The sequence below is a fragment of the Ensifer sp. genome, assembly GCF_035999135.1.
Lineage (GTDB): Bacteria > Pseudomonadota > Alphaproteobacteria > Rhizobiales > Rhizobiaceae > Ensifer.
The window spans coordinates 1-52,779 of the sequence record NZ_DASYGZ010000127.1; the positions used below are offsets into that span (position 1 = coordinate 1).

At 64.1% G+C, this 52,779-nt stretch carries 60 protein-coding genes (1 of these 60 only partly in view); 30 read left to right on the plus strand and 30 right to left on the minus strand.

Going from position 1 to position 52,779, the window contains the following annotated elements; genetic code table 11:
* The first annotated feature begins 25 nt into the window (after window positions 1-25).
* The 3 genes from VGO12_RS15285 to VGO12_RS15295 all read left to right on the plus strand — a co-directional run bounded on the left by VGO12_RS15285 (window position 26) and on the right by VGO12_RS15295 (window position 3,845).
* Window positions 26-1,804, plus strand: coding sequence for an acetolactate synthase 3 large subunit (locus VGO12_RS15285; RefSeq protein ID WP_327513596.1), 1,779 nt, complete (start codon window positions 26-28; stop codon window positions 1,802-1,804).
* Window positions 1,805-1,827: 23 nt separating this feature from the next.
* Complete coding sequence (gene ilvN, locus VGO12_RS15290; protein ID WP_327499804.1) at window positions 1,828-2,400, plus strand: acetolactate synthase small subunit; 573 nt, start codon at window positions 1,828-1,830, stop codon at window positions 2,398-2,400.
* Window positions 2,401-2,813: 413 nt separating this feature from the next.
* Entirely contained in the window at window positions 2,814-3,845 is a 1,032-nt protein-coding gene (locus tag VGO12_RS15295; RefSeq protein WP_327513597.1) for an NADP-dependent oxidoreductase, read from the plus strand.
* A 46-nt stretch (window positions 3,846-3,891) separates the two neighbouring features.
* On the opposite strand, the gene VGO12_RS15300 is transcribed toward VGO12_RS15295, so the two are convergent.
* Window positions 3,892-4,788: a LysR family transcriptional regulator gene (locus tag VGO12_RS15300; protein ID WP_327513598.1), complete on the minus strand. Its 897-nt coding sequence runs from the start codon at window positions 4,786-4,788 to the stop codon at window positions 3,892-3,894.
* Window positions 4,789-4,882: 94 nt separating this feature from the next.
* On the opposite strand from VGO12_RS15300, the gene VGO12_RS15305 reads away from it, so the two are divergent.
* Window positions 4,883-5,632, plus strand: coding sequence for an SDR family oxidoreductase (locus VGO12_RS15305; protein ID WP_327513599.1), 750 nt, complete (start codon window positions 4,883-4,885; stop codon window positions 5,630-5,632).
* A gap of 135 nt (window positions 5,633-5,767) precedes the next feature.
* Here VGO12_RS15305 and VGO12_RS15310 read toward each other — a convergent pair whose 3' ends face one another.
* Both VGO12_RS15310 and VGO12_RS15315 read right to left on the minus strand, forming a co-directional pair.
* Window positions 5,768-6,613 (minus strand): aldo/keto reductase, encoded by an 846-nt coding sequence (locus VGO12_RS15310; RefSeq protein WP_327513600.1) that lies wholly within the window; start codon window positions 6,611-6,613, stop codon window positions 5,768-5,770.
* 177 nt (window positions 6,614-6,790) lie between these two features.
* The gene (locus tag VGO12_RS15315; RefSeq protein WP_327513601.1) at window positions 6,791-7,696 is read right to left on the minus strand and encodes a LysR family transcriptional regulator; all 906 of its coding nucleotides are present in this window, start codon (window positions 7,694-7,696) and stop codon (window positions 6,791-6,793) included.
* A 122-nt stretch (window positions 7,697-7,818) separates the two neighbouring features.
* Between VGO12_RS15315 and VGO12_RS15320 the strand changes: the two genes are divergently transcribed.
* Both VGO12_RS15320 and VGO12_RS15325 read left to right on the plus strand, forming a co-directional pair.
* On the plus strand, window positions 7,819-8,730 hold the full coding sequence (locus VGO12_RS15320) for an MBL fold metallo-hydrolase (protein WP_327513602.1): 912 nt from the start codon (window positions 7,819-7,821) through the stop codon (window positions 8,728-8,730).
* Window positions 8,731-8,936: 206 nt separating this feature from the next.
* Entirely contained in the window at window positions 8,937-9,530 is a 594-nt protein-coding gene (locus tag VGO12_RS15325; RefSeq protein ID WP_327513603.1) for a LysE family translocator, read from the plus strand.
* On the opposite strand, the gene VGO12_RS15330 is transcribed toward VGO12_RS15325, so the two are convergent.
* Together VGO12_RS15330 and VGO12_RS15335 are read right to left on the minus strand one after the other, a co-directional pair.
* Window positions 9,522-10,001, minus strand: a complete 480-nt coding sequence (locus VGO12_RS15330; protein WP_327513604.1) for a DUF2269 domain-containing protein — start codon at window positions 9,999-10,001, stop codon at window positions 9,522-9,524. The genes VGO12_RS15325 and VGO12_RS15330 overlap by 9 nt on opposite strands.
* On the minus strand, window positions 10,001-11,281 hold the full coding sequence (locus tag VGO12_RS15335; protein WP_327513605.1) for an SDR family oxidoreductase: 1,281 nt from the start codon (window positions 11,279-11,281) through the stop codon (window positions 10,001-10,003). The genes VGO12_RS15330 and VGO12_RS15335 overlap by 1 nt, the downstream gene beginning before the upstream one ends.
* A gap of 208 nt (window positions 11,282-11,489) precedes the next feature.
* Here VGO12_RS15335 and nthA point away from each other — a divergent pair, with 208 nt between their 5' ends.
* The 3 genes from nthA to VGO12_RS15350 are packed head-to-tail and all read left to right on the plus strand — an operon-like array spanning window position 11,490 to window position 13,151.
* Window positions 11,490-12,137, plus strand: a complete 648-nt coding sequence (nthA, locus tag VGO12_RS15340; protein WP_327513606.1) for a nitrile hydratase subunit alpha — start codon at window positions 11,490-11,492, stop codon at window positions 12,135-12,137.
* The gene (gene nthB, locus VGO12_RS15345; protein WP_327513607.1) at window positions 12,134-12,793 is read left to right on the plus strand and encodes a nitrile hydratase subunit beta; all 660 of its coding nucleotides are present in this window, start codon (window positions 12,134-12,136) and stop codon (window positions 12,791-12,793) included. Before nthA ends, nthB begins: the two co-directional genes overlap by 4 nt.
* Window positions 12,762-13,151 carry a nitrile hydratase accessory protein gene (locus tag VGO12_RS15350; RefSeq protein WP_327513608.1) on the plus strand — a complete coding sequence of 130 codons (390 nt, stop codon included), beginning with the start codon at window positions 12,762-12,764 and terminating at the stop codon, window positions 13,149-13,151. Before nthB ends, VGO12_RS15350 begins: the two co-directional genes overlap by 32 nt.
* Window positions 13,152-13,526: 375 nt before the next feature.
* Here VGO12_RS15350 and VGO12_RS15355 read toward each other — a convergent pair whose 3' ends face one another.
* Window positions 13,527-14,417, minus strand: a complete 891-nt coding sequence (locus VGO12_RS15355) for an SDR family oxidoreductase (protein ID WP_327513609.1) — start codon at window positions 14,415-14,417, stop codon at window positions 13,527-13,529.
* 52 nt (window positions 14,418-14,469) lie between these two features.
* Complete coding sequence (locus tag VGO12_RS15360; protein WP_327513610.1) at window positions 14,470-15,123, minus strand: O-methyltransferase; 654 nt, start codon at window positions 15,121-15,123, stop codon at window positions 14,470-14,472.
* A gap of 92 nt (window positions 15,124-15,215) precedes the next feature.
* Here VGO12_RS15360 and VGO12_RS15365 point away from each other — a divergent pair, with 92 nt between their 5' ends.
* Window positions 15,216-15,851: a TetR family transcriptional regulator gene (locus VGO12_RS15365; protein WP_327513611.1), complete on the plus strand. Its 636-nt coding sequence runs from the start codon at window positions 15,216-15,218 to the stop codon at window positions 15,849-15,851.
* A gap of 72 nt (window positions 15,852-15,923) precedes the next feature.
* Here VGO12_RS15365 and VGO12_RS15370 read toward each other — a convergent pair whose 3' ends face one another.
* The 3 genes from VGO12_RS15370 to VGO12_RS15380 are packed head-to-tail and all read right to left on the minus strand — an operon-like array spanning window position 15,924 to window position 17,672.
* Window positions 15,924-16,766 carry an anti-sigma factor gene (locus tag VGO12_RS15370; RefSeq protein WP_327513612.1) on the minus strand — a complete coding sequence of 281 codons (843 nt, stop codon included), beginning with the start codon at window positions 16,764-16,766 and terminating at the stop codon, window positions 15,924-15,926.
* Window positions 16,763-17,314 carry an RNA polymerase sigma factor gene (locus VGO12_RS15375; RefSeq protein WP_327513613.1) on the minus strand — a complete coding sequence of 184 codons (552 nt, stop codon included), beginning with the start codon at window positions 17,312-17,314 and terminating at the stop codon, window positions 16,763-16,765. Before VGO12_RS15375 ends, VGO12_RS15370 begins: the two co-directional genes overlap by 4 nt.
* Complete coding sequence (locus VGO12_RS15380; protein WP_327513614.1) at window positions 17,298-17,672, minus strand: hypothetical protein; 375 nt, start codon at window positions 17,670-17,672, stop codon at window positions 17,298-17,300. The genes VGO12_RS15375 and VGO12_RS15380 overlap by 17 nt, the downstream gene beginning before the upstream one ends.
* Window positions 17,673-17,819: 147 nt before the next feature.
* Between VGO12_RS15380 and VGO12_RS15385 the strand changes: the two genes are divergently transcribed.
* Window positions 17,820-18,203 (plus strand): hypothetical protein, encoded by a 384-nt coding sequence (locus tag VGO12_RS15385; RefSeq protein WP_327513615.1) that lies wholly within the window; start codon window positions 17,820-17,822, stop codon window positions 18,201-18,203.
* 105 nt (window positions 18,204-18,308) lie between these two features.
* Here VGO12_RS15385 and VGO12_RS15390 read toward each other — a convergent pair whose 3' ends face one another.
* Entirely contained in the window at window positions 18,309-19,415 is a 1,107-nt protein-coding gene (locus VGO12_RS15390; RefSeq protein ID WP_414650728.1) for an AbrB family transcriptional regulator, read from the minus strand.
* Between the two features lie 369 nt (window positions 19,416-19,784).
* Here VGO12_RS15390 and VGO12_RS15395 point away from each other — a divergent pair, with 369 nt between their 5' ends.
* Both VGO12_RS15395 and VGO12_RS15400 read left to right on the plus strand, forming a co-directional pair.
* Window positions 19,785-20,912 (plus strand): ATP-dependent RecD-like DNA helicase, encoded by a 1,128-nt coding sequence (locus VGO12_RS15395; protein ID WP_327513617.1) that lies wholly within the window; start codon window positions 19,785-19,787, stop codon window positions 20,910-20,912.
* 29 nt (window positions 20,913-20,941) lie between these two features.
* Window positions 20,942-21,301, plus strand: coding sequence for a VOC family protein (locus VGO12_RS15400; RefSeq protein ID WP_327513618.1), 360 nt, complete (start codon window positions 20,942-20,944; stop codon window positions 21,299-21,301).
* Window positions 21,302-21,352: 51 nt separating this feature from the next.
* Here VGO12_RS15400 and VGO12_RS15405 read toward each other — a convergent pair whose 3' ends face one another.
* From VGO12_RS15405 to VGO12_RS15420, 4 genes are all read right to left on the minus strand, one after another.
* Window positions 21,353-22,027 carry a hypothetical protein gene (locus VGO12_RS15405; protein WP_327513619.1) on the minus strand — a complete coding sequence of 225 codons (675 nt, stop codon included), beginning with the start codon at window positions 22,025-22,027 and terminating at the stop codon, window positions 21,353-21,355.
* A gap of 215 nt (window positions 22,028-22,242) precedes the next feature.
* Window positions 22,243-22,920, minus strand: coding sequence for a MerR family transcriptional regulator (locus VGO12_RS15410; protein WP_327513620.1), 678 nt, complete (start codon window positions 22,918-22,920; stop codon window positions 22,243-22,245).
* A 518-nt stretch (window positions 22,921-23,438) separates the two neighbouring features.
* Entirely contained in the window at window positions 23,439-24,551 is a 1,113-nt protein-coding gene (locus VGO12_RS15415; RefSeq protein WP_327513621.1) for a hypothetical protein, read from the minus strand.
* 280 nt (window positions 24,552-24,831) lie between these two features.
* The gene (locus tag VGO12_RS15420) at window positions 24,832-25,026 is read right to left on the minus strand and encodes a hypothetical protein (RefSeq protein ID WP_327513622.1); all 195 of its coding nucleotides are present in this window, start codon (window positions 25,024-25,026) and stop codon (window positions 24,832-24,834) included.
* Between VGO12_RS15420 and VGO12_RS15425 the strand changes: the two genes are divergently transcribed.
* From VGO12_RS15425 to VGO12_RS15435, 3 genes are all read left to right on the plus strand, one after another.
* The gene (locus VGO12_RS15425) at window positions 25,025-25,777 is read left to right on the plus strand and encodes a pyridoxine 5'-phosphate synthase (protein ID WP_327513623.1); all 753 of its coding nucleotides are present in this window, start codon (window positions 25,025-25,027) and stop codon (window positions 25,775-25,777) included. The two genes, VGO12_RS15420 and VGO12_RS15425, sit on opposite strands and share 2 nt — an antisense overlap.
* 60 nt (window positions 25,778-25,837) lie before the next feature.
* Window positions 25,838-26,461 carry a histidine phosphatase family protein gene (locus VGO12_RS15430; RefSeq protein WP_327513624.1) on the plus strand — a complete coding sequence of 208 codons (624 nt, stop codon included), beginning with the start codon at window positions 25,838-25,840 and terminating at the stop codon, window positions 26,459-26,461.
* Between the two features lie 258 nt (window positions 26,462-26,719).
* Window positions 26,720-27,934, plus strand: a complete 1,215-nt coding sequence (locus VGO12_RS15435; RefSeq protein WP_327513625.1) for a multidrug effflux MFS transporter — start codon at window positions 26,720-26,722, stop codon at window positions 27,932-27,934.
* 311 nt (window positions 27,935-28,245) lie between these two features.
* Here VGO12_RS15435 and VGO12_RS15440 read toward each other — a convergent pair whose 3' ends face one another.
* Together VGO12_RS15440 and VGO12_RS15445 are read right to left on the minus strand one after the other, a co-directional pair.
* The gene (locus VGO12_RS15440; protein WP_327513626.1) at window positions 28,246-28,629 is read right to left on the minus strand and encodes a VOC family protein; all 384 of its coding nucleotides are present in this window, start codon (window positions 28,627-28,629) and stop codon (window positions 28,246-28,248) included.
* 182 nt (window positions 28,630-28,811) lie between these two features.
* Window positions 28,812-29,696 (minus strand): NmrA family NAD(P)-binding protein, encoded by an 885-nt coding sequence (locus VGO12_RS15445; protein ID WP_327513627.1) that lies wholly within the window; start codon window positions 29,694-29,696, stop codon window positions 28,812-28,814.
* A 195-nt stretch (window positions 29,697-29,891) separates the two neighbouring features.
* Here VGO12_RS15445 and VGO12_RS15450 point away from each other — a divergent pair, with 195 nt between their 5' ends.
* The 4 genes from VGO12_RS15450 to VGO12_RS15465 all read left to right on the plus strand — a co-directional run bounded on the left by VGO12_RS15450 (window position 29,892) and on the right by VGO12_RS15465 (window position 32,879).
* Entirely contained in the window at window positions 29,892-30,296 is a 405-nt protein-coding gene (locus VGO12_RS15450) for a helix-turn-helix domain-containing protein (RefSeq protein ID WP_327513628.1), read from the plus strand.
* Between the two features lie 501 nt (window positions 30,297-30,797).
* On the plus strand, window positions 30,798-32,078 hold the full coding sequence (locus tag VGO12_RS15455) for an NAD(P)/FAD-dependent oxidoreductase (RefSeq protein ID WP_327513629.1): 1,281 nt from the start codon (window positions 30,798-30,800) through the stop codon (window positions 32,076-32,078).
* A 57-nt stretch (window positions 32,079-32,135) separates the two neighbouring features.
* Window positions 32,136-32,498 carry a glyoxalase/bleomycin resistance/dioxygenase family protein gene (locus VGO12_RS15460; protein ID WP_327513630.1) on the plus strand — a complete coding sequence of 121 codons (363 nt, stop codon included), beginning with the start codon at window positions 32,136-32,138 and terminating at the stop codon, window positions 32,496-32,498.
* 12 nt (window positions 32,499-32,510) lie between these two features.
* On the plus strand, window positions 32,511-32,879 hold the full coding sequence (locus VGO12_RS15465) for an NIPSNAP family protein (RefSeq protein ID WP_327513631.1): 369 nt from the start codon (window positions 32,511-32,513) through the stop codon (window positions 32,877-32,879).
* A gap of 116 nt (window positions 32,880-32,995) precedes the next feature.
* Here VGO12_RS15465 and VGO12_RS15470 read toward each other — a convergent pair whose 3' ends face one another.
* Both VGO12_RS15470 and VGO12_RS15475 read right to left on the minus strand, forming a co-directional pair.
* Window positions 32,996-34,369: an HD-GYP domain-containing protein gene (locus tag VGO12_RS15470; RefSeq protein ID WP_327513632.1), complete on the minus strand. Its 1,374-nt coding sequence runs from the start codon at window positions 34,367-34,369 to the stop codon at window positions 32,996-32,998.
* A 179-nt stretch (window positions 34,370-34,548) separates the two neighbouring features.
* Complete coding sequence (locus VGO12_RS15475) at window positions 34,549-35,268, minus strand: aspartate/glutamate racemase family protein (protein ID WP_327513633.1); 720 nt, start codon at window positions 35,266-35,268, stop codon at window positions 34,549-34,551.
* A 187-nt stretch (window positions 35,269-35,455) separates the two neighbouring features.
* Here VGO12_RS15475 and VGO12_RS15480 point away from each other — a divergent pair, with 187 nt between their 5' ends.
* A complete protein-coding gene (locus tag VGO12_RS15480) occupies window positions 35,456-35,920 on the plus strand; it encodes an Lrp/AsnC family transcriptional regulator (RefSeq protein WP_327513663.1) in 465 nt (154 codons plus the stop codon).
* 89 nt (window positions 35,921-36,009) lie between these two features.
* Here VGO12_RS15480 and VGO12_RS15485 read toward each other — a convergent pair whose 3' ends face one another.
* Window positions 36,010-37,017 (minus strand): GlxA family transcriptional regulator, encoded by a 1,008-nt coding sequence (locus VGO12_RS15485; protein ID WP_327513634.1) that lies wholly within the window; start codon window positions 37,015-37,017, stop codon window positions 36,010-36,012.
* Between the two features lie 73 nt (window positions 37,018-37,090).
* Here VGO12_RS15485 and VGO12_RS15490 point away from each other — a divergent pair, with 73 nt between their 5' ends.
* The 3 genes from VGO12_RS15490 to VGO12_RS15500 all read left to right on the plus strand — a co-directional run bounded on the left by VGO12_RS15490 (window position 37,091) and on the right by VGO12_RS15500 (window position 39,447).
* Complete coding sequence (locus VGO12_RS15490; protein WP_327513635.1) at window positions 37,091-37,405, plus strand: DUF1272 domain-containing protein; 315 nt, start codon at window positions 37,091-37,093, stop codon at window positions 37,403-37,405.
* 152 nt (window positions 37,406-37,557) lie between these two features.
* Entirely contained in the window at window positions 37,558-38,826 is a 1,269-nt protein-coding gene (locus VGO12_RS15495; RefSeq protein ID WP_327513636.1) for an NAD(P)/FAD-dependent oxidoreductase, read from the plus strand.
* A 168-nt stretch (window positions 38,827-38,994) separates the two neighbouring features.
* Entirely contained in the window at window positions 38,995-39,447 is a 453-nt protein-coding gene (locus VGO12_RS15500; RefSeq protein WP_327513637.1) for a hypothetical protein, read from the plus strand.
* Between the two features lie 39 nt (window positions 39,448-39,486).
* Here VGO12_RS15500 and VGO12_RS15505 read toward each other — a convergent pair whose 3' ends face one another.
* The gene (locus VGO12_RS15505; RefSeq protein ID WP_327513638.1) at window positions 39,487-40,212 is read right to left on the minus strand and encodes a class I SAM-dependent methyltransferase; all 726 of its coding nucleotides are present in this window, start codon (window positions 40,210-40,212) and stop codon (window positions 39,487-39,489) included.
* A 266-nt stretch (window positions 40,213-40,478) separates the two neighbouring features.
* Here VGO12_RS15505 and VGO12_RS15510 point away from each other — a divergent pair, with 266 nt between their 5' ends.
* Entirely contained in the window at window positions 40,479-40,955 is a 477-nt protein-coding gene (locus VGO12_RS15510; RefSeq protein WP_327513639.1) for a hypothetical protein, read from the plus strand.
* Between the two features lie 3 nt (window positions 40,956-40,958).
* On the plus strand, window positions 40,959-42,191 hold the full coding sequence (locus tag VGO12_RS15515) for an HlyD family secretion protein (RefSeq protein ID WP_327513640.1): 1,233 nt from the start codon (window positions 40,959-40,961) through the stop codon (window positions 42,189-42,191).
* 748 nt (window positions 42,192-42,939) lie between these two features.
* Here the strand turns inward: VGO12_RS15515 and VGO12_RS15520 are convergent.
* Window positions 42,940-43,458, minus strand: coding sequence for a GNAT family N-acetyltransferase (locus tag VGO12_RS15520; protein ID WP_327513641.1), 519 nt, complete (start codon window positions 43,456-43,458; stop codon window positions 42,940-42,942).
* A 181-nt stretch (window positions 43,459-43,639) separates the two neighbouring features.
* Window positions 43,640-44,071 carry a rhodanese-like domain-containing protein gene (locus VGO12_RS15525; protein ID WP_327513642.1) on the minus strand — a complete coding sequence of 144 codons (432 nt, stop codon included), beginning with the start codon at window positions 44,069-44,071 and terminating at the stop codon, window positions 43,640-43,642.
* A gap of 85 nt (window positions 44,072-44,156) precedes the next feature.
* Between VGO12_RS15525 and ftrA the strand changes: the two genes are divergently transcribed.
* Complete coding sequence (gene ftrA, locus VGO12_RS15530; RefSeq protein WP_414650729.1) at window positions 44,157-45,194, plus strand: transcriptional regulator FtrA; 1,038 nt, start codon at window positions 44,157-44,159, stop codon at window positions 45,192-45,194.
* A gap of 20 nt (window positions 45,195-45,214) precedes the next feature.
* Here ftrA and VGO12_RS15535 read toward each other — a convergent pair whose 3' ends face one another.
* Window positions 45,215-46,198, minus strand: a complete 984-nt coding sequence (locus tag VGO12_RS15535; protein ID WP_327513643.1) for a nucleoside recognition domain-containing protein — start codon at window positions 46,196-46,198, stop codon at window positions 45,215-45,217.
* A 116-nt stretch (window positions 46,199-46,314) separates the two neighbouring features.
* Between VGO12_RS15535 and VGO12_RS15540 the strand changes: the two genes are divergently transcribed.
* Complete coding sequence (locus tag VGO12_RS15540) at window positions 46,315-46,767, plus strand: Lrp/AsnC family transcriptional regulator (RefSeq protein WP_327513644.1); 453 nt, start codon at window positions 46,315-46,317, stop codon at window positions 46,765-46,767.
* Between the two features lie 63 nt (window positions 46,768-46,830).
* Here the strand turns inward: VGO12_RS15540 and VGO12_RS15545 are convergent, their stop codons facing one another.
* The 4 genes from VGO12_RS15545 to VGO12_RS15560 form a co-directional block, all read right to left on the minus strand.
* The gene (locus VGO12_RS15545) at window positions 46,831-47,250 is read right to left on the minus strand and encodes an NUDIX hydrolase (RefSeq protein WP_327513645.1); all 420 of its coding nucleotides are present in this window, start codon (window positions 47,248-47,250) and stop codon (window positions 46,831-46,833) included.
* 149 nt (window positions 47,251-47,399) lie between these two features.
* On the minus strand, window positions 47,400-48,161 hold the full coding sequence (locus VGO12_RS15550) for an SDR family oxidoreductase (protein ID WP_327513646.1): 762 nt from the start codon (window positions 48,159-48,161) through the stop codon (window positions 47,400-47,402).
* Window positions 48,162-48,345: 184 nt separating this feature from the next.
* On the minus strand, window positions 48,346-49,065 hold the full coding sequence (locus VGO12_RS15555) for a TorF family putative porin (RefSeq protein ID WP_327513647.1): 720 nt from the start codon (window positions 49,063-49,065) through the stop codon (window positions 48,346-48,348).
* A 173-nt stretch (window positions 49,066-49,238) separates the two neighbouring features.
* Entirely contained in the window at window positions 49,239-50,693 is a 1,455-nt protein-coding gene (locus VGO12_RS15560; RefSeq protein ID WP_327513648.1) for an agmatine deiminase family protein, read from the minus strand.
* A 214-nt stretch (window positions 50,694-50,907) separates the two neighbouring features.
* Between VGO12_RS15560 and VGO12_RS15565 the strand changes: the two genes are divergently transcribed.
* A complete protein-coding gene (locus tag VGO12_RS15565; RefSeq protein WP_327513649.1) occupies window positions 50,908-51,315 on the plus strand; it encodes a GFA family protein in 408 nt (135 codons plus the stop codon).
* Window positions 51,316-51,341: 26 nt separating this feature from the next.
* On the opposite strand, the gene VGO12_RS15570 is transcribed toward VGO12_RS15565, so the two are convergent.
* Entirely contained in the window at window positions 51,342-52,253 is a 912-nt protein-coding gene (locus VGO12_RS15570) for a LysR family transcriptional regulator (RefSeq protein WP_327513650.1), read from the minus strand.
* A gap of 74 nt (window positions 52,254-52,327) precedes the next feature.
* On the opposite strand from VGO12_RS15570, the gene VGO12_RS15575 reads away from it, so the two are divergent.
* On the plus strand, window positions 52,328-52,576 hold the full coding sequence (locus VGO12_RS15575) for a hypothetical protein (RefSeq protein WP_327513651.1): 249 nt from the start codon (window positions 52,328-52,330) through the stop codon (window positions 52,574-52,576).
* Window positions 52,577-52,631: 55 nt separating this feature from the next.
* On the opposite strand, the gene VGO12_RS15580 is transcribed toward VGO12_RS15575, so the two are convergent.
* Window positions 52,632-52,779: the end of a nucleotidyltransferase family protein gene (locus tag VGO12_RS15580; protein WP_327513652.1), read on the minus strand. The gene runs 434 nt beyond the window's last position; only the last 148 of its 582 coding nucleotides appear in the window; the start codon falls outside the window, past its right edge — the gene reads right to left on this strand; the stop codon is at window positions 52,632-52,634.

The following is a 52,779-nucleotide window of genomic DNA, read 5'->3' on the forward strand; positions in this document are numbered from 1 at the left end:
TGGGAAAAGGGACGGAAGCAAGTCAATGAGCGGTACAGAAAACCAGATGACAGGCGCGGAGATCGTTCTCCAGGCACTGAAGGACAATGGCGTCGAGCATATCTTCGGCTATCCCGGTGGCGCCGTGCTTCCGATCTACGACGAAATCCACCAGCAGGACGATATCCAGCACATCCTCGTTCGCCACGAACAGGGTGCCGGCCACATGGCCGAAGGTTATGCCCGCTCGACCGGCAAGGTCGGCGTCATGCTGGTCACATCCGGTCCGGGCGCGACCAACGCGGTGACGCCGCTGCAGGACGCGCTGATGGATTCGATCCCGCTTGTCTGCATCTCCGGCCAGGTTCCGACCTCGCTGATCGGTTCGGACGCCTTCCAGGAATGCGACACCATCGGCATCACCCGGCCGTGCACCAAGCACAACTGGCTGGTTCGCGACGTCAACGATCTCGCCCGCATCATCCATGAGGCCTTCCGCGTCGCCCAGTCCGGCCGTCCGGGCCCGGTCGTCGTCGATATCCCGAAGGACGTGCAGTTCGCGACCGGCACCTACACGCCGCCATCGGCCGTCCCGACCCAGAAGAGCTACCAGCCGAAGAAGCAGGGCGATCTGAAGAAGATCGAGGAAGCGGTCGAACTGATGCGCAATGCGCGCCAGCCGATCATCTATTCCGGCGGCGGCGTCATCAATTCGGGTCCCGAAGCTTCGCACCTGCTGCGCGAGCTGGTCGAGCTCACCGGCTTCCCGATCACCTCGACGCTGATGGGCCTCGGCGCCTATCCGGCCTCGGGAAAGGCCTGGCTCGGCATGCTCGGCATGCACGGCACCTACGAGGCCAACATGGCGATGCATGACTGCGACGTCATGGTCTGCATCGGCGCGCGCTTCGACGACCGTATCACCGGCCGCCTCAATGCGTTCTCGCCCAATTCCAAGAAGATCCACATCGATATCGACCCGTCGTCGATCAACAAGAACGTGCGCGTCGACGTGCCGATCCTCGGCGATGTCGGCACGGTTCTGGAAGACATGGTTCGCCTGTGGCGCGCCGCCTCCAAGTCGGTCGACAAGGCACGCCTGTCGAGCTGGTGGGAGACGATCACCAAGTGGCGCGCCCGCAACTCGCTCGCCTATGCGCCGAACGACGACGTCATCATGCCGCAATACGCGATCCAGCGGCTCTATGAGCTGAGCAAGGACCGCGACACCTACATCACCACGGAAGTCGGCCAGCACCAGATGTGGGCAGCCCAGTTCTTCGGCTTCGAGCAGCCGAACCGCTGGATGACCTCGGGCGGCCTCGGCACCATGGGCTACGGCTTCCCGGCCGCGATCGGCGTCCAGGTCGCGCATCCGAACAGCCTCGTCGTCGATATCGCCGGCGACGCCTCGATCCAGATGTGCATCCAGGAAATGTCCTGCGCCGTTCAGTACGGCCTGCCGGTCAAGATCTTCATCCTCAACAACCAGTACATGGGCATGGTGCGCCAATGGCAGCAGCTGCTGCACGGCAACCGCCTGTCGCACTCCTATACCGAGGCGATGCCTGACTTCGTCAAGCTGGCCGAGGCCTATGGCGGCGTCGGCATCCGTTGCGACAAGCCTGGTGAACTGGATGCTGCGATCCGCAAGATGATCGACACGCCGGCGCCGGTTATCTTCGACTGCCGCGTCGCGAACCTTGCCAACTGCTTCCCGATGATCCCCTCGGGCAAGGCCCATAACGAGATGCTGTTGCCCGACGAAGCCACGGACGAAGCGGTCGCCAACGCGATCGACGCCAAGGGCCGTCAGCTGGTCTGAGACAGGTAGAGGAACCAATCGACATGAACGCACACCTTCAACCGACCGGCTCCGCCTACTTCATCGCCAAGGAGACCGAAGTCGCCGAAACCCACACGCTTTCGGTCCTCGTCGACAACGAGCCTGGAGTCCTTGCCCGCGTCATCGGCCTGTTTTCGGGCCGCGGCTACAACATCGAAAGCCTCACGGTTTCGGAAACCGAACACGAGGCGCACCTGTCGCGCATCACGATCGTCACGCGCGGCACGCCGCACGTGCTCGACCAGATCAAGAACCAGCTCGAACGGCTGGTTCCGGTTCACCGCGTCGTCGACCTGACGGTGCGCGCCGGCTCGCTCGGTCACGACCGTCCGGTCGAGCGTGAACTGGCGCTGGTCAAGGTGCATGGTTCTGGCGACCACCGCGTCGAGGCGCTGCGTCTTGCCGATGCCTTCCGCGCCTCGGTCATCGACGCCAACATCGATCACTTCGTCTTCGAGATCACCGGCAAGCCCTCGAAGATCGAACAGTTCATCGCCATCATGAAGCCGCTCGGCCTCATCGAAGTCTGCCGCACCGGCATTGCGGCCATGAACCGCGGTCCGCAGGGCATGTGACTCTAAGAGAGGGGCGGCTCACAAGGCCGCCTCTTTCGCTTTCTAGCTACAGCTCACGCTGGGTAGCATTTCACGCTTCCGGTGGGATTGCCCTCGGGCCCTGGTCGTCTTGTCTTAGCACGTTGATACGGTTGCCCCTCACCCTAACCCTCTCCCCGCGGGCGGGGAGAGGGGACTGCGTTGCGCTTGCTGGGCAGTCCGTAATCTCCAGGGACCAGAGCTACCGTCAGCGTCGCTGCTGTTCGCCGGGTGGCCGCCGCGCGTTTCCTTCTCCCCGCAGGCGGGGAGAAGGTGGCCGTCAGGCCGAATGAGGGGCAGGCGGTCAAGGTCGATGACACTGGCACTCTGTTGACTTCGTCACCGTTTCTCGCCGACTAATTCCGCAAGGATTTGTGCAAGATATCAGGTGCCGGATGAATTCCACGACGATGCAGGCCTTCGTTCTGACCCGATACGGCGGACCTGACGCTGCCGAGCTGCGGGACGTGCCGCGTCCACGCCCTGCTGGTGGCGAGGTTCTGGTTCGGGTGCATGCCGCCGGTCTCAATCCGGTCGACTACAAGACGCGCGAGGGCATGCTCAAGGTCGTCCAGCGCTATCCGCTGCCGGCCGTCATGGGTAATGAGATTGCGGGCGTGGTGGAGGAACTCGGAAACGGCGTCACCGCGTTCAAGCCGGGAGACCGGGTCTTTGCGCGCATGCCGAAGGGCGCCATGGGCGGTCTTGCCGAATATGCCGTCGTGCCGGAGCAGTTTCTGGCGAAGATGCCGGCATCGATCGATTTCAACGCGGCAGCCGGCGTGCCGCTGGCCGGCCTTACCGCCTTGCAGGCGCTGCGCGACGAGCTTCATGTCGACCGGGGCAGCCGGATCTTCGTCCCCGGCGGTGCCGGCGGCGTCGGCACCTTCGCCATCCAGCTGGCGAAATGGCTGGGCGCAGAGGTGACGACCACGGCATCGCCCCGTGGCCGGGCGCTGGTCGAAGAGCTCGGCGCGGACACCATCATCGACTACACGAAGGAGCACTTCGAAGAGCAGCTGCGTGGGATGGACGGGGCCTTCGATCTGCTGGGCGGCGAAACGCTGATGAAGTCGTTCGCCGTGGTCAAGCGCGGCGGCAGGGTGGTGTCCATCGCCGGCATGCCCGAGCCTGAGACGGCGCGCAAGGACCTCGGCCGCGGCCTGTTCTTAAGCACGCTTTTCTGGTTCGCGTCCTACCGGATCCGCGCCGTCGCCAGCAAACACGGCGTCGCTTACCGTTATCTCTTCATGCATCCGAGCGGACCAGAGCTTGCCGAGCTTGCGGCCCTCATCGACGCCGGGACCATCCGACCGGTCATCGACCGGGTGTTTCCTTTCCAGGATACCGCTGCGGCCTTCGACTATCTGGAAACGGGCCGCGCCAAGGGCAAGGTGGTGGTGGAGATCAAGGGCGCTGTCGCCTGAGCGGCGTCTGCGACTTCCTTCTCACCGCAAGGCGGGTCTGCTGCCCTCAAAGGCCCGGAATGCCTTTGGTTTGCTGGGCGATAAAATCACAAAATCGCCGGACGCGAAGGGGCATCATCTGGCCGAAGGCGTGCACTATGTTGAGAGGCTCTGACGGCAGGTCCAGTTCGGTTGAAACATCGATCAGGCGGCCGTCGTTCAATTCGTCCTCGACCACGCAACGCATCAGCAATGCCGCGCCCAGACCGTGAAGCGCTGCGGCGCGCAACGCCTGCCCGGTGTCGCAGTCCACGCGTCCCTGGGGTGCGAAGTGTTGGCCGTCGGCAAAGACTACCGCGCTCGGATGGCCATGGACTGTGTAGCGGGCGAAGGGCAGAGCCGACGCTTCGTCCGGGGTGCGCGGCTTGCCGTGTGTTTCGACGTAGGACGGAGACGCAACGATCGCCATTCTGACATCCGCGAGCTTTCGCACCCGCAGTTCTCCTTGCGCGCTGCCGCCCACCCGGAACACCACGTCGTAGTCTTCCCGGATCAAATCGACCTGCCGGTCGGTAAGCCCCACCTCCAGTTTGATGGCTGGGAAGGACGGCGCGAAATCTCGAAATATCGGCGTCATGAAGAAGCGGGCCAGTTCGCTCGGCATGCTGAACCGAATTCGACCGGCGAGCGCTTCCTCGCCAGCCGCAGTTTCGTCCGGCGTATCGAGTTGGCGAAGGAGAGGAGAGACTTTATCGAACAAAGACTGTCCTTCGAAGGTCAGGACAAGCGCGCGCGTCGATCTCAGGAACAGGCGGGCCCTGACCAGGGTCTCCAGCCTTCCGACGCTTTTCGAAACGGCTGACGGAGATGTCCTCAAGACCTTCGCCGCAGCGCTGAACGAGCCGGTCTCCACGGTCCTGACGAAGGCGATCAGGCCGGGCGTCTCGTTCAACAGATTGGGCATCTCCACCTCGCAGGCACATGTCATGTGCTCATGAACCCGCTTATGCGCCGTCCCGAGCACCCCTATCTCCATGACACCTAGCATGGAGACGAAAATGAAAACACTTCAAGGAAAGGTCGCCGTCATTACCGGCGGCAACAGCGGCATCGGAAAAGCCACCGCAAAGCTCTTTGCCCAGGAGGGCGCTCAGGTCATCATTACCGCTCGACGCCAGGACCTGATCGATCAGGCCGTACGGGAAATCGGTTTCGGCGCAATCGGCATCCAGGGTGACGTGGCCGACCTTGCCCATCACCGGGCCGTCGCTGGCAAGGTCGCCGAACGCTTTGGTGCGGTCGATATCTACCTTGCCAATGCAGGTGTGATCGACCTCAAGCCGACCAACGCCATCTCCGAAGAGGCCTATGACCGGCATTTTTCCGTCAACACCAAGGGCGTCTTCTTCGGGGTTCAAGCCATTGCTCCGATCATGAACGAGGGAGGGAGCATCATCATCACCAGTTCGCTGGCGGCAACCAAGGTCCTGCCAAACCATACGGCCTATGCCGGTTCCAAGGCTGCCGCTGCGGCGTTCGCCAGAAACTGGGCGATCGAGTTCAAGTCGCGGCGCATTCGCGTCAACGTTCTCAGCCCGGGACCAACGGACACGGAAATCCTCGGAAAGCTCGGAATCTCCGAGGCCGAGCGTGGGCCGTTTCTCGAGCATATGGCCGAGGCGATCCCGGCGGGACGGCTCGGCACGTCTGAAGAGCTTGCCAATGCGGCACTCTTTCTTGCTTCGGATGCAGGGCGCTTCGTCAACGGCATCGAACTCCACGTCGACGGCGGAATGTCGCTTGTCTGACGGATAGCGGGTGGCACCGGACCGCCGCCAAGGCGTTCCGGTGCGCCGTCGTCGATATTGTCACGATTGCGCGTGCGGCATGCGCAGTCGGGCTGCGCGGCGCAGCTGCGCCCAAACGCGATCGCGGACCCCGCCTCAGATCATCTCCAGCGACCGTTTGCGCTTCGGCGGCGGGAAGGCGCGGTCGAGGTCGGCGAGGTTTTCGGTCGTCAGCTGCAGGTCGATCGCGTCGCGGTTTTCGCGGGCGCGGGCCGCAGAGCCAGTCTTCGGGATCGAGATGACGCCGGCGCGGGTCTTCAGGAAAGCGAGCGCGATCTGCGCCGGCGTTGCCTGGTGCGCCTTGGCGATGTGGACGAGATCGGGGTTCTTCAGCAGCCGGCCCTCGTCGAGCGGCGAATAGGCCATGGTGGCGATACCGCGGCTCTGGCACCAGGGCAGGAGATCGAACTCGATGCCGCGACGCGAGAGGTTGTAGAGGACCTGGTTGACCGCGACGTTTTTCCCGTCCGGCACCGACAGCAGTTCCTCCATGTCGTCGACATCGAAATTGGAAACGCCCCAGGCACCGATCTTGCCTGCTTTCTTCAATGCCTCAAGGGCCGCGACCGTTTCTGACAGTGGATAGCCGCCGCGCCAGTGCAGCAGATAGAGATCGACATGGTCGACGCCGAGGTGTCTGAGGCTGCGCTCGCACGCGGCCTCGGTGCCCATCCGGCTGGCGTTAGACGGCAGCACCTTGGAGACGATGAAGGCGTCGTCGCGCCGGCCGCGCACAGCTTCGCCGACGACGCGCTCGGACGCGCCGTTGCCGTACATCTCCGCCGTGTCGATTAGCGTCATGTCGAGATCGAGGCCGAGCTGCAGGCTTTTCACCTCGTCGGCCTTGCGCGAGGGCGCGTCGCCCATGCGCCACGTGCCCTGGCCAAGAACGGGGACCTGACGGCCATCGGGAAGGGCGGTCGTGGGGATCGGATCGTGCATGATTTCCTCCTTGCGGCCGAAATTGCCGACGGCCGGCGCGCCTTCCAACAGACGCGACGGTCGCTATAACACTTTGAAGCGCCGCATGTTTCCATCCTCAAGGTGGAAACGCTTTCACGAAACACGCCGCAGCGGACAATCTAGCGCAGCGCATCGTTCTTTCGAGCCAAGCTCTCATCAACCGGCACGTCGCCCGCGTTCCTTCTCCATGCGCTGCAGGATGTCGACGAAGGCGCGCACGCGGGCCGGCCGGAAATGCGAGGGCGGATAGACGACGTGGATGCCGCCCGCAGGCAGGGCCCAATCGGCAAGCAGCCTGATGAGGCGGCCCCCGGTGATATCGTCGCGCACCTGATAGTCCGGCAGCACGGCAAGACCGATGCCGGCGACGGCGCAACAATGGGCGGAATCGGTGCTGTCGGCGGTCACGATCGCCTTGCCGAGGACCGTCGCCTCTTCGCCGGCACGGGCAAATGTCCACTCCAGCGGCGTCTTCAGGGCGCGATTGGCGATCCATGCTGCCTCGGCCAGATGTCCGGGACGCGAAGGCCCGCCGAGTTTTGCGGCAAGGGCGGGCGAGGCGACCACATACTGCTCGAAGGTGCCGATGCGCTTTGCCCGCTCGCTGGAATCGGTGAGCCAGCCGGCGCGGACGGCGAGGTCGAGCCGCTTTTCGATCATGTCGAGCACGGTATCGTTGAAGCTCAGATCCACCCGCATGGCTGGATAGACGCTGAGATAGGCGGCGACCGCGTTGGTCACGACCTTGGCGCCGTAGTCGAGCGGCGCCGTCAGCGTCAGCGTGCCGCTCGGCACTTCGGTTTCGGCCGAGACAGCACCAACGGCTTCGTCTGCATCGCGCAGGATCAGGGAGCAGCGCTCGTAAAAGCGCTGGCCGGTGGCCGTCGGGCTCAGCCGCCGGGTGGTGCGCACGAGCAGCGTCGTTCCCAGCTCCCGTTCGAGCTGGGCCACCTGGTGGCTGACGGCCGCCTTGGCGAGGCCCAGCCGCTCGGCAGCGGCGGTAAAGGAGCCGCTTTCGACTACGGCGACGAAGTGCGACAGGCGATTTAGATTGACGGTCATCGGGTTCTGTTGGTCATTGTCTGAGGTTTTCAGACAATCTGTTCGCGTCGACCGGCTTTTTCAAGAGGCCGACGCCCGTCATTTTGCCGGGCCTGTACCAACAATGCTCCCAAGGAGGCTTCATGCAGATCCAGTTGACCCGGCGCACCGCCCTCAAGACGGTGGTTGCGGCCGGCGCCGCCGTCCTCACCCAGCCGATCGGCAGCCGCCTTGCCGCGGCTGCCTCGACGCTCGAGTGGCGCTATTTCCAGGCGGACGAGGCGGGCTTCGACCGAACGCCGGTGCTGCTTTCGGGTGAGAACGAAGCGATGCTGATCGATGGCGGCTTCACGCTTTCGGACGGCCGCGCGGTGGCCGAGGCGATCAAGGCGACGGGCAAGCGGCTGACGACCATCTATGTCAGTTGCAACGACCCGGATTTCTATTTCAGCCTCAAGCCGGTCGTCGAGGCGTTCCCGGATGCCAAGGTGATCGCGGCTTCGGCAACTGTCGAGGCGATCAAGGCCAATGTCGAAGGCAAGCTTTCGACCTGGGGGCCGCAACTGAAGGAAAACGGCCCGCAGACGCTCGCCGATGTGGTGATGCCGCAGCCGGATGACCGCACCTCGCTGACGCTCGAAGGGGTCGAGATCGAGATCGTCACGATCGAAGGCATGAAGGACCGGCGATATCTCTTCGTGCCGGCGCTGCAGGCGATCTTCGGCGGCGTGCTCGTCTATTCCGGTTCGCATGTGTGGGTCGCCGACGAGGCGACGGTCGAGGGCCGCGAGAAATGGATCGCGGCGCTCGACGCCATGGCGGCCCGCAAGCCCCGGATCGTCGTGCCGGCGCACAAGACCGCGACGGGGCCCGAAGGCATCGAGGCGATCCGCTTCACCCGCGATTATCTCGTTGCATTCAACGAGGCCGCGGCCACTGCCAAGGACAGCGCCGAGCTGGTCGCCGCCATGACCAGGCACTATCCGGATCTGCCGGGTCTCTCGTCGCTTGAGCTCGGCGCCAAGGTTGCCAAGGGCGAGATGAAGTGGGGCTGAGGCCAGCCATCATCGATGGACACGTGGGGCGGCGTGGCGCGTGCTGCGCCGCCTTCGCAGTTCCGTGCGCACTTGCACGCGCGGAACGGCCGACAATTGGAATGCTATTGCTTGAGAGCGCTACAGGAAGTTGTCACCATGACAACTTCGCGGCTGGTTCTCGCGAATAGGTCAACTATGTTGACCTAATTCCAAGGGAGGAAGCCATGCAGGCCGATACGCTTCTGGCGTTGTTTTTGTTTGCGTTCACCACATCGATCACACCGGGTCCGAACAACATGATGCTGTTCGCATCGGGTGTGAATTTCGGCTTCCTGCGCACCGTTCCGCACATGCTCGGCATCGGCGTCGGCTTCTTCGTGCTTCTCATCGCCGTCGGTCTCGGCCTTGGCGCGCTGCTGCATTCCGTGCCGCTGCTCTATACCGCGCTGAAATTTGCCGGTGGCGCCTATCTCATCTGGATCGCCTGGAAGATCGGCACGTCGCGCTCGCTTGCCGAAGGCAAGGCCGGTGCCGAGCCGATGAGCTTTCTTGCCGCGGCCGCCTTCCAGTGGGTCAACCCCAAGGCCTGGGTCATGGCGGTGTCGGCGATGGCCACCTATACCAGCAGCGACAGCTACCTGATGAGCGTCTTCGTCGTCGGTATCGTCTTTGCGCTCGTCAACGTGCCGAGCGTTTCCACCTGGGCCGGCTTCGGCTCGGCGCTCAGGCAATGGCTGTCGGAACCGTCGCGGCTGAAATGGTTCAACATCACCATGGCGGTGCTGCTCGTCGTCAGCCTCTGGCCGATGCTAAAATAGGGCAAACTGCGGCTTCACCAGCATCAGCCAGAAGATACCGGTGACGGCAAGGAAGGCCGGAAAGCCGCAGGCAAACCAGATGGCATAGAGCCGGTCGAACGCCGGCGGCAGCGGCGCATCGTTTGCCGTTGAAATCCGGGCGAGATCGCGCAGCCGCAGCTGGATCCAGACGACCGGCAACCAGAACAGGCCGGTAACCACGTAGAGGATCAGCGACAGCACGATCCAGCCTTCGCTCAGCGACCAGCCGACGCTTTTGGCGAGCAGATAGCCGGTGATCGGCTGGATCACGACGGCAGTCGCGGTGAAGATCGTGCCGGCGATCACCACGGTGCCGGCGACATGGGCGATCAGCCGGGCGTCGCGCGTGCGCCTGGCCATCACCATGAAGAAGGCGATGCCGGCGCCGGTGCCGAAAAGCACGGCGGCGCCGATGACGTGGGCAAGGCGCAGCAGATCCTCCTGAAGCATCAGCGTTCATCCAGAATGGCAAGCGTTGCGAGCGTGGCAAGCAGCGACGGCAGGACCTTGACGAGGGGGCCGAGCGGATCGGCCCAGAGCTGAGGCTCGACGAGGCTTGCCGCTACGAGATAGCCCACCGACAGAACGAGCATGCCCAGCAGCGCCCGCCTGGCAAAGGGACGAACGAGCACGGCGATGCCGAGCGCGATGTCGGCAAGGCAGGTGGCAAGCGTCAGCGCCGTCGCCGGCCCCTCGGCCAGGAACCGCAGGAAATGTTGTCGCGCGTCGCCGAAGGCAAAGAGCGGAACGATCCCCGACAGCAACCAGAAGAGCGACAAGCCGGCGATCATCAGCGGCTTCATGAGGTAAAGCCGGGCAAACCAGAGATCCTGAACGCCCGATGGATTGGCTGAAAGGCTTTGGGTGGCCGACAGGAATGGCCCCGGTGCCTTTGGCGCACCAGCAGCCGAAACCCCGCCGGCCATCACCGAAAGCGCTGTCGAGCGCAGGGGCGAACGCCAGCCGAACCGTCCGGCGATATCGGCAAGGAAACCGACGGGCGCTGCCAGTGCTGCGGGCAGCGAGACGACCCTGGCAGCGGGCAGACCGAGCCATTGCCGGTGCAGCGCCACGAGATCGGCAAGTGCTGGTCTTTCCGGGTGACCCAGCACCAGATCGCTGCGTTCGGGCAACAAACCGGCGACGGCGGCGCTGACCGCCTCGGCAACATCGCTCATGGCAACCGTCTCGACGCGGGCATCGCCGTGAACGAGCGGGATGGCAAAGGGCAGGGCAGCCAGCGCACGCAGCAGTGCCGAGCCTCCATGGGCATTGCGGCCGAGCACGAGTGCCGGCCGCAAGATGACGTGTGGCACGCCGCTTTCCGCCAGCGCCTCGTCGGCACGGAACTTGGTGGCGAGAAAGGCGCTGTCGGTGCCGGCGCCACCCAAGGGCGCCGAGATCTGGACGATGCGCACCGACGATGGCTGTGCCGCGGCGTAAAGCGCCAGCATCGCCCGTTCCTGGGTCGCCGCGACATCGTCGGCCAAGCCATCCTGCAGTGCGCCGGCGCAGTTGACGATGACGTCATGCGCCGCGACGAGCGGTTGCCAGTCGCCAGCGCCGTGCATCCGGGCGAGGTCGATGGAAAGCCAACGCACCTGCGGCCATTTCACCCCTGCGCGGGCAATATTGCGGCCAAGGCCGGTCACGATGTGCCCGTCACTTGCCAGCCGATCGAGGAGGGCCGAACCGATGAAACCGGTCGCGCCGAGAATCAGAACCTTCATGGTGCCAGAATAGAGGAGGCGGTTGCGCGCGACACCACCCGTATCGCCAAAGTTTAGCTTTGGCAGGACTTGTCATGGTGACAATTCTGGCCGTCGGTCGCTGACGAAATCGATTTTGATTCCAGCATTTATTCGCTACCACTATCGCCAGAGTGAGGAGGCAGCGTCCACCGCACCGCAAGGGTGTGCCGCTGCGAGGAGCCAGGCAATGTCCGAACACCATCATGGCCACGATCACCACGATCACGACCATCACCACCACGACAACCACTTCACCGACATGGAAGCGCGGGTGAAGGCGCTGGAAACGGTGTTGACGGAAAAAGGGCTGATCGATCCGGCGGCGATCGATGCGATCGTCGAGACCTACGAAACGAAGATCGGGCCGCGCAATGGCGCCCGCGTCGTCGCCAAGGCATGGGTGGATCCGGAGTTCGCCGAATGGCTGAAGCGCGATGCGACCGAAGCGATCGCCAGCCTCAGCTATACCGGGCGCCAGGGCGAGCACATGCGGGCGGTGTTCAATACGCCCGGCACCCATAACCTCGTCGTCTGCACCCTCTGTTCCTGCTATCCGTGGTCCGTGCTCGGCCTGCCACCGGTCTGGTACAAGGCGCCGCCCTATCGCTCGCGCGCCGTCATCGACCCGCGCGGGGTGCTCATCGAGTTCGGGCTTTCGCTTCCCGAGACGACGCGCATCCGGGTCTGGGATTCGACCGCCGAGCTCAGGTATCTGGTGATCCCCGAACGCCCGGCGGGGACGGAAGGCTTCAGCGAGGAGGACCTGGCAGCACTGGTGACGCGTGACGCCATGATCGGCACCGGCCTGGCGCTCGCGGCGGAGGTGCTGCGATGAACGGCCCGCACGATCTCGGCGGCGCCCATGGCCTCGGTCCGGTGGCGCCGGAAAAGGACGAACCCTATTTCCACGGCGAATGGGAGAAACGGGCGCTGGGCGTCACGCTCTCCTGCGGCGCCTTCGGCGCCTGGACGATCGACGAAAGCCGGCATGCGCGCGAGAGCCTGCCGCCGGCGACCTATCTTTCCGCCAGCTATTACGAGATCTGGACACGGGCGCTGGAAACGCTGCTGACGCGCCACGGCTTCGTCACGCAAGCCGAGCTCGATGGCGGGCACATGCTGGAAAAAGGTGCGAGCCCGAAGCGGGTCTTGAAGGCCGACATGGTGGCGGGGGTGCTCGCCAAGGGCGGCCCCTGCGATCGTCCGGTCGAAGACAAGCCACGCTTTGCCGTCGGTGACCGGGTGAAGACGAAAAACTTCCATCCCGAAACCCATACGCGGCTGCCCCGCTACGCCCGCGCCAAGGTCGGCCGGGTGGAAGCGGTGCAGGGTTCCTTCGTCTTTCCCGACGACAACGCCCATGGCCGCGGCGAAAATCCGCAATGGGTCTATACCGTCGTCTTCGACGGGCCCGAGATCTGGGGCGAGGGCGCCGACCCGACGCTCACGGTTTCGATCGATGCCTGGGAGAGCTATCTTGAGCACGTGTAAGGTGACGTCGCCGCTGGTCGCCTCCGCCGAACTGCCGAAGTCGCCGGAGGGCGATCCGGTGTTTGCCGAGCCCTGGCAGGCGAACGCCTTTGCCATGACCATACGCCTGCATGAGAAGGGCGTGTTTTCCTGGCCGGAATGGGCAGAAGCGCTGTCGGCCGAACTCTACAAGCCCGGCCGCAAGGCTGACGCCAGCGACTATTACGACTGCTGGGTGGCCGCCCTTTCGCGCCTCGTCACCGAGCTTTCGCTCGCCTCCGGCCGCGAGCTGGACGACCTGACCGAGAGCTGGCAGCGGGCGGCGGAAGCGACGCCGCACGGCAAGCCGATCGTGATCGAGAACGATCCGCTGAGGTAGGGGGGCGAATTTGCCCCTCATCCTAACCTTCTCCCCGCAAGCGGGGAGAAGGAACGTGGCCTGCGGGGGCCTCAGCACCTGGCGTCACCGTCGGCTGGTGAGTGCTGATAGAGACCCAGTTGGATGTCGGGCAGGCGCCACACGTTTCCTTCTTGCCCCCTGCTGCTGGTGGGAGCAGGCTGTGGTGGTTCTGATCGCTGAGAGCTGAGATCGAGTGTTGGCTCGGCGAGGATTGGCACTGGCCCCGCCTGCGGGGAGAGATGTCCGGCAGGACAGTGAGGGGCACGCGCTCACCGGGCGGATGAGGGAGAATCCCGTTACCGGGCCGAATAGCCGCCTCGGTGCAGCAACAGGTGGCTATCCAGAGCGTTCGTCTCAATCGTAATAGGCCGACTGATCCAGATCGGAGAGCAGATCGGGACCGACGGGCCTCCAGCCGAGCAGGGTACGCGTGCGGGCACTGGAGGCGGCCATGGTGCCGCCGGCCATGCTGGCGAACCAGCCGAAGTGCTCGCGCGGGCGGGCTTCGACGGGCAGGCCGAGCCTGCGGCCTATGATCTCCGCGATCTGCCGGAACGGCACCGCCTCGTCGGCCACGGCGTGATAGACGCCCTCTGTCGCACCGCTTTCGAGCGCCAGGCGGTAGACCCGAGCAGCATCCTGGCGATGGACGCCCGACCAGCAGTTTGCACCGTCTTCCAGATAGGCCGAGACACCTGTCTGCCGGGCGAGGCGCACGAGGATGGGGACGAAGCCGTGATCGCCGATGCCATGGACGGACGGCGCGAGCCGGACCGTTGCCGCACACACGCCGCGTTCGGCAAGGGCGCGGGCCGCGGCTTCGGATTTGCGCGGGACCACCGGGCCTGGAAGATCGCATTCGGTTGCGCCGCGCGGCAGGCCGGCGAGGCCGGAGGTGACGATGAACGGGCGGTTTGAACCCGCAAGCGCCTGACCGAGAAGCGCGATGACGCGTTGATCCTCGGCCGCGCTCTCCATGAAGCTTGAAAAATCCTGATCGAGCGGGCCATGGACGAAGTCGTGCCTGAACGCTGTGTGGATCACGGCATCTGCGTTTCGGGCCGCTTCCGTGAGAACGCCCGTGTCATCGAGACTGCCTTCGACGACGCTGGCGCCGGTTGCGGCGAGCGCACCCGCTTTCTCCCTGGAGCGCGTCAATCCGGAAACCCTGTGCCCTGCTTCGATCAGATCCTTGACCACGGCGGATCCGACCCAGCCGGTCGCGCCCGTTACGAATACGTGCATTGATTTTCTCCTTGATGTGGCCGCCCTCAAGCGGGCCATGGGTCGGTTCCGGTCAGATGAGGCGCATCGTCACGTCGATGTCACTTGCGAACGCGGTCGAGATGTAGGTGTGGGGAACCGCGCGGATGTAGTCGAGATAGTCAGGGCAATGGTCGACGTTGTCGGCGATGATCAGGGCGCCGGGCTTCAGCCGAGGCTCGATCAGCTTGAAGACGTCAAGGTAGATTGACTTGGCGCCATCGAGCAGAACGAGGTCGATCCCGTCAGGGAGCTCGGCAAAGGTCTTGAGCGCATCGCCTTGCCGGATCTCGACGAGGTCGAGCAGGCCGACTTCGGCAAGGTTCTGTCCTGCGCGGATCACCTTCGACGGTTCGAATTCGCTGGTGATCAGCCGGCCGCCGCCGTTGTCGCGCAACGCCGCGGCGAGGAAGAGGGTCGAGATGCCGAAGGACATTCCGAACTCGACGATCGTGCGGGCGCGGCTGGAGCGTGCCAGCATGTAGAGGAGGTTCCCGGTCTCGCGCGATACCGGAAGCCAGAGGTCCTTGAGCAGCCCGTAAAGCTGCAGATACTCGGTCTTGCTTTGCAGCAGGCGCCGGCTTTCGTCCCGTGACAGTTGGTCCATGGCTGGACCGGTGGCATTGTCTGCCTCCTCAAACAGGCGATCGAGAAGACCCGCAAGGGGCTGGCTGGTGAGCGTTGTCATCGGAAATTCCTTCCTTTCTGGCATGGCTTGCTTTCGGGAGGAAAAATACGAATAATCCGTCGTGTTTTCTAATCGCATTGCAGGCCGCCGGGATGAGTGACGACGCAAGTGCCCGTATTTCTTCAAGAAAAGTGCCAAAGCAGACCCGCTCGAACGAGCTGGTGAAGGCCATTCTCCAGGCGGCTGTTCAGGTTTTGCAGGAAGAGGGAGCACAGCGCTTTACCACGGCGCGTGTGGCGGAAAGGGCGGGCGTCAGCGTCGGGTCGCTCTACCAGTACTTTCCCAACAAGGCGGCAATCCTGTTTCGCCTGCAAAGCGACGAGTGGCGTGAGACGTCAGGTCTGCTTGCGGCAATCCTCAGCGACCGGTCCCGGCCGCCGCTCGATCGGCTGCGGTCGCTGGTTCATGCGTTTCTCCGGTCCGAATGCGAGGAGGCCGCCGTTCGCGGCGCCCTGAGCGACGCCGCCCCGTTTTATCGGGATGCGCCGGAAGCCCATGAGGCCAAGGAGGCCAATGATCCGCTCATCGATGAATTCATGCTGGAGCTGCTTCCACTGGCGGCGGCCGGGACGCGGCGCCTTGCCGGCGACCTGGTCATGACGACGATCACCACGGTCGGCAAGGACTTTTCCGAAACGCCGCGGTCCGATGAGGAGATCGGGGCCTATGCGGATGCGATGGCCGATATGGTGTCGACCTACCTGCGCGCCCATGGCGCCGGTGCGTGAGGCCCGTCCTGTCAAGAAATGAAGGCGCGCGGCGACTGCTGTCGAAGCGCCGACCCGCGGATGCGGGCACCCTCAGCTCTTCGTCGCCTCGCTCTTTTCGAACTGGCGGTAGCATTCGTCGGCCACCTGCTGCAGCAGCGCGCGCGGCACCTCGCCGGTGACGGCGTAGCCGATCGGGCCGTCGATCCAGTAGAAGGTCTCGACGCCGTCGCTTTCATCGATGCGGAACGAGGTTTCGCGGTTGTCGGCGTTTCGGCCGAGAAGCACGGTCAGCCGGCGGCCGCTTCCGTCTTCGTACATGAACATGGCGCCCGCCTTGTCGTTGACCGGAAGCAGCCGTCCGCCGACAAGCGAAAAGCCGAGCGCCGACAGGTCGGGGATGGTCAGCGGATGGTCGAGACGCTTGCCGAGCCAGGTGGCGAGATGGGTCTGTTCGTCGGCGCCGACCTCGACGGCGTGGCGCACTTCGCTCGCATAGACCAGGAAGGCCGACTGGGCCTGTCGCGGCAGGCTTTCGGCGATTTGGCTCGGCCGTGCGCCGCCGGACGGCAGCAGCGAAGGCGCATAGAGGCCGGTGAGGCCGCCGGCGACAAAGAGCGCAAACCCGGCGGCAACGGCGCGGACGAAGCCGGCGCGCGATCGGGTCGCCCGGTCCTGGCCGTCCGGCTCCTGCCGAGCTTCTTCTGTGCCACTGCTCCTTGAAAGGCGCTCGCGATCGCCGGCGTCGCTGCGGGCATAGCCTGCAAACAGCGCCCGAAGTTCCACCGCCTGCGCACGCCATTGCCGGACCTCTTCGGCACGGGCGGGGTTCTCATCGAGCCATCGCTCGATCCGCACCCGCTCGCGCGGGCCAAGCGCGCCGTCGACATAGGCGTGCAGGTCGTCTTCGGAGACGGCGTTGAAGTCTTCCGTCATTTCGGTCTCCGCATGCTGATCACATTGTCGTCCTTCATGGCTTCGGCAAGCTGGTGACGCGCGCGCGACAGTCGCGACATGACCGTACCGATCGGAATGGCCATCATCTCGGCCACGTCCTGGTAGCGATACCCTTCGATCACCACCAGCATCAGCACGGAACGGTTTTCCACCGAAAGGCCGTTCAGCGCCCGTTCCAGCCGCGACCGCTCCAGCGGGTCGCTCTCGCGGGTTTCGGCCTCCAGTCCCAGGTCCTCGTCGAGGGCCACCTGCGGATGCATGGCGGTGTAGCGGTGCCGGTTGCGGCCAAGATTGGTCATGATGGTGAACGCCCAGGCACGCAGGTTGATGCCGCGCCACTGCGCGCGGCGCGCAAGCACCTTCTCGACGCAATCCTGCAGCAGGTCCTCGCCATCGGCGTCCGAGCGCACCAGGCTGCGCGCATAGCGACGCAGCGCCGGCATCAGGGCCAGCACATCCTCTTCGAACCGGTCGGATGCGGGGGTATTCCCCGCATCCGCATGTCCGCCATTACGGCTTGGCGACATTCCATTCGCCCTTCTTCAAGCCATCGCCGGTGATGTCACCCATCTTCTTGTCCTTGACGAAGAAGTAGAGCGGCATGCCGTCCTTGGCCCATTGCTTGGCGCCATCCTTGCGATCGACGATGGTATAGGCGCCGTCCGCCTTGGCACTCGCCTCGGCCATGAACGGCGGCCAGTTCTTGGCGCAATCGTCATAGCACATGGACATGCCGCCATGGTCGTCCTTGTAGGTGTAGAGCGTCATGCCGTTTTCGCCGGCGAGCACCTTGCCCTTGGCCGTGTCGACCTCCTTGACCGGGGGCGCGGCGAAGGCCGCGGATGCGGCAAGGCAGATGGCGATCGTCAATGGCAACGTTCTCATGGCAATGGTCCTTCCTCAAGTTGGTTTGGCCTCTTGGCCTGACAGCAGAAGCGGGCGAATGCCTCCTCGTCCCGTTCCGCGAGAGCCGCATGGTTGCAGATCCAACCGTGAGACACGGCATTGCCGGGTTTTATTCCCGGAGAACTGGTGAGCGGACGGGACGCCGGATTTGGTGCCATCGGGCGCGGCGGCGACCGTCGGTTCATCGTGGCACAGGGCGCGAACGGGTTGAAAACAAAACACAAAACCCCGCCGATTTGCCGGGGTTCTCCGTCTGGGCGTTGTGCTATCGTTGGCCTTTCAACGGGCGGAATGGTGCGAGATATGCCGAACTTGTTCACAACCTCCGATCTGGAGGTCATCCGGCATCAGCATGAAGAGTGGTGCCGCGAAACGAATACCGACCCCAACAGCCGCAGCGGTGTCGCGATGGCGCACACCTTGCTCGCCAGATATTCCGGCGCCCCGGCCCGATCGAACGAGCCGGACGAGGCACGCCCCGCTGAAAGGCGCAAGCACGCGAGCAAGTGACTGGCGTGCGCTAGGCGGCTTGTGCGGGCGTGCGCGTCCGGACAGGCACGGCCGGCGATCTCGGCATCGCCCGCATCCTCAAACAAGGAGCAATGGCAGGCCGCGTCATGCCCGATCAGCGACGAAACGGGCGAGCGCCGGACCGATCATGGTGATGATCAGGAGCCGGGCCGTCTGCAGCGCCATGACGAAGGAGAGGTCGACATTGCTCGAGGCGGCGATGACGGCGATCGAGTCGAGCCCGCCGGGGCTGGTGGCGAGATAGGCGGTCAAAGGGTCGATGCCGACCACCTTGATCAGGAGCAGCGCCAGCAGGCCGGAAAACGAGATCAGCACGACGATCGAGATGATCGTCGGCACCAGCGCGCGACGGGCGTGGATCAGGATCTGGCGGGTAAAGCCGAGCCCGATGTTCCAGCCGAGCAGGGCGAAACAAAGGGCCAGCAGCCACTGCGGCAGCGTGGTGGTCATGACACCCGAGACATTGAGCACGGCGCCGACGAGGAAGGGCAGCAGGAAGGCGCCGGCGGGCACGCGCAGCAGCCGGCCGGCAAGGGCCGCACCGAGACCGACGGCGATCGTTTCGAGGAACAGCAGGCCGTCGATCGGCGCAAACCAGAGAGTAGCCTGCTCGGCCTCCGCGCCCGTGACCCACATATGCGCGACGACGGTTGCGGTGCTCGCGACGAAGATCACGCGCAGATACTGCATGAAGGCGACGAGGCGGGCATCGGCGCCATAGGCGTCGGCCATCAGGAGCATGGTGGAGGCGGCGCCCGCCGACGATCCCCAGATCGCTGTCGTGCCCGGCAGGATGCGCATGCGGGTGATCACCCAGCCGCACAGCGTGCTGACGGCGATGACCGAAAGGATGACGCCGAGAAACAGCGGCCAGTTGCCGGAGAAGGTCGACAGCATGCCGGGCGTCATGGCGCCGGCAATCATCATCGCCAGCACGAACTGCACGCAGAAGAACAACTGGCGGGGAAGGCGGATCGTGCCGCCATTCATGCCGATGAGAACGGCCGCGAGCATCGGTCCCATCAAAAGCCCGGCCGGCAGCCCGATGAATTCGAAGAACGACGCAAACAGGATCGATATCGCCGAAAGCAGGCCCCATTGCAGAAACGGCGCCAGCCGTCCGATGCCGATCTTGTCCGGGGAGGGCGGCGCGGCTGGCTTGTCGGTCGTCACGGGGGCATTCTCCGGCATGGTCCCGAAAAGGCGGCGCGGCCGGCCCCGACGGGATAAAGCAATGGTCTTCGTCGAAACGCCATCACCTACCGCTCGTTAGCAACATTGCATCTGTTCGTTCAAGGGCTTGCGTGCCGGCAGGGCAAGAAAGTGCCACAGGCAGTCGTCGGCCGGAGGCAGCGACAGGCCGGGAACGAGAAAAAAACGTGAACAAACGGCTCAGGCGCCCGGCGGCGCAGCGGCCCGGAACATCAGCCGCATGGCATTGATTTCGCGTCGAAATAATCTGCATGTCGGATCGTCCTCCGCTTCGGCGCGCCGGTGTTGCGCCGGGCGATCCGCAAATCCGGGCTTGCGCCTCCCGCCCGAATCCTGACACTCAGCCTCATGCAGTTCGCACCGCAACAGGACGAGGCCCTGAAGGCCGTTTCGCAATGGCTGAAAGAGGGCCGATCGCCGCTCTTCCGGCTGTTCGGCTATGCCGGCACCGGCAAGACGACGCTTGCGCGTTACTTCGCCGAGCACGTCGACGGCGAGGTGCTGTTTGCCGCCTTCACCGGCAAGGCCGCACAGGTGCTGCGCTCCAAGGGCGCCAGCAACGCCAAGACGATCCATTCGCTGATCTATCGGCCGCGCGGCGAGGAGGAGGTTTCCGACGAGGAGACCGGCAAGACCTCGATCGCGCCGATGTTTTCGATCAACCGCCAGAGCCCGGTCGCGAAAGCCGCGCTGATCATCGTTGACGAATGCTCGATGGTCGACGAGGCGCTCGGCAAGGACCTGATGAGCTTCGGCACGCCGATCCTGGTGCTCGGCGACCCCGGCCAGCTGCCGCCGGTTTCGGGCGGTGGCTATTTCACCAACCAGGAGCCGGATTACCTGCTGACGGACATCCATCGTCAGGCGCGCGACAACCCGATCATCCAGCTGGCGATGCAGGTGCGTGAGGGCAAGGAGATCATGCACGGCGATTATGGCACCACCCAGGTGATCGGCCGGGGCCAGGTGAACCAGGAACTGGTGCTTGAGGCCGACCAGGTGCTGGTCGGCACCAACAAGACCCGCCGGCGCTACAACCAGCGGCTCCGGGAGCTCAAGGGCTTCACCAGCGAGTATCCGCAATCGGGCGACAAGCTCGTCTGCCTCAGGAACGATCCGGCCAAGGGCCTGCTCAACGGCTCCTTGTGGCAGGTGATGAGCTCGTCGAAAGAGACGGTGAAGCCCGGCATCAACCTGATGATCCGTCCTGAAGAAGACGACATGGACCGGGGTGCGGCCAAGATCAAGCTGCTGAAGGCGGCCTTCGAGGATGTCGAGGGCGAAATTCCCTGGTCGACCCGCAAGCGCTATGACGAGTTCGACTTCGGCTACGCATTGACGGTGCACAAGGCGCAGGGCTCGCAATGGAACAATGTCGTGCTTTTCGACGAGAGCTGGGCCTTCCGCGATACCCGCGAGCGCTGGCTCTATACCGCGATCACGCGGGCGGCGGAGCGGCTGACGATCGTTCGCTGAACGCCTGACGAAGGCGGAGGAGGGTGGCAGTGCCGATCAGCAGGATCATCCTCTACGCTCACGATGCCGAGGCGACAGTCCGCTTCTATGAGACCCACTTCGGCTTTCGGGCATCGCATGCGGCCGGCGACCGCATCGTCGAATTGATCCCTGAGGGTGGCGGCGCCAGCCTGATGATCCACCCGGCGTCCAAGGGACAGAAATGCGGCCAGTCGCTGGTCAAGCTGGTGTTCGATGTCAGGGATGTCGTTGCCTTTTGTGACCGCAGCGCTGTCGCGGGGCTGGTCTTCGGAAGCATCCACCACGCCGACGGCTACCAGTTCGCCAACGTAAAGGATCCCTCGGGCAACCCGATCTCGGTGTCGAGCCGCGCGTTTCGAAATGCGTGACGGTGCTGCACGCAGGTGCTTGCAAGACGATCGACGGAGCCTGGCCTTGCTTTACCTTTTGGTCGCCATCCACAGCGTGTGGCGGGCGCCGCCGCGTTTGCCGTTGGCGCGCACGTTGACCTCGTCGGTGGCAAAGCCGACCTCGCGCAGGCGGCGGGTGAAAGCGCTGTCGGGGGCTGACGACCAGACGGAAAGAACGCCGCCGGGCCGCAATGCGGCTTGAGCGGCGCGAAGGCCGGTGTGATTGTAAAGGCTGTCGTTGGAGGGGCGCGTCAGGCCATCAGGACCGTTGTCGACATCAAGCAGGATCGCGTCATAGGCGGCCTTCTTCGAGCGGATCAGCGCGCCGACATCACCGACATGGATCTCGACACGCGGATCGTCGAGCGTGCCCTTGTGCAGGTCCGCCATCGGCCCGCGCGCCCAGTCGACGACAGCCGGCACCAGTTCGGCAACGGTCACGCCGGCATCTGCCGGCAGAACGCCGAGAGCCGCCCTAAGGGTAAAACCCATCCCGAGGCCGCCGATCAGCATGCGCATGTTCTTGCGGCCGGCGATGCGCTCGTAGGCAAGCGTCGCAAGCGCCTCTTCCGAGCCGCTCAGACGACTGTTCATCAGCTCGTTCGAGCCGAGCATGATCGAGAATTCCTGGCCGCGGCTCTTTAGGCGCAGTTCGTCGCCGTCGCCGGGAACGGTTGCGCGGGCGAGTTCTATCCAGGGTAACATCGTTGATCTCACTTCCGTGGTTTCGGCGCCTCCTAACATGAGCGAGGCGCTGAAGACATCCCGTTGTCGCGATCTGTGGAGAATTGATCTGGCGCGCCTGTGGCTCCCGGGACGGTGGGGTACAGCGCCGTTTCGCTGCGAAGGGTCGTCAGTGGACCGGTTTTGCGACCGGGGCATGATGGGGCCACGGGGCGACGTGTGCCGGAGCCGCGGTCCTAGTCCGCCGAAATCATGCCCGAGAGCACCGCCTTGGCGATCGCCTGGAAGCGGTTGTTGGCGCTGAATTTCCGGATGATGCCGGCTTCGAGCGTCAGGGCTGCCGAGACCTCCATGTCCATCAAGCCGGCGATGCGCGACGCCGGATAGCCGTCGGCCATGAACGTCAGGCACTCGCTTTCGATCGGCGAGAGGTGGACATGCTGATCGTCGTCTGCCGCCGTATCGCGGGGGTCGCCGTTTTCGAGCAGTTCGGTAATGCGTTGCATCTGCCGGCGCAGATTGGCCTGCTGCGCGGCAAGCTCGCGCCGACGCGCGAGCAGCGCCTCGCGAAACAGCCGGTCGGCCTCCGCCTGGTCTTCCGTGGCAGCAAAGCCGGCCAGAAGCTCCAGGATCGCGGCAATCGGCATGTCGATCTCGCGGCAGGCGTTGATGACTGCCATGCGGCGGATGTGTTCTTCGCCATAAACCCGCATCGGCCCCATGCGGGCGGCGGTCAGAAGGCCCTTCTCCTCGTAGAAATGCAGGGTGCGGTGGGTCACGCCGAAGGCATCGGCCATGTCGGCGATCGCAAGCGGCGTGGCGGGGTCGTGGTGGGGAAGCGGCAGGTTGGGCAGGAAGCCGACGCGATCGGTTGAGGCCAGCACACCCTCGTATTTCCAGTGGTCTCGCGGCATATCGATAATCCCCGGTCTACAGGCCGCACACCTGTCCGATGCGCTGTCTCTGCAACGTTTGAATTTCTGCATTTTTCCTGGACCGAGATCGACCCAGGGCAAAGCGCAATCCGCCTTTGGAAGCGGTGGCGATCGCCGGGTCTCAAAGGTGCGGACGGGGTCCGCGCGGGTGAGGCACTCGTTGACCGTCAACGACAATACCTGCTGCTCGGTTGGGGCATCCCGCGTCGCCAGCGCGGTTGACTGAAGGAACAAAGATGCTTGCCTGACGAGCAACCAGGCATTCATTCCCAACGCATGCGTGTACCGTATACGCGAATCGCTAATATGACCAGTCTTTAATATGGCAGGGATCGGGGTCGCAAATAGGGCAAGGCGACGATCTTGACGCCCCGGGAGATGCCGGAATGCCGTCCCCGACGGGGCCAAACGCCCCTGTGTGGGCAGGGCTTTTCCTTGAAACCGGTGGGCTGGAGCGCTGTGCGTTCAGATGAAATGCACGGCGCTCAGCTGTCGGTTCAATGTCCGATGACCTTGAGCGGGCTGTTGGCGCTCAGGATGAACAGCGGCTCGTCGCCGCGCAGCGGCGAGAGCTTCTGCTGGCAGGTCCAGGCTTCCTGGAAGGCATCGCGGGTCAGCTGCTTGCGATAGCGCTGGGTGGATGCCATGCAGCCCATCAGCGGGCTCTCGATCTGCTCTTCCCGCGCATGCTCATAGATCTCGCCGTCGAGCGAAAACAGTTCAGACGCGAGCGACATGCTCTCGAACAGAAGATCCGGTTCGGTCTCGAGCTTCTTCCAGCTGATGAAATCCTGGCGCAGCGGCACGTTCTCGCCATCGTGCGACAGGGTTACGCGGATCCCCTGCGACGGCGCGTCGTACCAGGTGACCTGCACGGTGAAGGAGAGCGCGGAATTGCGCGAGACGGGCCGGCCGGTATCGCCATCGGTCGCGCGCGCCAGTGTCTTGTGCCGCTGCGCGGCGAGCCGGAGTGCGGTCGCAAAGGCCTTCGCGTCGCCATTCTCGGCGCCGGCCAGCTTCACCGACACCGAAGGCAGGACCCGTTCGGTGGCGTGGCGCACGTTGAAGAGCTTGGCCTGGGCGTCGAGGTCGAGCGTCATCTCCTGCGACGGCATCGGCGCAAACAAGAGGAGCGGCAGCACGGTCAGCACCGACAGCGGCGAGGAAAGCGGCGCGGGCGGCCAGGCCGGACGTTGTCCGATAAAGCGACGCTTGGCAGGCTTTGCCTGGCGCGCAGCGGGCAGGGCAGTTTCTTCGACTTCCGGCCGCACCGGGCGATATTCCGGAACATAGGTGCCCTTGGGAATGGTGATGCGCCATTCCTCGTCGGCGCCGTCGCCTTCGTAAAAGGCCTTGAGCAGCTTGCGCAGCTTGCCCGCATGCACGCGCACCAGCGGATCGCTGTCGGCGTTGAAGGCCTGCGGACGATCGAAGACGTCGATGGCGATCGAGTACCCCTTGAGCTGATGGCCTTCGCCGATCATTTCCTTTTCGACGACATAGGCGAGGAACGCCCTCAGGCGTTCCGAGCGCGCGAAAGCCTTGCTTTCGAGGATGCGACGGAGCGTCCGTCGTATCGTCTCATCGCAGGGTCTTTCGACCGTCATCATCGGTGTTTGCTCCAGGGTCATGTGATCAAAAATCTAAGAAAAGCGATCGAGGCGCGGGCCAGAGCCAGTCGATCTGATTCGGAAACTTAGGCCCAAAAAAGGTGGTTGTCAGGGGTAGTAGACGCCAAATTTGAGTTTTTTCTGAAATAAACGTAAAAATTGCGTCCATTGCCCCTTGAAAAATCGTCGCAGTGACCTCGCACGCTGGCGCGAGCGATGGTCGGGGGTGAGATTTCGCCCCTTCTGCTTGAGCTTTCCTGCATATTAGAGAGAGCGATTGTCAAGATTCGATCAAGACAAGGCGGGCAAACGACCCGCGCTCAATCGTCGCGCCTTGCGTGTCGGTACTCCTTGGAATTGCTGCATAATCGCACTGCAAACCGTTTCTGATTTTCTGAATTATGCAGTAGAACATTGCATCCACATTGCCTGCATCCGGGCCGAACTCGGCCCCGTCTCTGGAAAGTTCAGACATGCCTGCAAAACTGTCCGTCAATCTGAATGCCGTCGCCATGCTGCGCAACCGCCGCGACTTGCCCTGGCCCTCCGTCACCGCACTTGGACGCATCGCTTTGGAGGCAGGGGCCGCCGGCCTCACCGTGCATCCGCGACCCGACCAGCGCCACGTGCGTTTCAGCGACTTGCAGCCGATCCGTGAGCTGATCGACGGGGCATTTCCAGACACCGAATTCAACATGGAAGGCTATCCGAACGATGAGTTCCTCGGCCTCGTGGAGACGCACCGACCGGAGCAAGTGACGCTGGTGCCCGACGACCCGGCGCAGGCGACCTCCGACCATGGCTGGGATTTCCGCAAGAACCACAATCTGCTCGGCCATGTCGTCGGTCGGCTGAAGAGGCAAGGCTTTCGCGTGTCCCTGTTTGCCGACGGCGACGAGGACAGGGAAGCGCTGGTGATCGCCAAGGAAACCGGCGCCGACCGCATCGAGCTTTACACCGGTCCCTATGGCGGCTGCTTCGACGATCCTGAAAAGGCCGAAAAGATCGCGGGCGAACTCGGCCGGACGGCGGCGATGGCGGCTGAACTCGGGCTTGAGGTCAATGCCGGGCACGACCTGACGGTCGCCAACCTGCCGCTGCTTGCCAGCCACATTCCCAACCTTGCCGAAGTGTCGATCGGACACGGTCTGACGGCCGACGCGCTGGAATACGGCATGGCCGAGACCGTACGCCGCTTCCGCCGCGCCTGCGGACAGGAGGTCTGAGGCTTAGCTGCGCCCCTTGCCGTCAGCGCCGGGGGCGCCCAGCTTCGCCTGAACGATGCCATGAAAGATCTGTTCGTCGTCACCCATACGCAGTCGATCCATCACGTCGAGGGCAGGGTGGGCGGCTGGTACGACACCTCGCTGACGGAGCGCGGTCGGCGCGACGCGGCCGCAACGGCGGAACGTCTGGCGGTGCTTGCCGGCGGCCGGGACGTCGAGATCTTTACGTCGGATCTTCGACGCGCCTGCGAAACCGCCGGTATCATCGCCGCGCGCCTGTCGTGCCCGGTGACAGAGACTGCGGCGCTTCGCGAGATCAGCTACGGCGACGCGGGCGGCAAGCCTCAAGCCTGGCTCGACACGCGCTATCTGCCGGCCCCGGATCACGACAGGCTCGATCATCCCTGCGGTATCGACGGCGCGGAAACACGCCGCGACGTGGCGCTCAGGGTCTTTCCCTCCATCGATGCCATCATCGCGAGATCCTGTCAGACGCAGATCATCGTGACCCACGGCTTCACGCTGACGCTGGTGATCGCCGCCTGGATGAAGGTGCCGATCGAGGCGACGGGGTTCCTGAGCTTTCCGGCGAAATCCGGAAGCATCACGCATCTGCGTCAGGACGATTTTTTCCGCAATCGCGCCGTTGTCGGCCTGGCGGATGTTTCGCACCTGCAGGACTGACGGCACGCCCGGCCGAGCGTTGCCGGTGAGATGGCGGCGCGCGACCGCAAACCGATCCGCGGGGATCGCAAAATTGCGGTGATCTCGCGCGTCACGCGTGCAAATCCAGGGCAGGGATCGGGCTGTTTCATCGTTTCTTCGAAACAGGGACGCAGTCCATCTCTTTGAAAGAACGCAGTTCCGGACGGAAAACCGTTTCCCGTTTTTCCTCGGATTGCTTTATAGGTCGAGCTCATCCTGTCCCATACTGTGCAACCGATGACATTTCAGCCCAGTTTCCGCGAGCGCATCGTGCTTTACGCGCTCTTGACCTCGCTCACCTCCATCAGCATCGACGCGCTGTTGCCGGGATTGCGCCAGATCGGCGCGGAGGTGGGTGTTCAGCCGCCGCTGTCGACCCAGCACATCATCTCGCTTTTCATCTTCGGCATGGCGTTTGGCGAACTTCTGCTCGGGCCGCTCTGCGACGCGATCGGACGCAAGAGGGCGCTGGTTCTCGGGCTTGGCGTCTATGCGCTCGGAACAATGATCGCGATGCTGGCCGGCTCGCTCGAAATGGTCATTTTCGGCCGCTTCCTTCAGGGTATCGGCGTGTCAGGACCGAAGATCGCCACGCGGGCGATGATCCGCGACCAGTTCGAGGGCGATCAGATGGCGCGCGTCATGTCGTTCATGTTCACGCTCTTCATTCTCGTGCCGATGCTGGCGCCGAGCCTGGCCCAGGGCATCATCGCCGCCTTCGGCTGGCGCAGCATCTTTGCCGTCTATCTCGCGGTGGCCGCCATGCTCGGGCTGTGGCTGGTGCTGCGGCAGCCGGAAACCCTGCCCGCCGACAGACGCATTTCCCTTCGTCCGCGGCTTCTTCTTTCAAACGGGCGTCGCATCCTGTCCAGCCGTCGCGTGGTGCTCTTGATCGTTGCGACCGGGCTCGTCTTCGGCGCGCAGCTCCTCTATCTCAGCACCGCCGCCGACCTCTTCCTCGACGCCTACGGGATCGGCCAGACCTTCCCGCTCTATTTTGCGATGCTGGCGACCGGCATCGGGCTCGCCTCGTTTCTCAATGCGAAACTCGTGCAGCGCTTCGGAGCAGAGCGGATGGCGCACCATGGTTTCATCGGCCTGGCGCTTGCAGGGCTTGCAATGCTCGCCACGGCCGCGGTCTGGGCCGGCCGCCCACCACTCTTTTTGCTGATGGTGCTCGGCTTTGCCGCCTTCTTTGCGATCGGCGTGCTGTTCGGCAACCTCAACGCCATGGCAATGCGCTCGCTCGGCGCCGTCGCCGGGCTCGGCGCCTCGCTGATCGCTTCCGGATCGAGCCTGATCGCGACCCTGTTTGCGGTCGTGCTCGGTGCGTTTTACGACGGCACGGTGCTCAATCTGTCGGCCGGCTTCTTTCTTGCCGGCGGCGGCGCGCTGGTTCTCTCGCGGATCGCGCTGCGGTCGGACGCCTCGCCGGTGGAGGCGATCCGCTAGCCCACCTGCCGTCAAGGGCCATCGCCCAAGGGCGGCAGGAGTGTCTTGAAACAAGGTGCCGGCGCGTTGCACGCTCGCTGGACGCACGGCGCTTACGGCAGCGCGAAATCCGGGCGGACCGTGCAGCAGGCGCGGCCCCTGCGCACGGTCCGTCCAGACACCCCAGGGGAACAAGCCCCAAAGGGATCTGCCAAAGAGATCCGCCAAATCTGCCAACGCATGGTCGCGATCCCTCGTTTCGCGTCCCGCAACCCCGTGCATTGATCAGTGCAGGTCGTCGCCGCCCATCCGTTGCATCCGCAACGGCAGGCCTAGCCGTTGTAGACGACCGAAATCTTGTTGCCCGAGGGGTCGCGCATGTAGGCGGAGTACCAGTCCGGCCCATAATGCGGGCGTGGCCCCGGTTCACCCTCGTCCGCCCCGCCATTGGCCATGGCGGCCTGGTGGAAGGCATCCACCTCCGCGGGGGATTTGGCCATGAAGCCGACCATGGCGCCGTTTCCGGCGCTTGCCGGCTCGCCGTCGAAAGGCTTGCAGACCCAGAGCACGAAGCCCTTGCCGGTTCCGCCTTCGGAATAGGCGCGCCAGTCTGGGAAATCGACATGCTTGCTCCATCCGATGGTCGCAAGAATGGCGTCGTAGAAGGCATTCGATCGGGTACAGTCCAATGCACCCACGGTCACATAAGCGCTCATGATGTTCCCCCATTTCGGCGGCGGTGAAGACAGGGGAATTCATAGCGCATGGATCGGAACAAAACAAGAACAAAATTGCCGCGGCGGCAGGCGGAACGCTGAGGAAGGAGGACCGGCATGTTCCTCTTGCCGGTTCAAGAGCCCGGCTCGAAACGCCGGGCCCCTGCATATTTCGCGCAGACTCAGCCGGCCAGTCGCGCCTTGCTCGCTTCAAGGAATGCCGCGAGCTTTGCCGGTGCCGCGCCCGTCAGCGTCGTGACGTCCGCGGTCGCCATGTCGATGTGGCCTTCGCGGGTGTTGGTGTCGAAGGAGACGACGATCGGGATCAGGAACTCGGGCAGGCCCGCGCTCTTCAGGCCGCCGGCGAGCGCCTCGTCGGAGACATGCACCACGTCGAGCGGCTTGCCGGTCGCCGAGGCGACGAGGGCGGCGATCTCGTCGGTCGTACGCAGCTCTGCGCCGGTCAGCGTGTAGGTACGGCTCTCGTTCGTGGCGGAGGCGAGTGCTGCGGCCGCCGCCTTGGCGGCATCGGCGCGGGCGATGTGGGCGAGGCGGCCTTGACCGGACGCGGAATACCAGTGACCGGTCTCGAGCGCGTGCGGCAGCGCCATGAACAGGTTCTCCATGTACCAGCCGTTGCGCAGGATCGTGTAGGGTATGCCGGTCGCCTTGATGGCGTTTTCCGTGCCGAGGTGGTCGGGGGCAAAGGGAATGACGGAGGTCTCGGGGCTCGGCATCGAGGTATAGAGGATGTGCTTTGCGCCGGCCTTTTGGGCGGCTGCGACGGCAGCGAGATGCTGCTTCAACCGCTTGCCCGGCTGGTCGAGTGCATCGGTGGAAATGATCAGGATCCGGCCGGCGCCGGCAAAGGCCGCCTCGAGCGAGGCGGGGTCGTCGAAGTCGGCGACGCGGGCCTGTACGCCCTTGGCCGTGTAATCGGAGAGCTTGGCGATGTCGCGGCTGGTGGCGATGATGCGCGCGGGTTCGACGCCGGACGCCAGCAGCACATCGAGCACCAGCTTGCCGAGTTGACCGGTTGCGCCGGTGACGAGCAATGTATCGGACATGGACTTTCCTTTTCCTCTTTAAACCGGGTCGGGATACTCGGGCGGCTGCCTCTACATTCCTTTCCCGTCTCGATGCCGCCGCCTTGGGAGGGCGCGGGATATGGTCTCTTTTTGAGACTTGCTCTTATCGCGTAATCTCGGTACAGCGTAAAGGAGGCAGTTTTTTCTCTCGTGGTTACGGAAAGGGTACCGCCTATGAACAAGCTGACAGGCGAGGTGAAGGGCAAGCGCGTGGCGATGGTCTGCGGCGTTCCGATGGATATGGAAAACTGCCCGGTCCGCGATGTCATGGACAATATCGGCGGCAAGTGGAACTCGCTGATGATCCTGTCGCTCGCCGATGGCCCCTTGCGCTTCTCGCAGCTTCGCCGGCTGATCCCAGACATTTCCCAGCGCATGCTGACCCAGACCCTGCGCGACCTGCAGCGCGACGGCTACCTCCACCGCACCGTCTACCCGACCCAGCCGCCAAGCGTGGAATACGCACTGACCGACCTCGGCCGCTCGCTGCTCGGCCTGCTCAAGCATTTCGTCGACTGGTCGGTGGAAAACCACGGCGCGATCCGGGCTGCGCGCACGGAGTATGACGCGCAGGCGTGAGGCGTCACGTTTGCGGCGACGCCAGCGGGTCCAATGGGCGGCGCTTGCAATTCTTCGCTGTCGTTCCGTCCATCTTTGGCTGCGCTTGCCCCTATGCTCGGATCTGCCCCTCTCTTGGGGTTTAACCCGAGGACTTACCCTCTCCCCGCAGGCGAGGGAGAGGGGACTTGGCCTATGGCGGCGCAACCAGTCGGGGTTGCCGTCAGATCGCGCCGCGTTCGACGTTGGCGACGCGAAGCGAGCGCGTGCCGCAACGTTCGTTCTCCCCGCTTGGCGGGGAGAAGATGGCCGGCAGGCCGGATGAGGGGCAAGCCGCCACGGGCAGGTGAAGGGGCATCATTACGCGGATGAGGCGTAGCGCTACGACAATTGGCTCACGTTGCGTCAAGCGCGACGCCATGTCCCGGTGCCGGCATCTTGCGGTAGCCCATTGATTTTCCCTATGGTTTGTCGGCAGACGAACTTCGGCGCTTCGACCGACTGCGCCATGCCCGAGGAACCATGAAGACACTCAAGATCGGCATTGCGGGCGCCGGCCCGGCAGGGCTCGCAGCGGCACTGATGTTGTCGCGGCGCGGTCATCAGGTGGAGATTGTCGAGCGTTTCGACGAAGCGTCGCCGGTCGGCTCGGGCCTGATGCTGCAGCCGACGGGGCTGAGCGTGCTCGACACGCTCGGCCTGCTGGAGCCGATGCTTGCGCTGGGCAGCCGGATCGACAGGCTCTATGGCGCGGATGCCAAGTCCGGCCGGACCGTGCTCGACGTGCGCTATGACGCTCTTTCGGGTGGCCGCTTCGGCTTGGCGGTGCAGCGGGCAGCGCTGTTTCATACGCTGCACGACGCCGTGGTTAAGGCTGGCCTGCCCCTTCGCACCGGCTGCACGCTGACAGATATCAGGCTTGTCGGCGACCGGGCGGTCCTTCTCGACGCGAGCGGCCGAGAGGCGGGCGCCTACGACCTTGTGATTGACGCGAGCGGCACGCGCTCGGCGCTGGCGGCCGGCTCGCCGCGCGCACCCAAGGTGCGCGAACTTGCCTATGGCGCCTTCTGGGCGACGCTCGACAGCGACGGCCTCCACCATGACCGCCACGCGCTCGTGCAGCGCTACGACCGGGCGAAGGTGATGATCGGCATCCTGCCGGCCGGCAGGGCTCGGGAAGGCGAGAAGGGGCGTGTCGCCTTCTTCTGGAGCCTGAAGGCCGCGCATCTGGACGCCGTGCGGCAGGAGGGCCTCGATCGCTGGAAGGCGGTCCTCCTCGGCTATTGGCCGGACTGCGCGCCGTTGCTCGACCAGATCGACGACTGGGAGCAACTGACATTTGCCCGCTATGCCCATCGCACCATGCACCCGCCGGTGTCCGGGCGGATTGCCTTTATCGGCGACAGCGCCCATTCGACCAGTCCGCAGCTCGGACAGGGCGCGAACATGGCATTGCTTGACGTTGCGGCGCTGGCGCACGCGCTCGACCGGGACTCGGATCTTGACGCGGCGCTTGCGGCTTATGCGGCGGCACGGCGCAACCACGTGCAACTGTTCCAGCTTCTGTCGCTCGCCTTCACGCCGTTCTACCAATCGGATTCGGCGGCTCTCGCCTGGGTGCGCGATCGGCTGGTGGCGACCGTCGCCCGCACGCCGCCGATCAGGGCGCTGCTTGCCTCTATCGTCTCGGGCACGCTGATCGATCCGTTCCGCTCGGCGGGACTTTCCGAAAGCGACTGGCATGCGGTTCGTGCGGCTCCGGATGCGCGCGGGCATCTCGGCGCCCGTGCGATTCCCACCTGATAGGACGCGCGAATCCTGTATCAAGCGGGGCAACCAGAAATCAGCCGGAAGGTTTCGATGACAAACAGCGTTGCGGCCATTCTCGTTCACGTGCCCGATCCGGAAGCGGGGCTTGCCTGGTACGCGCGCGCGTTCCCCGAGGCCGAACGCCTGTGGCTCGAAGCGTTCGATTTCAGCTATCTGAGGGTCGGCTCGATCGATCTCGAAATCGTCCAGGCCGACGAGAAGGTGGCAAGCGGCCCCGCCGGGTCGGTCGTCTATTGGACGGTCGAGGATCTCGACCGTTCCCTTGCCCATTTCGAAGCGCTGGGAGCGCATCTTTATCGTGGTCCCATGGCGATCCAGGAGGGGCTGTGGATGTGCCAGGTCCGCGATCCCTTCGGCAATTGCATCGGCCTTCGCGGGCCACGGCCCGGATGAGATGGAGGCTGAATGTCGAAGACACCTGTCACATGCGAAATCCGTTACCGCATCGATGAAAGCCGGATGGCGGAATTCGAGGTCTATGCGTCGACCTGGGTGGCGCTCATCGAGCGCCACGGTGGAACCCATCACGGCTATTTTGTGCCGCGCGAAAAGCCTGAGGGCGTCGGCACGAGCTTTCCGGGCGTGGGCGAGGAGGGCGCCGGCGATATCGCCGTGGCGCTCTTCACCTTTCCGGACGAGGTGGCCTATCGTCGCTATCGCCATGCCTTGGGCACGGATCCGGACGGCGTGGCGGCGAATGCGCGTTACGCCGCCGATCCGCCGTTCGTGAGCTACGAGCGCATCTTCCTGCAGCCGCTTGCGCGAACAGACTAGCAGCGACGGGGCGCCCGTTCGCTCGATCGATCAAGGCGCAGGGTCGCGCCTGCCGTTCCCAAAAAGAGTCGGCAAGTTGCCGTATCTCGCTGTTTTTCCGGGATGATCTCGATCGCTCAGGCAGCCTTTGCTTCCAGCCCCTGAAGAGCGCGCGTCAGTGCGTCGTAGCAGACAGGGTCAAGGCCGGTTCCGACATCGGCGGCCATGATCGCCAGTGCCTTTGCTGCCGGCATCGCGGCACGGTAGGGCCGGTCGGCCGTCAGCGCGTCAAAAATGTCGGCAATCGTGACGATGCGCGTTTCGAGATCGAGATCGCTGCCGGACAGGCCGCATGGGTAGCCGCTGCCGTCGAGCTTTTCGTGGTGGTTGCGGGCGATGGTGGCGAGCCTGCCAAAGGCATCGATCCGCTCCAGGATGGCCGCGCCGAGATCCGGGTGGTTCTTCATCGCCGACCATTCCTCAGGGTCGAGCTTGGCGGGCTTGTCCAAGACCTCGTTGGACACGCCGAGCTTGCCGATATCGTGCAGCAGCGCGCCGCGCACCAGCCAGCGCTTGCGCGCCCGGCTGAGGCCGAGCTCGGTGGCGATCAGGTCGGTAAAGAGCGCCACGCGCTTGCTGTGGCCGCTAGTAAAGGGGCTCTTGGCGTCGATCACCTGGGCAAAGCCGTCGGCGATATCGTCCAGCAGGCCGTCATCGACGTCGCGGGAAAACCCGGCCGGCTCGAGCGCGAACACCCGCGTGTCGAGCTTGGGGTCCTCGAGCGCCGACCAGAACGCGGGATCGGCGGCGATCTCTTCAAAGGCGGAAGCGAGCGCGGGGTCGAACCACTTTCCGGCCCGGCGGCGCAGTTCGCGACAGGCGGCCTTGCGCCCGGCGGTTATGTTGAAGACATCGACCACCTGGGCAACGAGCGCGATCCGCGCGAGCAGCGAGATCTCCGCGCCCTTGCGCCCGAGCGGCTGGCCGCGTCCGTCCCAATGTTCGTCGAGATCGAGGATCGCTTGCGCCACCGGTTCGGAAAAGCGCATCCGGCGCGCGATCTCCGCGCCGCGTTCGCAGCGCGTTTCGATCAGCTCGCGATCGATCTTGCCGCCGCTCATCGCCAGGTTCAAGACCGTGCGGAGCTTGACGGCAAGGCCGGAGCGCACCGCCGTATTGGCGGCGATGAAGCCGAGCACCTGCGTGAAGCTGTTGTCGATCAGCTTGGCGTTGCGCTTGAAGTCATGGTCGCTGGTGGCAAACAGTTTGCAGATGCGGGCAGCGTTGCTGCTGCAGCCTAGGTCCTTCAAAAGCAGGGCATAGTAGAGGTCGTGCCTCTCTGCGTCGGACAGCTTCAGCCTTTCGCCAAGGTGCATGCCGATCCAGCAGCAGCGCACGCTGTGGCCCGCCGGCTGGCCGTCCGTCAGGTCGAGCGCATAACTGAGCGCGCTGACGATCTCCGCGAGCCGCAACTGTTGCGGCTGACGCTCTTCCCCCGATGTCGCTGCCATTGTCGCGCGATCCTCCATCCCTGCACGCTTTCCTTAGCTGACAAGGCGTTAAGGTCGGCTTAGTGCGTGGCAGGCGAGGCCGTGGGAGCGGAAAATGGCCCGCGCACAAGGTCGCGGACCAGGCATATGAGAGGCCTGGACGGGCCTCCGTGGTGCGCCGGGTGTGGCTTGAGCCTGTCTCAGGCGGCGCGGCAGAAATCCTGCCGGCCGAGGGCGAACGCCACTGCCGCGTCCGCATGGATTGCGGTGGAATCAAAGCCCGGGAGTGGCAGGGCGCGCGGGTCGAGCGTCAGGCAGATCTCGGTGCAGCCGAGGATGACGGCATCGGCGCCTTGGACTTCTGCCTTGTCGATCAGGTCGATCAGTGCCCGGCGGGAGGAGCGCAGGACCTTGCCGGCGCAAAGCTCGTCGAAGATGACGTTGTGGGTGAGCGCGCGGCCATCGGCATCCGGCACCATGATGTCGATGCCGTGGCTCCGCATGCGCTCGGCGTAGAAACCGTGCTCCATGGTGTAGCGGGTGGCGAGCAGCAGCGGCTTGCGGCTGCCTCCGGCCTTCAGGCGGTGGGCGGTCTCGTCGATGATGTTGAGCAGCGGAATGTCGATCGCGGCCTGCACCTTGTCGGCGATCAGGTGCATGGTGTTGGTGCAGATCAGCACGCAGTCGGCGCCAGCAGCTTCAAGACCGCGGGCGACAGCCGCAAGTCGGCTGGCGGCCTCGTCCCAGCGGCCGGCCTTCTGCAGGTCGACGATCGACTGGAAGTCGACGGAGTGCAGCAGAACCTCGGCAGAATGCAGGCCGCCCAGCCGCTCGCGAACCGCCTCGTTGACCATACGGTAATAGACCAAGGAGCTTTCAAAGCTCATGCCGCCGATAAGACCGATCTTGCGCATCACCATTCTCCTTGCCCGCTGCTGTCGCGTCCGTAAGGGCGCTTGTTCGATGGGCGGAACTATGCCGCAGGCGACGCCGGAATGGTTCGCTTTGATCAGTGCATGGACCGAATTTAGCGCGAAAAATTTGCGCATTTATGGAGATATGCGCAAACATATGGCTGCGATGGCGTTGAATGCAGGAGGGATCGGCGTGCTTGATGACAGGGACAGAAAGCTGCTTGCGCTCATGCAGCAGGACGGCAGTGTCGCGGTCGGCGAATTGGCGGAGAAGGTCAATCTCTCGCTGTCTGCCTGTTCGCGCCGGATCCAACGGCTGGAGGAGGCGGGCTACATTGCCCGTCGCATCGTTGTGCTCGATCGCGAGCGCATGGGTGTGCCGACCACCGTCTTCGCGCTGATCAAGACCGCGCACCATTCCGACGAGTGGATTGAAACCTTCCGCAAGGCGATCAGCGACATCCCTGAAATCGTCGAGGCCCATCGCCTGACGGGGAACTATGACTATATCGTCAAGGTCGTGCTGCCGCGGGTCGAACACTACGACGTGGTCTACAAGCAGATCGTGCGCAAGGTCGAACTCTTCGATGTGTCCGCCTCGATCTCGATGGAAATCCTAAAGAGCGGCACCGCGGTGCCGGTCGACTATGCGGTGTAGGATGTAATGGCGGGTCATGACCCGAGCCCGACTGAGGGCCGTGACTTTGCCGCTGTACGGCTGGTGGTCGATCTGCACCGATGGGCTGTTCAAGATGCCTTCGGGCGCTCAGGGCCAAAGCGGGCGGCATAGTCGGAGGGCGATATGCCCTTGCGTCGCTGGAAGGAGCGGCGCATGCGTTCAGCGCTTCCAAAGCCGAACAGGAATGGTGCCCCCGCGACCGTCGCTTCGCCCCGCTCCAGGGCGTCGCAGGCGGCTTCAACCCGCAATTCCTCGATGAACTGCGCCGGACTTGCGCCCATCGTCTCGGTGAAGAGGCGTGAGAAATTGCGTTCGCTCATATGCGCCATGCCGGCAAGACGGGGAACCGAGAGATCCGCCTGAAGGTCGGCGCGAACCGCTCCCAGCAAGGTGTCGAACCGATCGCTTCGACTGTTCATCTGCTGGTGAAGAGCGGCGCTGAACTGGCGCTGGCCACCGGTGCGCTTGACATAAAGCACCAGCGAACGGGCGAGCCTCAGCGCCTCGTCGCGGCCGAGGTCACGCTCGACCATCGCCAGGGCCATGTCGATGCCGGCGGTCACCCCGGCCGAGGTCCAGACACCACGGTCCTCCTCGTAGATCGAATCCTCGCGCACGTCGATCTCCGGGAAGTCCTGCCGGAACCGGGCGCAATCCTCCCAGTGGGTGGTCGCCCGCCGTCCATCCAGATGTCCGCCACGCGCGAGAATGAAGGCGCCGAGGCAGATCGAGCCGAGGCGGCGGCTCCGTGGCGCCATCTCGGCGAGAAAACCGAGCAGTGCCGCCGAAGCCGCTGCCTCAAGCGCACTTTGTCCGCCGGAGACCAGCAGCGTGTCGGGCGGTGCCGATACCGCATGCGAAAATGGCAGCGTTTCGAGCGCGAAACCGGTGTCAGTGAGAACAGGGCCGCCGGCTTCCGAGAGGAGCGAGATGGCATAGGCCTTTGCGCCCGATGGCAGGCGCGCGTCGTTGAAGACCTGCAGCGGCCCGGTCACATCGATCAGCTTGGTGCGGTCGAACAGCACGATGGCGACGGTTCGGACGGTCTCTTCGGGTTTGGCGTAAAAAGAGGGCATGTTGTCATTTATGCCAGTCGCTTTTCGTGGGAGCAAGAAGGCAGATCCCAACTGCTGCCCCTTGGAGCCGGCCATGCTTGAACTCAGACCGAATTGCGAACTGTGCGACCGCGACCTGCCACCGGGCTCGGTAGATGCGCGCATCTGCTCCTACGAGTGCACCTATTGCGCCAACTGCGTCGAAACGGTGCTTCACAATGTCTGCCCGACCTGTGGCGGCGGGATTGCGCCCCGGCCCATCCGGCCGGCACGGTCATGGCGTCCCGAGAAGCGATTGGGCCTCGGCTTCGATCCCGCCAGCGACGTGCGTCGTCACTCGCCCTTCAGTGCAGAGGAGATCAAGGCGCATGTGGCGCGGATCCGGCATCTTGCGCCGGATGAGCGTTGACGGTTTCTGCACTCCGATACCACTCGGGAACGCTGTTCTTGACTTTTTGCAAGGGAGACATGAGGCGCCGGCGCTTGTCCTTGGCGGCTGCAACCTCCAAGTTGTAGCTAGTCCAACGGAAGGCCGGTCGCGGAGCCGACTGGAAACAAGACATGCAGGACAGGCATCATGTGGTCGTCGTCGGCGGTGGGTTCGGCGGCTTGCAGCTGGTCAAGGAGCTTGCCGGCGCGCCGGTGAAGATCACCCTCATCGACCGGCGCAACCATCATCTCTTCCAGCCCTTGCTCTACCAGGTTGCAACGACGCTGATCGCGACGTCCGAGATCGCCTGGCCGATCCGCAGCCTCTGGCGCGACCGGCCCGAGGTGACGACGCTGCTTGGCGAGGTCACGGATGTAGACGAGGCCGGAAAGGTCGTCATGCTCAGGGACGGCAGCCGTATCGCCTACGACACGCTGGTGCTGGCGACCGGCGCGACGCACGCCTATTTCGGTCACGACGAATGGGAACCCTTCGCTCCCGGCCTGAAGACGCTCGAAGACGCAACGACGATCCGAAGGCGCGTGCTGCTTGCCTTCGAGCGCGCCGAGCTCGAAGACGACCCGGCCGCGCGCGATGCACTTCTGACCTTCACCATCATCGGCGCCGGGCCGACCGGCGTCGAGCTTGCCGGCATCATCGCCGAAATGGCGCACAGCACGCTTCCCGACGAATTCCGCCGCATCGACACGCGCAAGGCGCGGGTGATCCTGGTCGAGGCGGGCCCGCGCATTCTCGCCGCCTTCAGCGAGGATCTTTCTGATTATGCCGTCAAGGAGCTGGAGCGGCTCGGCGTCGAAGTCCGCACCGGCACGCCGGTCACATCCTGCACTGAAGAGGGCGTCATGATCGGCGACGAATTCGTCGCCAGCCGCACGCTGGTCTGGGCCGCCGGCGTGCAGGCGTCGCCGGCGGCGCGCTGGCTAGCGATCCCGGCCGACCGCGCCGGCCGGGCGATCGTCGGCGCCGACCTGACGGCTCCTGATCATCCCGACGTGTTCGTCATCGGCGACACGGCTTCGGTCACCTATGACGGCGGCAAGCCGGTGCCGGGCATTGCGCCGGCCGCCAAGCAGCAGGGTTCCTATGTCGCCAAGGTGATCCGGGCGCGGCTTGACGGTAAGCCTGTGCCCGAAGGCTTCCGCTATCGCCACCAGGGCAGCCTCGCCACCATCGGACGCCGCGCCGCGATCATCGATTTCGGCCGCTTCAAGCTCAAGGGCGCGCTTGCCTGGTGGATCTGGGGCATCGCCCACATCTACTTCCTGATCGGCACCCGCAGCCGCTTCGCCGTCGCCTGGAGCTGGTTCTGGACCTATTTGAGCGGCCAGCACAGCGCCCGGCTGATCACCCAGAAGGAGACGCTGAAGGAGAAGGGGTAGAGGCTAGCGCGTATATCTTCCTGCCAGCGCCTGAGATCGAACGCGCTGACGCCGGTAAGCTGCGGCATTGCACCTCGCGAGAGGTGTGCCGCGCAGAGAGATGCACTTTCTAGGTGGTCCTTACGTCTCTATGGTTCCCCTCTCATGCCAGTTGAGTCGGAGATCTCCGTGACGAAAAGCCAGCCTTTGGGCACCCTGTTTGCCATAACCTTCGTGCTTGCCGGTTTTAGCGCATCGCCGGGCGAGGCGGCTCCGTCCTGTGCAAAGGTCAGCTACTCGGCAGAGCGTGCCCGGCTGCAGAAGGTCTTCGCAACGAATGCATTTCTTCACGACGAAAGTGCCTTCCTGCTCAAAGGACTGGACCGCCGGCTGAAGGAAATGCCGCAAGGCCGCCTGAACGCGCGCGGGGCTCAATGCGGCATTCAGGCGGTGCGGGCGCTCGTGCTTGGCTGCATGAACGAGATTCTGCCGTCGCAACTGGCATCGACGGTCAAGCCGGCAGCAAAAACCGGAAAGGCTTATTGGGGCAAGGACAACGTTTCCCGCCGCGAAGCCCTGGTGATCGGGATGGCCAACATGTGCCGCGCTAGCGCGACCGACGCACTCTTTTCAAACCAGTGACAACGCAAGGCCAGTGACGACGCGCGGTCGGTGGCAGCCTTATCTCTGCACCTTGACGATCAGGATCATCGGCCGGTCGACTTCTTCCGCGAGCGCCGGGATCTCCTCGATCTGCGCTGCCGTCGGCCGCCATTCCTCGACGTGACGGATGGTAAAACCCGTTGCGATCAACGTGTTCAGCGTCGTGCCGATGGTGCGGTGATGCTTGATGACGCCCTTGGCCAGCCAGTCGGTCGAGCGCGGACCCTCGGCCGAGTAATGGTCGACCGGCCAGGTGCGCTCGCCATCGGTGGTCCGCCAGCTGGGATTGAATGAGGCCATGTAGATCGGGTGCTCGATGGTGAAGACGAACTGGGCGCCGGGAACGAGCGCCTGATGGATGGTGGCAACCAGCCGGCCAAAGTCCTCGACATAGTGGAAGGCGAGCGAGCTGTAGGCAAAGTCGAAGCTCTCTCGGGGCAATTCGAGCTGGTCGAGATCCGCGATCCGGTAGTCGATCGCCGGATCGGACGTATCGGCCTTGGCGCGGGCGATCATTTTTTCCGAAAGATCGAGCCCGAGCACGTGGGCGGCACCCGCCTCGCGGGCGTAGCGCGAAAACCAGCCATAACCGCAGCCGAGATCGACGACGCGTTTTCCCGAAAGATCCGGCAGTTGGGCTTTGATGGCCGGCCATTCGGCAGCCCCCGCAAGGCCGTGGACGGAGCGTCCGAGCTGGCTGTAGCCCTCGAAGAATTCGGGTTTGTCATAGATATTCTGGGCCATGGCGGTCTCCTTCTTTCGGCATTGGGCGGCGCAGTTTCGTGCGCGCGATAGGCCGCCGCGGTATCCAACGCCGTTCCCGCGGGAACAGCAAGCGGGCTTCGATCCTGCTCGAAACCGGCGGCACTTCAAGGTGCCCATGCGGCGATTTGTTAAGCCGTGCGGCACTGCAAGGTCAAGTTGCGCTTGACGCGCAAGCTTTTGTTTTTGTTTTCTAGTGGTGTGCTAATGTACGATTCTCGTGCTCCAGTCCGAATTGCGGAGGCGTAATGTCCGAAGCTGTCCATCCTGCTGCCATCCATCATCTTCCAGGCTTTATCACGGCACCCGGCCAGTCCGACTGGCTGCTCACTGCCGTCGCCATCTTCCTGATCGTGGCGATCTTCGCCCTCGGTACGCTCTATCTCCGACTGCACTCCTTGCCGGAGCTCATGGCGCACAAGACCAACAAGATCCAGCTCGAGCTGGTCGCGGTCCTGGCGCTCCTGTCGCTGCTTACACACAACAACATCCTTTGGGGTGCCGCACTTCTTCTGGCGCTGATCGACCTCCCCGATTTCTCCTCGCCGCTGTCGTCGATCGCCGGCTCGCTGGAGAAAATCGCCGGCAAGGTGACTGGCGAGCCTGGCGCGGCCGAGAGGGCGCTTGCCGAGACGGAGCCGGCGGCAACCGAGCCGCTGCCGCTGCCGCGCGCCTTGCCCGGCCACGGGTCACCCGATCAGCCGTCGACGGAAGGGAAGGCATAAGCCATGTTCGAGTTCATTCTTTGCTCGATGCTGACCATCCTGCCCGACTATCTCTTCCGCCGTTACGGCCAGGGAAAACGCATCGGGCGCGAGATCACGATCTACTCGGTCTGGTTCGAGCTGCGCTGGGGCATCACCGCCTGCGTCGTGCTGACGATATCGCTGATCACCCTGATCTTCTATTTCCACCCGTCGACGAAGAACGTGACCGCTGCTTTCCGTACCGTTGCGGTGCTGCCGGAAGCCGGTGGGCGGGTACAGGAAATCTACGTCACGCGCTTTGAAAAGGTGAAGGCCGGCCAGCCGCTGTTCAAGCTCGACAGTTCCGAGCAGGAGGCGACGGCCGAGGTCGCACGGCGCCAGATCGACGAGGTCGATGCGGAGATGACCGTCGCCCGCACCGAGCTTGTCGCCGCCGATGGCGTGATCGTCCAGGCGCAGGCTTCCGTGCAGCAGGCGCAGGACGAGTACGACACTCAGGTCGAGCTGAACAAGCTCAACCCCAATGTCGTCGCCCGGCGCGAGATCGAGCGTCGTCAGGTCAACCTCGAGGGGCGCAAGGGCGCGCTGACGGCGGCCGTTTCCAACAAGCAGACGTTGGAAACGAAGCTCTCCTCGTTGCTTCCCTCGCAGAAGGCGAGCGCCGAGGCAGCTCTCAAGCAGGCGTCGGTCGACATTTCCAAGACCACCGTGCGCGCCGGCGTGCCCGGCATGCTGCAACAGTTCTCCCTTCGGGTCGGCGAGTATGTCAACCCGATCCTGCGTCCTGCTGGTGTCCTGGTCCCGGCAGACGCCGGCCGGGCGCGACTTGTTGCCGGCTTCGGGCAGATCGAGGCACAGGTGATGAAGGTCGGCATGATCGGGGAGGCGACCTGCGTCGGCAAGCCTTTCACCATCATCCCCCTTGTCGTCACCGAGGTGCAGGACGTGATCGCCGCCGGCCAGGTGCGCGCCAGCGACCAGCTGATCGACGTTACCCAGCTCTCGCAGCCCGGTACGCTCACTGTTGTCATGGAGCCGCTTTATCCCGGCGTGCTCGACGACGTGCCGCCCGGCAGCAGCTGCATCGCCAATGCCTATACCAGCAACCACGACGAGCTGGACAAGCCCGGGATCAGTACCCTGCAATGGGCCTATCTGCACGGGGTCGATGCCGTCGGCCTCGTGCATGCGGCGATCCTGCGCATCCAGGCGCTGATGCTGCCGGTGCAGACGCTGGTGCTTGGCGGACACTAACAGGGCGGATGAGCGTGACCGGCCAGGAGCAGTCCTGGCCGGTTTTTTGCGCGCAGATGGCGCGATCTGCTTCAGGCACTTGCCTCTTATTCTTGCGGGCGGGCCGCTTCGCAAGCCCCAGTGAGTGGTGTGAACGGCCATGTTTTCGCGGTTTCACTGGCGCCATTCACGAGGCGGACGAGCGCCGGATACAGGCAGGGAGGCGCGGATCCATCCCGCTTACGCCCGGAAAAAGAGGTAGACGAAGACCGGGTTTTCAGGCGCGCCTTTGTGGGACGCCGCGGCGGCTTGGGGGTTGACACCCCCATTGCGGCGGTCGCCGGTCGGGGCGACAACCTATGCTCGCTTTACCCTTCGGCGATTATCACGGGCGTGACGGATGGGCAATTTTCCTTGTTCGCGCGTGCGGCGCATTACGGTCTTGGATGGACGCAATTTCGTGCCGGCGCCGAAGCGGCCTTGAAAATCAGTGGGATGGGAAGGCAGCGCTTGCCCAAAAATGATTGAGCCCCCGTGGGGACGGAGGCTCAAGCGCGCAATCAAATTAATAAAGCAACTGCACCGCAATAAAGCCACAAGCATGTCATACTCTTCCGAGGATTGCATACTTGCGGTGCGCAATCGCAAGTACAGTTTGGCAAAACCATGACTCGAAATCAATGGAATTTAAGGGGGATTTCGTAGTCAATTCGGGCTAGAGGTAAAAGCCTTACATCCTAACCCGATCGGAGGAGTGGTTTCGTAGGGATTAGTCCTGCCACGGAAACCGTTCATTTCCTTCGTTTTCCCCGTCGTCGGTCAGGGTTTTCACCGGTAGCGTCCATGGTTCCCAGTCAGCGTCGTGGTCTGCGCCCTCGCGGCGGTAGAAGCGCTTGGCGTCGTCGTTGGTCGCGAGCACCGTCCAGTTGATGCGCGGCGCACCGATGGCGGCCGCATGGTCCTTCAGCGCGGCGAACAGCCGAGCGCCGGCGCCCGACGAACGCGCTCCCTCTTCGACATAAAGTTCCTTCAGCACCAGCGTCGGCTTCAGGTCATAGGTCCAGGGAATGACGTAGTAGACGGCGATGCCGACCACGCGGTCGCCAAGGGCTGCGACAAACACGCCAAAGCGAGGGTTTTCACCGAGCCCGTGCTCGACGAGATCCGCCTCGGTTACTCGAAAATCGTCGATGTAGCCCTCGAAAACCGCAAGGCCCCGCATCAGCTTGAGCACGTCGGCGACGTCGCGGCGTTCGAAGGGGCGGACTGTGAGGGGCAATGCGGGCATGTCGGAACCTCATTGAAACCAATTTTCGTGGTCCTGTTGTCGTAGCCATCAAAGGACAAAACATGCGGCAACTCCACGCGCTGCAGCAACTTGCCCGCTGACAAGACGCACAGCGCTACAGAGCTACAGAGCGGCCGGGTGCTTGTCGCCCCGGCCGCAATCTCAGGACTGTGTACCCTTGTCAGGCCGCAAGCAATGCTTGTGCCTCGCCGGGTGCTGCACCGGTGGCAAAGGCGAAGCCCTCGTCTTCCCAGCCGGTGATGCCGCCGATCATCAGCTTCACCGGGCGGCCGAGGCGGGCAAGCTTGAGGGCCGCCTGGTCGGCGCCGTTGCAATGCGGCCCGGCGCAGTAGACGACGAAGAGGGTGTCTTGCGCCCACTCGGCCATGCGCTCGGCGGTGATCTGGCGGTGCGGCAGGTGGATCGCGCCCGGCACGTGACGGCGGGCATAGGCGGCGTCAGTGCCGACCACATGCAGGAGCACGAAATCCTGCTCGCCGTTCTTCAGTGCATGGGCGACATCGGCGCAATCGGTCTCGACGCTGAGGCGTCCCGCAAAGTGGGCAATGGCGATCTCGGCGGAAGCGGCAGGGGTTTCGGTGACATAGCTCATCGGGGTTCTCCTCGGGTTTGGCGCGTTGACGAGGAGATCTGTAGCAGCGCTCGATCGGGGCTGGCAGTTGGCAACATTGCCATATATGCTCAAGATCATGCCAAAGTCGTTTTCCGCTTCTCAATCGCTCCAGAATCCGCTCGTCGTGGCGCTCGCGTATGACGGGCTCTGCACTTTCGAGTTCGGCGTCGCCGTCGAGATGTTCGGCCTGCCGCGGCCGGAAATGGGCGAGGGCTGGTACCGTTTCGCCGTCGCCTCGGTCGATCCGGGCGAGCTTAGGGCGACCGGCGGCGTGCGCTTTGTCGCCGACGGTGGCATCGAGCTTTTAGGCCAGGCCGGCACGATCATCGTGCCCGGCTGGCGCGGCGCTGATCAACCGGTGCCGGAGCCGGTCTGTGAGGCGCTGCGGCAGGCCCACGCCCGCGGCGCGCGCGTGCTTTCTATCTGCTCCGGCGTCTTCGTCCTGGCGGCGGCAGGGCTGCTATCGGGCCGTCGGGCGACGACGCACTGGCGCTATACCGACAAGCTGAAGGCGCTCTATCCCGATATCGAGGTGGTGCCCGATGTGCTCTATGTCGATGGCGGCCAGGTGCTGACCTCGGCCGGCAGTGCCGCCGGCATTGATCTCTGTTTGCACCTGATCCGCCGCGATTTCGGCAGCGAGGCGGCCAACCGCGTCGCCCGCCGCCTGGTCGTGCCGCCGCATCGCGATGGCGGACAGGCGCAGTTCATCGAGCGGGCGGTGCCTGATGTGCACGAGAGCGCGAGGCTTGGGCCGCTTCTCGACCGGATGCGCGAGCGGCTCGGCGAGGACTTCTCGATCGCCGCCCTTTCGAAGGCGGCCGGCATGAGCGAGCGCACCTTCCTTCGCCGCTTCGAGGCGGCGACCGGCACGACGCCGGCGCGCTGGCTTTTGTCGGAGCGGCTTGCGCGCGCCCGGCAGTTGCTGGAGGAAACAGCACTCGGCATGGAGCAGGTGGCCGAAGCGTCCGGCTTCGGCTCGACCCAGACGCTGCGCCACCATTTCCGCCAGCAGCTTTCGACCACCCCCGCCGCCTACCGTGTGGCCTTCGGGCGGATGGGGGGTGAGGCGGGGCTGCCTGCCAGGGCCGCCGCGGAATAAGCGCAGCGACCCGCTGGCCGCTACGCCTCCGACAATGCCGGCTCAGTCCCATCCCTGCGGAAGAACGATCGGAAGAACACAGCGTCCGGAGCGGAGGCGACCACCCGGGCGATGATTGCCGTTGCGGCGATCGCAAAGACCAGCCGGCCGAAAAAGACGCTGGTGAAATCCGCACCGAGCGCCACGACGACCAGCGTGTCCTCGATCAGGCTATGGCCGAAGCCCATGAAGACGCAGGCAAGGAACACCTGGCGCGGCTCGACCTTGGCCTCGCGCGCCTCGCGGATCAGAAGCGCGCCGCCATAGGAGATGCCCAAGAGCACGCCGACGGCGGCAAAGGGCACGGTCTCGGTCTTGACGCCCGCCAACCGAAAGAGCGGCGCCATGCCCCGGTTCAGCCATGTGAGGATGCCGGCGAGCTTGAGGATCTCGATCGTCCAGCTCAAGACGAGCAGCACGACGAGCATGGTCAGAAGCGTCTTCAGCGTGCCGAAGGCGAAGGCGACCCAGCCGGAGCCCTCGTTGGCCGGTATCCAAGTGGGGGCGAGTGGGGTTGCAAGCCATCCGGTGAAGGCGAAGGTCTGGTGCAGGATCGCTGCGAAGACGAGGCCGCCGCCGATCCGGATCGCGGCGGTGACGAGGAAGCCTGGGCCTGCCTTCTGGATGATGCGCTGCTCGATCGGGATGGCGTGGGCGACCAGCATCAGTGCCGAAAACACCGTCATGTCGGCGGTGGTCAGCTCCGAGACCGGCACCAGGGCGAAGACGACCACGACCGCGCCCCAGATGCCGACAAGCAGGCCGGTGAGCCAGGCGAAGGCAAACTCGGGCGGCAGGCCGATCACGGTCATCACCGGTTCGAAGGCGGGTGCGACCGCCCGGATGACACCGAGTTCCTGCAGCACATGGGTGACAATGGTGACGGGCACGATGATGCGCACCAGGTCGAAGTAGACTTCGAGGGTGGCGAGCGTCTTGCGGTAGAGGATGATCAGGACGGTCATGGCGGTCTCTCCTTGAGATGGTGTCCAAGGACTAGCGCGGGGCCGTTCGCAGGTGTGGTCAAAATATGCAGTTCTGTGCAATAAAATTGCACGAGGCGGAAAGCGAAGGAGCAAGCATGGACAAGATCGACAGCAAATTGCTGAGGCTATTGCAGGCGGATGCCTCGCGCACCAATGCCGAGCTTGCCGCCGAAGTCGGTCTTTCGCCGTCGAGCTGCCTGCGCCGCATCCGGCGGCTTCACGACACCGGCGTCATCGACCGGATCGTTGCGGTCATCAATCCCGCAAAGGCGGGTCGCACCATGAAGGCGATCATCACGATCGAGCTCGAGCGCCACGGCGAACAATATATCCGCCGCTTCCTCGATGCAGCCGCCAGGGAACCGGCGGTGATCCAGGCCTATAGCGTCAGCGGCGAGTCCGACGCGATCTTGATGCTGCGGCTGAGGGACATGGAGGAACTGGATGCGCTGACCGAGCGGCTTTTCAAGGAGGACAGCAATGTCGCGCGCTATTACACGGCCTTCGTGATCCGCACCGGCAAGGAGACGACGGAAATACCGGTGTGAGGGGCCCCGGACCACGCGGGCGAGCCGAAACGATAGGCGCTGGCGGGCCTGCCGGCATCCAAATCAAGTGCTTTCAACGAGATAGTCGCGCAACCTGCTCTTCAAACTCTCGACGACGTCAGGGTGGTCGAGGAAGTCAGTGATCGACATCATGGCCCATTGCTGGCCCTCGTCGCCAAACCGTATAGGCCCGAAGCCCTGTTCGAGCTTTCCGACAAGGAAGTAGCTTCCAGGATCGGTTGCGATCCGTGCCGGATAGTATCGCGTCCACACGATCCACGCTGGATCGACTGCAATATCGAACTCCTCGCGGGTCTCCCTGATCGCGCACTCTATCGGGCTCTCGCCATCCTCCCGCCCGCCACCCGGGAGATCCCACATGCCGGGAAAGGGGATTTCCGGCTTCTGGTCGCGCTGATAGGCAATCAATCGCCCCTGAAAGAGCAATGCGATTTTTGCGCCGTTGAAGGTGTTGAAGTCCATTTGCAAAACCTGCCTTTGTTGAATGAAGCTCGACCCTCGATGAAACCCGATTTCAGCAAAGCCGAAGATCAGGCAATTTGGCGACACTCGCAATGATTGTCGGTTGACCGGGGGCGTGACGAGAAGTCTTCCCCCGGCTTGCACTGTCGTCACTTCACTGCAGCATTTCCCCCATCGGCAAACAGCGCCGCACCCGAGACGAAGCTTGCCATCGGGCCGGAGAGGAAGAGGGCGGCCTGGGCGATTTCCTCCGGCTGGGCGATGCGCTTCATCGCGTGCAGGCCGGCGGCCCAGTCCTTGTTTTCCTTGCTGCCGGCGGCCGGCGTGTCGACGCCGCCCGGGAGAAGGGCGTTGGCGCGGATGCCGCTCGCGCCGTAGTCGGCGGTGATGCCCTTGACGAGGCCCATCAGCCCGGCTTTCGCCGCGCCATAGGCGGCCATGCCGGGAATGCCGACGCTGGTGCCGACGAAGGTGGAGGTGAAGACCAGCGAGCCGCCGCTGCGGGCAAGCATGGCCGGGATCTGGTGGCGCGCGCCGAGAAAGGCCGAGGTGAGGTTGGTTGCGAGCGATTGCTGCCATTCGGATGCGGTGATCTCGGCGACCGGCTTCATGACGTTGACCGCGCCGGCATTGTTGACGGCGATGTCGAGACCGCCGAAGCGGCTGACGGCCGTTTCCACCAGCCGGATATGGATTTCTTCCTCGGTGACGTCGCCGCTGACGGCGATCGCTTCGCCGCCATTGGCCCGGATTTCCTCGACGACGGCGTTGAGCGGCACTTCGCTGCGGGCGTTGAGAACGACCCTGGCGCCTTCGGCGGCAAACAGATGGGCGATCGCGCGACCAATGCCGGACGAAGCGCCGGTGATGATCGCGATCTTATCCTGCAACATGGACGTGGACTTGGACATGGACTGGGCTCCTCTTTGATTGAGGCGCCCTGACTACCGGTGGCGGACGCGAGCGCCCACCCGATTTCCGATCAGTGGTTGAGAGGTAACAATTTTCAATCGAGAGGTCCGATGAAAGCGGCGGATCTCGCCCAAGCTATCGCCACGCGATGTCGTTGCCTTCAAAGCGCCAGCGCCGGTCGGATCACTCCGAGCCGCGCATTGCCGACCAGCTGGTGTCGAACGACAGCTTGAGCACGACGCGGCCGTGATCGACGGTGGAATCGTAGTAGCGAAGATCCACGGTCATCGTATCGGCAAAGGTCCTGGAGACGCCGAGGTCCCATGCGATATCGTGGATTTCGAAGCCATAGCTGCCGAAGTCGGTACCGAGGGTGCCTGAGGCTTCGAGCTCGAAGGGGAGATCCTTCAGGCTCGCGTTCGCCTCCAGCCAGTCGGTGTCGACGAAGATGTCGTGGTAATAGCTGCCGCCGGCACTGAACCGTTCGGTGAACGCATAACTTGCCGTCGCGTTCAGTTCGCCGTAATCGGTCGGATCCTTCGGGTAGTAGTAGTGGGTATAGCCGAACCCGAGTGACAGGTCTCCGAAGGTCGGCCGGATACCGGCGTAGAGGTCGATTTCCGTGTCGGCGATGCCGTCCGTGCGAATGTTCGATAACCAGGTGCCGGCATAGAAGATGTCATAGGTCGCCTCGACGTAGCCCTGGAGCGCTGGCCTGTTCTCGGTCAGCGAAACGCCCTCTGAAATGTAGTCGGACACGAAGGCCAGGCCGAAGGTGACGTCGAACAGCGAATCTTCGGCGGCAAGCGGTGCCGTCTCGATTTCGACTTTGTCTTCAGCGCTGCTGCTGGTCGAGCAGGTGATGCTGGCGACGACGGCAAGCGGGATGCGTGCTCTCAACATGTTGCTGCACTTGTTTTTCTTTGGGCCATAGACAAATGGAAGGTTCCAGGCGCGACAGTGCCGATCGCAGGCCGCCTGGAGCGCGACCTGCGTGTGGCGCGATGGGGTTGCTATGCTCCGCAACACCCAAGGACTGGAGCGTCCGTTTTGCGTTCGCGTGACCGCACAACGCTCTAAGCGGGTTGCTGCTGGGTCGCGCAGTGGATTGTCCCGCCCCCACTTGCCAAGCCGTCGGTGGAAATCTGGACGACAAAATGTTCGGGATAGAGTGCTTGCAGGGTATTAAAGGCGATCAGGTCGTTCTCTTGATCGCCGAACTGGCCCTGGATGATGGCGCCGTTTGCGTGCGTAAAGCCGACATAGCCAGGAGCGGTCGTCTCGGTGAACTCATCGAGCGTTCGTTCCGTGATGTCGAGCTTGCCGTTTCGCCGTTTGAACGTGTCGTAGACCTTTTCGATCCGTGGCACTGGCAGGGCGTGCAGGGTCAATGTGGCGTCGGCGCCGCCGAGATATTTTCGCTTGAGGTCATCGGGCAGCGCATTGATCTCGGCGACCGCTGCCTGCAGAGCCTTCTCGTTGCGCCGGTCCTTCGGTTCAAAATTGGGGTCGAAGGCAAAGACCATCTGCGCTTGCGAGACAAATTTGGCGGTGAAGTCGACGTGCCAGTCGGTAAGCTCGGCACCCTTGACCCCGGGCATCCAGATCACGCGCTCCACGCCGAAGACACGAAGCAGTTCCGCCTCGATGTCCGCCTTGCTCTTTCCCGGGTTGCGGTTGTCGTTGATGATGCAGCTCTCCATCGCGACGGCGAGGCCCGATCCGTTGACCTCCAGCCCACCGCCCTCCATCGTCAGCCAGGTGGCAACGCCTGGCGTCTCCGCCTGCTTGTTGATGAACGTTGCAATCTTCATGTCACCGTCGATTGGCTGGTCCATCACGCCGTTTTCGGTCTTTTGCGGATCCTTTGCCCAATCGCAAAGCCCGGTCCGGATGGGCCATTGTCCCCAGCCGTTGAAATTGACATCGACACCATGCAACACGCCCTTGTCGTCCCTGACAAAGACCGGCGCGGTGTCGCGGGTCCACAGATCGTTGATCGGCGTTTGCAGGAAGGTGATGGGGAAGGTCCCGATCGCCGGAAGGTCCGTCGGATCGCGATGTTTGCCGATGTAGATGCGGCCGGAATTGTCGAGGGAGGTGCCAATCTGGTCCTTTGGCGATGTCTGCGCGATGATCTCAGCCAGAAAATTCTTGGCCTCGGCTTCGTCATCAGCCGTGTTGGCCAGCATGAAGACCGGCTCGAAGCGTGACAGGTTGGCGGCAAGGCGCATCAGATCCTGGCGGGCGACGGTGCGGCTGTTGGTCAAGTCGCGACCGAAGGCCGTTTCCATCTCTTCGCCCCAGGCGCCGGGGGTCGCGCCGTAGGCCATCCAGGTCGCCCTGTGCGGCGCCCATTCGGCCGGCATCGAAAGCGGCGGAAGATCGGAGGCGGTCGCCGGTGTGCCACAGTTCGCGCCGGCCTTGGCGGTTTTCGCACGTGCGTCATCCGGCCCGCTGATCAGGCCGCCGCGGCCGAGAACCGCGGCTGCAACCGTCCACCCGAAAAGACCACGCCTTGAAGTCATCATCTGCCGTCCTCCAAAGTCAGCGGCGCGGCTTTTTAGCCGTTCTGCCTGCTCCCAAATCGAGACAAAGGAGAACGGATTAAAGGCGGTCCCGCAATAACCCTGACGGGGGACATCCCGGCGTGGCAGGATGGTCCCACGCTGTCGCTCTTGCGGGCCTTCAAGCGTATGTTCGGAAGCGGGCAAGGGCGTCAATCAGGGCGCGAAGGAGGGCCGGATGCTGAGGATATACAAGGGGAGCTGTCATTGCGGCGCCGTGCGCATCGAGGCCGACCTCGACATCAGCGCCGGTACGGAAAAGTGCAACTGCACGATCTGCGTGAAGATGCGGCTCTGGTCGGTGGCGATCCGCCCCGAGGCCTTCCGGCTGGTCGCGGGGGAGGAAGTGCTGGCGGACTATCGTGGCCGCAACGCCGTCGCCCATCACTATTTCTGCAGTCAATGCGGGGTGCGACCGTTCGAGCGGATCGACGCGCCGAACATGACCAACCACACCTATTACAACATCAACGTCGCCTGCCTTGATGGCGTCGACATCGACGAACTGATGGCTGCACCCGTGACCTATTGCGACGGGCTCAACGATAACTGGGGCGAGGCGCCGGACGAGGTGCGGCATCTCTAAACTGGCCGCGCACGTTTCGGCCGATTTCAGAGGCGTTGTTTTCTCTCGTCCTCCTCCAGGTTCCCCAGCGTCCTCAGGGTCGCCAAGGTCTCGCGCAGCGCGCGATCGAGCCGCTTGTCGCGGCGAAGCACCAGGGCGGAACGGCGCGCGAAGGGTGGCGACACCTGCCGCACTTCCAGCCGTTCGCGGTCGCCCGGGCGAAGCGCGATCTCGGGCACGAGGGCGGCACCCAGGCCGGCGGCGACCATTTCCTTGATCGCGTCGACGCTGCCGAACGACATCAGCGGCCTGACGTCGGCGCCGCCCGAAAGCAGCCAATCGTCGGTGATCCGGCGGGTGTTGGCGCCAGGCTCGTAAAAGATCATCGGGTATTTCGCCAGGACTTGCGCGGTCACGCTGTCGGGCAATGCCGTCCCCAAGGGTGCGATGGCGACGAAGTGCTCGTCGAAAAGCGGCGCGACATCGAAGATACGGCCGGCGACGGGGAGGGTGACAAGGCCGATATCGAGCAGGTTGTCGTCGACCGCGCGCACGATGTCGGCGCTGTTTCCCGTTGTCACGGTGATGTCGAGATCGGGGAAGCGGCGCTTGAGATCGGCGAGCAGCGGCGGCAGGAGGAAGGCGCAAGGGGTTGCGCCTGTGCCGATGCGCACGCGGCCGAGCACGCCCTTGGCGTGGCGCGCCACCGCCTCGACCGCCTGGTCGGTTGCCGCCTCGATGCGCGCCACATGGGAGAGCAACTCTGCCCCGGCGGCACTCGGTCTTGCGGTACGGCCGACCCGCTCGACGAGGCGTACGCCGAGCTGTTTTTCCAGTGCACGCACCTGCAGGCTGATCGCCGGCTGGGTGAGGCCCAGCCGCTCGGCGGCGGCGGAAAAACTGCCGAGTTCGGCAACCAGCGCGAAAGTCTTGAGATAGTCGAGATCGAGGGCGCTCATATCAAAGTTTCTCTTATGCTTTGAATATGAATGCTAAGCTTCTTTTATGAAATGTCGAGGCGCAGAATGCGGGCATGAATAAATACGGGAACACAGGGGTGTTCGACATGTTCAGGGAAATCGGCCTCTATCTCATCGCCTCGCCGCGGTCGCGGATCTGGCAATTGCAGGAGCTGCGTGAGCTCGACGCGGAGCGCCTCGCCGACGTCGGCATCACCGAGGGCGAGGCGCTTTTCGGACGGCGCCAGGCGGTTCGGTCGCTGTTGCAGGCAGATGCGGGGCGCGTGCGCCATGCCGAAGCCGCGCGGGCAGGGGCGATCTAGGGTTTGGGCAATCGCCTGCCGTCCGATGCTGCCCGCTGACGGACGAAGCCGCCATTCAATCCGGCTGCTGATCCCAGCTCTCGATCCGCAATGCCGGCCAAACGGTGCGCCATCGATCCGTCTTCCGCTCGTATATCTCGCGTGTAATCTGTTTCCTGTTGGCGCGCACGACGGGTGCCAGCAGGTCACGGAGCCCAAAGGGC

Bases quoted from the DNA above. Each gene is read 5' to 3' on its own strand.
- VGO12_RS15325 (WP_327513603.1), top strand. From the start codon at position 8,937: ATGCAGGCCGATACGCTTCTGGCGTTGTTTTTGTTTGCGTTCACCACA.
- VGO12_RS15510 (WP_327513639.1), top strand. From the start codon at position 40,479: ATGTCCGAAGCTGTCCATCCTGCTGCCATCCATCATCTTCCAGGCTTT.
- VGO12_RS15375 (WP_327513613.1), bottom strand. From the start codon at position 17,314: ATGTCGCCAAGCCGTAATGGCGGACATGCGGATGCGGGGAATACCCCC.
- VGO12_RS15485 (WP_327513634.1), bottom strand. From the start codon at position 37,017: ATGCCCTCTTTTTACGCCAAACCCGAAGAGACCGTCCGAACCGTCGCC.
- VGO12_RS15555 (WP_327513647.1), bottom strand. From the start codon at position 49,065: ATGTTGAGAGCACGCATCCCGCTTGCCGTCGTCGCCAGCATCACCTGC.
- VGO12_RS15550 (WP_327513646.1), bottom strand. From the start codon at position 48,161: ATGTCCAAGTCCACGTCCATGTTGCAGGATAAGATCGCGATCATCACC.
- VGO12_RS15425 (WP_327513623.1), top strand. From the start codon at position 25,025: ATGCCTGCAAAACTGTCCGTCAATCTGAATGCCGTCGCCATGCTGCGC.
- VGO12_RS15415 (WP_327513621.1), bottom strand. From the start codon at position 24,551: ATGATGACGGTCGAAAGACCCTGCGATGAGACGATACGACGGACGCTC.
- VGO12_RS15435 (WP_327513625.1), top strand. From the start codon at position 26,720: ATGACATTTCAGCCCAGTTTCCGCGAGCGCATCGTGCTTTACGCGCTC.
- VGO12_RS15520 (WP_327513641.1), bottom strand. From the start codon at position 43,458: ATGCCCGCATTGCCCCTCACAGTCCGCCCCTTCGAACGCCGCGACGTC.
- nthA (WP_327513606.1), top strand. From the start codon at position 11,490: ATGTCCGAACACCATCATGGCCACGATCACCACGATCACGACCATCAC.
- VGO12_RS15470 (WP_327513632.1), bottom strand. From the start codon at position 34,369: ATGGCAGCGACATCGGGGGAAGAGCGTCAGCCGCAACAGTTGCGGCTC.
- VGO12_RS15540 (WP_327513644.1), top strand. From the start codon at position 46,315: ATGGACAAGATCGACAGCAAATTGCTGAGGCTATTGCAGGCGGATGCC.
- VGO12_RS15405 (WP_327513619.1), bottom strand. From the start codon at position 22,027: ATGTTACCCTGGATAGAACTCGCCCGCGCAACCGTTCCCGGCGACGGC.
- VGO12_RS15565 (WP_327513649.1), top strand. From the start codon at position 50,908: ATGCTGAGGATATACAAGGGGAGCTGTCATTGCGGCGCCGTGCGCATC.
- VGO12_RS15395 (WP_327513617.1), top strand. From the start codon at position 19,785: ATGCAGTTCGCACCGCAACAGGACGAGGCCCTGAAGGCCGTTTCGCAA.
- VGO12_RS15420 (WP_327513622.1), bottom strand. From the start codon at position 25,026: ATGTCTGAACTTTCCAGAGACGGGGCCGAGTTCGGCCCGGATGCAGGC.
- VGO12_RS15285 (WP_327513596.1), top strand. From the start codon at position 26: ATGAGCGGTACAGAAAACCAGATGACAGGCGCGGAGATCGTTCTCCAG.
- VGO12_RS15515 (WP_327513640.1), top strand. From the start codon at position 40,959: ATGTTCGAGTTCATTCTTTGCTCGATGCTGACCATCCTGCCCGACTAT.
- VGO12_RS15315 (WP_327513601.1), bottom strand. From the start codon at position 7,696: ATGACCGTCAATCTAAATCGCCTGTCGCACTTCGTCGCCGTAGTCGAA.
- VGO12_RS15560 (WP_327513648.1), bottom strand. From the start codon at position 50,693: ATGATGACTTCAAGGCGTGGTCTTTTCGGGTGGACGGTTGCAGCCGCG.
- VGO12_RS15445 (WP_327513627.1), bottom strand. From the start codon at position 29,696: ATGTCCGATACATTGCTCGTCACCGGCGCAACCGGTCAACTCGGCAAG.
- ilvN (WP_327499804.1), top strand. From the start codon at position 1,828: ATGAACGCACACCTTCAACCGACCGGCTCCGCCTACTTCATCGCCAAG.
- VGO12_RS15505 (WP_327513638.1), bottom strand. From the start codon at position 40,212: ATGGCCCAGAATATCTATGACAAACCCGAATTCTTCGAGGGCTACAGC.
- nthB (WP_327513607.1), top strand. From the start codon at position 12,134: ATGAACGGCCCGCACGATCTCGGCGGCGCCCATGGCCTCGGTCCGGTG.
- VGO12_RS15535 (WP_327513643.1), bottom strand. From the start codon at position 46,198: ATGACCGTCCTGATCATCCTCTACCGCAAGACGCTCGCCACCCTCGAA.
- VGO12_RS15490 (WP_327513635.1), top strand. From the start codon at position 37,091: ATGCTTGAACTCAGACCGAATTGCGAACTGTGCGACCGCGACCTGCCA.
- VGO12_RS15305 (WP_327513599.1), top strand. From the start codon at position 4,883: ATGAAAACACTTCAAGGAAAGGTCGCCGTCATTACCGGCGGCAACAGC.
- VGO12_RS15300 (WP_327513598.1), bottom strand. From the start codon at position 4,788: ATGCCCAATCTGTTGAACGAGACGCCCGGCCTGATCGCCTTCGTCAGG.
- VGO12_RS15575 (WP_327513651.1), top strand. From the start codon at position 52,328: ATGAATAAATACGGGAACACAGGGGTGTTCGACATGTTCAGGGAAATC.
- VGO12_RS15320 (WP_327513602.1), top strand. From the start codon at position 7,819: ATGCAGATCCAGTTGACCCGGCGCACCGCCCTCAAGACGGTGGTTGCG.
- VGO12_RS15360 (WP_327513610.1), bottom strand. From the start codon at position 15,123: ATGACAACGCTCACCAGCCAGCCCCTTGCGGGTCTTCTCGATCGCCTG.
- VGO12_RS15430 (WP_327513624.1), top strand. From the start codon at position 25,838: ATGAAAGATCTGTTCGTCGTCACCCATACGCAGTCGATCCATCACGTC.
- VGO12_RS15410 (WP_327513620.1), bottom strand. From the start codon at position 22,920: ATGCCGCGAGACCACTGGAAATACGAGGGTGTGCTGGCCTCAACCGAT.
- VGO12_RS15475 (WP_327513633.1), bottom strand. From the start codon at position 35,268: ATGGTGATGCGCAAGATCGGTCTTATCGGCGGCATGAGCTTTGAAAGC.
- ftrA (WP_414650729.1), top strand. From the start codon at position 44,157: ATGCTCAAGATCATGCCAAAGTCGTTTTCCGCTTCTCAATCGCTCCAG.
- VGO12_RS15370 (WP_327513612.1), bottom strand. From the start codon at position 16,766: ATGACGGAAGACTTCAACGCCGTCTCCGAAGACGACCTGCACGCCTAT.
- VGO12_RS15495 (WP_327513636.1), top strand. From the start codon at position 37,558: ATGCAGGACAGGCATCATGTGGTCGTCGTCGGCGGTGGGTTCGGCGGC.
- VGO12_RS15450 (WP_327513628.1), top strand. From the start codon at position 29,892: ATGAACAAGCTGACAGGCGAGGTGAAGGGCAAGCGCGTGGCGATGGTC.
- VGO12_RS15390 (WP_414650728.1), bottom strand. From the start codon at position 19,415: ATGCCGGAGAATGCCCCCGTGACGACCGACAAGCCAGCCGCGCCGCCC.
- VGO12_RS15365 (WP_327513611.1), top strand. From the start codon at position 15,216: ATGAGTGACGACGCAAGTGCCCGTATTTCTTCAAGAAAAGTGCCAAAG.
- VGO12_RS15570 (WP_327513650.1), bottom strand. From the start codon at position 52,253: ATGAGCGCCCTCGATCTCGACTATCTCAAGACTTTCGCGCTGGTTGCC.
- VGO12_RS15335 (WP_327513605.1), bottom strand. From the start codon at position 11,281: ATGAAGGTTCTGATTCTCGGCGCGACCGGTTTCATCGGTTCGGCCCTC.
- VGO12_RS15525 (WP_327513642.1), bottom strand. From the start codon at position 44,071: ATGAGCTATGTCACCGAAACCCCTGCCGCTTCCGCCGAGATCGCCATT.
- VGO12_RS15350 (WP_327513608.1), top strand. From the start codon at position 12,762: ATGCCTGGGAGAGCTATCTTGAGCACGTGTAAGGTGACGTCGCCGCTG.
- VGO12_RS15330 (WP_327513604.1), bottom strand. From the start codon at position 10,001: ATGCTTCAGGAGGATCTGCTGCGCCTTGCCCACGTCATCGGCGCCGCC.
- VGO12_RS15355 (WP_327513609.1), bottom strand. From the start codon at position 14,417: ATGCACGTATTCGTAACGGGCGCGACCGGCTGGGTCGGATCCGCCGTG.
- VGO12_RS15380 (WP_327513614.1), bottom strand. From the start codon at position 17,672: ATGAGAACGTTGCCATTGACGATCGCCATCTGCCTTGCCGCATCCGCG.
- VGO12_RS15545 (WP_327513645.1), bottom strand. From the start codon at position 47,250: ATGGACTTCAACACCTTCAACGGCGCAAAAATCGCATTGCTCTTTCAG.
- VGO12_RS15295 (WP_327513597.1), top strand. From the start codon at position 2,814: ATGAATTCCACGACGATGCAGGCCTTCGTTCTGACCCGATACGGCGGA.
- VGO12_RS15465 (WP_327513631.1), top strand. From the start codon at position 32,511: ATGTCGAAGACACCTGTCACATGCGAAATCCGTTACCGCATCGATGAA.
- VGO12_RS15460 (WP_327513630.1), top strand. From the start codon at position 32,136: ATGACAAACAGCGTTGCGGCCATTCTCGTTCACGTGCCCGATCCGGAA.
- VGO12_RS15310 (WP_327513600.1), bottom strand. From the start codon at position 6,613: ATGCACGATCCGATCCCCACGACCGCCCTTCCCGATGGCCGTCAGGTC.
- VGO12_RS15455 (WP_327513629.1), top strand. From the start codon at position 30,798: ATGAAGACACTCAAGATCGGCATTGCGGGCGCCGGCCCGGCAGGGCTC.
- VGO12_RS15440 (WP_327513626.1), bottom strand. From the start codon at position 28,629: ATGAGCGCTTATGTGACCGTGGGTGCATTGGACTGTACCCGATCGAAT.